The sequence below is a fragment of the Pseudomonas sp. AA-38 genome (assembly GCF_029457475.1).
Taxonomy (GTDB): Bacteria; Pseudomonadota; Gammaproteobacteria; order Pseudomonadales; family Pseudomonadaceae; genus Aquipseudomonas.
Genome location: NZ_CP120359.1, coordinates 1,944,195 through 2,001,865, shown reverse-complemented (window position 1 = coordinate 2,001,865; position 57,671 = coordinate 1,944,195). Strand labels below are relative to the sequence as shown.

Below are 57,671 nucleotides of genomic sequence, written 5' to 3'. Positions count from 1 at the left end.
GCGGCGCGATCTTCATCAGATACTCGGGGTTGAGCGCCCACTTCTGCACCTCGGCGGCGAAGGTGTCCACCGGCAGTTCGCGCAGCCACTGGCCATTGAGCCAAGAGAGCTTCTCCAGATCGAAGATCGGCCCGCCCAGCGATACCCGGTTGATGTCGAAGTGCTCGATCATCTCGGCCAGGGAGAACTTTTCGCGCTCGTCCGGCATCGACCAGCCCATACGACCGAGGTAGTTGAGCATGGCCTGCGGCAGATAGCCCATGCGCTCGTAGAAGGTGATGCTGGTGGGGTTCTTGCGTTTGGACAGCTTGCTCTTGTCCGGATTACGCAGCAGCGGCATGTAGCACAGTGCTGGCTGCTCCCAGCCGAAGTATTCGTAGAGCTTGATCAGCTTGGGTGCCGACGGCAGCCACTCTTCACCGCGCAGCACGTGGGTGATGCCCATCAGGTGATCGTCGACCACGTTGGCCAGGAAGTAGGTGGGCAGGCCATCGGCCTTCATCAGCACCTGCATGTCCATGCGATCCCAGGGGATCTCGACATCGCCACGGAGCATGTCCGGCACCACGCAGACGCCCTCGCTGGGCACCTTCATGCGCACCACGTGGGACTCGCCCGCGGCGATACGGCGCTGCGCCTCGGCCGGGTCAAGATGCATGCAGTGACCGTCGTAACGCGGGGTTTCCTTGTTGGCCATCTGCTGCGCGCGTACTTCATCGAGGCGCTCGGCGGAGCAGAAGCACGGGAAGGCATGGCCCTTGGCGACCAATTCGTCCGAGTACTTCTGGTAGATCTCGCCACGCTCGCTCTGCCGGTACGGGCCATGCGGGCCACCAACGTCAGGGCCCTCGTCCCATTCGATACCCAGCCAGCGCAGCGCATCGAAGATCTGCTGCTCAGACTCACGGGTCGAGCGCAACTGGTCGGTGTCTTCGATACGCAGGATGAACTGGCCACCGTGCTGACGAGCGAAGCACAGGTTGAACAGCGCGATATAGGCAGTGCCGACATGGGGATCGCCAGTCGGCGATGGCGCGATACGGGTACGAACGGTGGTCATGAATGCTCTCGGAAGGAAGACACGAGGGTGAATCAAGCGGGCGATGTTAGCAGGCTGACCGGCCCCGGCTCCAGCAACCCGCCACGGGTGATGGGTAAGGCAGCGATGAGGAAGTCGAGAAAGGCCTTGACCTTCATCGCCTGGAAACGCCGTGACGGATAGATCGCATAGATCTCCCCCACCGGCAACCGCGCATCGGGCAGCAGCTCGATCAGGCGTCCGCTGCGCACCGCGTCTTCACTGATCATCACCGGCAGGCCGGCGATGCCCGCCCCAGCCACCGCCGCCTCACGGGCGAACGTGATGTTGTTGCAGGTCAATACCCGCTGGCAGGGCACGCTTGCATCCAGCAGCGGCCAGTAACGCGGCGCGTCGTGCTGCAAGAGGATGGCCCGATGCCCCTCCAGCTCCGCCACGCTGCGCGGCGTACCATGGGCAGCAAGGTAGGCCGGGCTGGCGCAGAGACGCCGACCGCTCTCGAACAGCTTGCGTGCGATCAGGCTGGAGTCCTGTGGCTGACCGACCAGAATGGCGATGTCTACCCCCTCCTCCAGCGGATCCACCAGGCGCGAGGTCAGTTCCACTTCGGCATTGATCTGCGGGTACTGGCGCATGAACTCGCCCAGCACGCGGCCGAGGAACAACTGGCCAAACTCGATGGGCGCACTGATGCGCAACAGGCCCGATGGCTCGTGCTGTAGCTGCATCACCGCCTGCTCGGCCTCGGCGAAATCGAGCATGATCTGCCGACACCGCTCGTAATAGGCCTGGCCCACTTCGGTCAGGCGCAGCTTGCGTGTGGTGCGATTGAGCAGGCGTACACCGAGGCGCTCCTCGAGCAGGACGATGCGCCGACTCACGGTGGATTTCTGCATGCCCAGGCTGACGGCAGCCTGGGTGAAGCTGTGGCACTCCACCACGCGGGTGAAGATCAATGCGTCATCCAGCCCCATGATTGTTCCTCATAAGCAACAAAGCATGCCCAGTCTAGCCTCTACTAGCGCCAGCGGAACACTGTTAAATTTGCTTACATTCACTCCGTTTCCCCTCGAGCCTCATGCATGCCCGCCCAACTGCAACGCCGTCTTCTCATCTTCGTGACCCTGCTGGTTCTGATAATCGCCGCCCTGTTCGGCCACTGGCTGCTGGTCGGGCGCTACCACGAGAGTACCGACAACGCTTACGTTCAGGGCGAGATCACGCGCATTTCCAGCCAGTTGAATGCACGCATCGAACAAGTGCTGGTGCGCGATAACCAGCACGTGGAAGCCGGCGAACTGCTGGTCACCCTGGAGGATGCCGACTTTCGTCTGGCACACCAGCGCGCCGTCGCCGCTCTGGACACCCATCAGGCCGAACGCGCCCAGGCGCAGAGCAAGCTCGACCAGCAGGCCAGCCTGATCGCCGCCAGCCAGGCCGATGTCGCCGCCAGTCAGGCGACCCTGGAGCGCGCGCAGTTGGATCTGAACCGTGCCCAGACCCTGCGCAAGCCCGGTTATGTCTCCGAAGAGCGCGTCACCACCCTGGCTGCCGACAACCGGGTGGCCCGTTCGCAAGTCTCCAAGGCGCAGGCCGATCTGCAGGCGCAGCGTCAGCAGGTGGCCAGCCTGGAGGCCGAGATCAAGCGCCTGGACGCCCAGATTCTCTCCGCTCAGGCTGACCTGGAACAGGCCGATCTCAACCTCTCGCGCACGCAGATTCATGCGCCGATCAGCGGCTTCGTCGGCCAGCGCTCGGCGCGTGAAGGCCAGGTGGTGCAGAGCGGTGCCTACCTGCTATCGCTGGTACCGGACCAGGACATCTGGGTGCAGGCCAACTTCAAGGAAACCCAGATCGGCCAGATGCGCCCGGGGCAGAAAGCCGAGCTGCGCTTCGACAGCTACCCCGACACCCCCATCGAGGGCCGCATCGACAGCCTGTTCGCCGCCTCCGGCGCGCAGTTCAGCCTGCTGCCGCCGGACAACGCCACCGGCAACTTCACCAAGGTGGTGCAGCGCATTCCGGTGAAGCTGACCTTCGCCGCCGACAACCCGCTGCACGGTCTGATCCGCCCCGGCATGTCGGTGGAAGTCAGCGTTGACCTGCGCAGCGACCAACACCATGGCGGGTGATGCCCTGATCCGCGCGACGGCTGAACCCAGCCGACGCGACTGGATTGCCGTGATGAGCGCCATGCTCGGCGCCTTCATGGCGGTGCTGGACATCCAGATCACCAACTCCTCGCTCAAGGACATCCAGGGCGCGCTATCGGCCACACTGGAGGAAGGTTCGTGGATTTCCACGTCCTATCTGGTGGCCGAGATCATCATGATTCCGCTGACCGCCTGGTTGGTGCAGTTGCTCTCGGCGCGGCGCCTGGCGGTGTGGGTATCAGTGGGCTTTCTGATCGCCTCGCTGCTGTGCTCCATGGCCTGGAGCCTGGAGAGCATGATCGTGTTTCGCGCCCTGCAGGGCTTCACCGGCGGCGCGTTGATCCCGCTGGCGTTCACCATGACGCTGATCAAGCTACCCGAGCATCACCGCGCCAAGGGCATGGCGCTGTTCGCCATCACCGCTACCTTCGCCCCCTCCATCGGCCCCACGCTCGGCGGCTGGCTGACCGAGAACTGGGGCTGGGAATACATATTCTACATCAACGTCCCGCCTGGCCTGATCATGATTGCCGGCCTGCTCTACGGCCTGGAGAAGAAGGCGCCGCACTGGGAGCTACTGAAGACCACCGACTACGCCGGCATCCTCACTCTGGGCCTGGGCCTGGGCTGCCTGCAGGTGTTTCTCGAGGAAGGTCACCGCAAGGACTGGCTGGAATCGCAACTGATCGTGGGCCTGGGCAGCGTGGCGCTGGTCAGCCTGATCCTGTTCGTCATCCTGCAGCTTTCCCGGCCCAACCCGCTGATCAACCTCGGCGTGCTGCGCGAGCGCAACTTCGGCCTGTCCAGCATTTCCAGCCTGGGGCTCGGCGTGGGGCTGTACGGTTCGATCTACGTGCTGCCGCTGTATCTGGCACAAATCCAGGGCTACAACGCCATGCAGATCGGCGAGGTGATCATGTGGATGGGCATACCGCAGCTGTTCCTGATTCCGCTGGTGCCCAAGCTGATGAAGATCATCTCGCCGAAATGGCTGTGCGCCCTGGGCTTCGCCCTGTTCGGCGCGGCGAGTTTCTTCTCCGGTGTACTCAACCCGGACTTCGCCGGCCCGCAGTTCAACCATATCCAGATCGTCCGCGCGCTTGGCCAGCCGCTGGTGATGGTCACCGTATCGCTGATCGCCACGGCCTACATCCTGCCGCAGGATGCCGGCTCGGCCTCCAGTCTGTTCAACATCCTGCGCAACCTCGGCGGCGCCATCGGCATCGCCCTGCTGGCCACCCTGCTGGACGCCCGCACCAAGGTCTATTTCGACTACCTGCGCGAATCCATCGTGCCGACCAACCCGCAGGTGGACGAACGCCTGCACCTGCTGGCACAGACCCTGGGCAGCGAACAGGCGGCACTGGCCAGGCTGAGCCAGATCGCCCATGAACAGGCCACCATCATGGCCTACAACGATGCCTTCCATGCCATCGGCATCGCCCTGGCGGTGAGCATGCTGGCGATTCTGCTGACACGAAAGCTGCCGCAGAACATGGCTGGGGCCAGCGCGGCGCATTGAGTCCGGTCATAGGGTGGATGCCGCTTTTTGCATCCACCAAGGCGGTGGATCGGTAAAGCGTGATCCACCCTACAGAACTTGGCTCCCATAACCGCCCGAACCCGTAGGCGAATTTATTCGCGATAGGTTTTGGCTCAGCAGGTAGCCCGGATGCAATCCGGGAATGGGAGTGGCTGCGCTACACCTGCAACAAGCGATCACGCAGCTTCTGAATCTCGTCGCGCAACTGCGCTGCTGCCTCGAACTCCAGGTCGCGGGCCAGGGCATACATCTTCTCCTCCAACTGGCGAATACGCTTGGTGATCTCACTCGGCGAGCGCAGCTCGGCCTCGTAACGGGCGCTCTCCTCCGCGGCCTTGGCCATGCCCTTGCGCTTGTTGCTGCGCGCCCCCGGCACCACGGCACCTTCGAGGATGTCCTTGATGTCCTTCTGCACGCCCTTGGGCACGATACCGTTGGCCTCGTTGAAGGCCACCTGCTTGGCGCGACGCCGCTCGGTCTCGTCGATGGCTCGGCGCATCGAGCCGGTGATGTTGTCGGCGTAGAGGATGGCCTTGCCATTTAGATTGCGCGCTGCGCGGCCAATGGTCTGGATCAGCGAGCGCTCGCTGCGCAGGAAGCCTTCCTTGTCCGCATCGAGGATGGCCACCAGCGCCACCTCCGGCATGTCCAGGCCCTCGCGCAACAGGTTGATGCCCACCAGCACATCGAAGGTGCCCAGGCGCAGGTCGCGAATGATCTCCACCCGCTCCACCGTGTCGATGTCCGAGTGCAGGTAGCGCACCTTGACGTCGTGATCGCCCAGGTAGTCGGTGAGATCCTCGGCCATGCGCTTGGTCAGGGTGGTGACCAGCACGCGCTCGCCCACCGCAACACGCAGACGAATCTCCGACAGCAGGTCGTCGACCTGGGTACGCGCCGGGCGCACTTCCACCTCGGGGTCGACCAGGCCGGTGGGGCGCACCACCTGCTCGATCACCCGCCCGGCATGCTCCCCCTCGTAGGGCCCGGGCGTGGCGGAAACGAAGATGGTCTGCGGGCAGGCCGACTCCCATTCCTCGAAGCGCATCGGCCGGTTGTCCAGTGCCGAAGGCAGGCGGAAGCCATACTCCACCAGGGTTTCCTTGCGCGAACGGTCGCCCTTGTACATGGCGCCAACCTGCGGCACCGAGACGTGGGATTCGTCGATCACCAACAGCGCTTCGTCCGGCAGGTAGTCATACAGGGTGGGCGGTGGCGCTCCTGCCGGACGGCCGGACAGATAGCGCGAGTAGTTCTCGATGCCGTTGCAATACCCTAACTCGAGGATCATCTCCAGATCGAAGCGGGTGCGCTGCTCCAGGCGCTGCGCCTCCACCAGCTTGTTGGCGCCACGCAGGTATTCCAGGCGCTGCTGCAGCTCCAGCTTGATCTGCTCCACCGCCTCCAGCAGCGTTTCGCGTGGGGTCACGTAGTGGCTCTTGGGGTAGAAGGTGAAGCGCGGCAGCTTCTGGATCACCTCGCCAGTCAGCGGGTCGAAGGCGCTGATGCTCTCCACCTCATCGTCGAACAGCTCGACACGGATGGCTTCCAGATCCGATTCCGCCGGGAAGATGTCGATCACGTCGCCGCGCACACGGAAGGTGGCACGGGCGAAATCCATGTCGTTGCGCGTGTACTGCAGCTCGGCCAGGCGGCGCAGCAGCGCGCGCTGATCCATCTTGTCGCCACGGTCGAGGTGCAGCACCATCTTCAGGTACTCCTCGGGGCTGCCCAGACCGTAGATCGAGGACACGGTGCAGACCACGATGACGTCCTTGCGCTCGATCAGCGCCTTGGTCGCGGAAAGACGCATCTGCTCGATATGATCGTTGATCGAGGCGTCCTTCTCGATGAAGGTGTCGGACGACGGCACATAGGCTTCCGGCTGGTAGTAGTCGTAGTAGGAGACGAAATACTCCACCGCGTTGTTCGGGAAGAAGGCCTTGAATTCACCGTAGAGCTGCGCGGCCAGGGTCTTGTTTGGCGCCAATACCAGCGTGGGGCGCTGCACCTGGGCAATCACGTTGGCCACGGAGAAGGTCTTGCCCGAGCCGGTGACGCCCAGCAGGGTCTGGTGCGAAAGCCCGGCCTCCAGTCCCTCGACCATCTGCCGGATCGCCTCGGGCTGATCGCCGGCAGGTTTGAAGCGGGTCACCAACTGAAACTCGGACATGCAGTACCTCGACGAATGACTGTGACGCTTCTCTTCGGACTGCGTCAAAAGCCATGAATTGCAGGGCGAACTGGCGATAGGTTCAAGTAGAGTCGAATCACCTGGCAAAAGGCCTTAATTCAGGGCTTTGCGCTGTCGCCCCCTGGATTCAGGGTCGTTATACTAACGCCCCGATTACGCGCCCCCTAGCGCTTTTGTCGGGGACGCCTGGCCTCCCACCCCTCACTCGAGTTGCCGCACCCATCATGAGTCTCTTCTCCGCCGTCGAAATGGCTCCGCGCGATCCCATCCTGGGCCTCAACGAAGCATTCAACGCCGACACCCGCAGCACCAAGGTCAACCTTGGCGTGGGCGTCTACTACAACGAGGAGGGGCGAATTCCGCTGCTGCGCGCCGTCGCAGAAGCCGAAAAGGCACGTATCGAGGCCCATGCGCCGCGTGGCTACCTGCCGATCGAAGGCATCGCTGCCTATGACAAGGCCGTGCAGGAACTGCTGTTCGGCAAGGGCGCAGCGCTGATCGAAGCCGGCCGCGTGATCACCACCCAAGCCCTGGGCGGCACTGGCGCCCTGAAGATCGGCGCCGACTTCCTCAAACGCCTGCTGCCCGATGCCACCGTGGCCATCAGCGACCCGAGCTGGGAAAACCACCGCGCGCTGTTCGAGGCGGCCGGCTTCCCGGTGCAGAACTACCGCTACTACGATCCGTTCAGCAACGGCGTGAACCGTGGCGGTCTGCTCGAAGACCTGCGCAACCTGCCGGCGCGCTCCATCGTCGTGCTGCACGCCTGCTGCCACAACCCGACTGGTGTCGACCTGCAGATGGAAGACTGGAAAGCCGTGCTGGAAGTGTTGCGCGAGCGCGAGCACGTGCCCTTCCTCGATATCGCCTACCAGGGCTTCGGTGACGGTATCGATCAGGACGCCGAAGCCGTGCGCCTGTTCGCCGATTCGGGCCTGGAGTTCTTCGTCTCCAGCTCCTTCTCCAAGTCGTTCTCGCTGTATGGCGAGCGCGTCGGCGCGCTGTCGCTGGTCACCGGCAGCCGCGAAGAGGCTACCCGCGTACTGTCGCAGCTCAAGCGCGTGATCCGCACCAACTACTCCAACCCGCCGACCCACGGCGCCACTGTGGTCGCCAGCGTGCTCAACAGCCCCGAACTACGCGCCATGTGGGAAGCGGAGCTGGGCGAGATGCGCGAACGCATCCGCAACATGCGCCTGGCCATGGTCGAGCAACTGGCTGCCCTGGGTGCCAAGCGCGACTTCGGCTTCGTTGCCGAGCAACGCGGCATGTTCTCCTACTCCGGCCTCACCGTGGAGCAGGTCGAGCGCCTCAAGGAAGAGTTCGGCATCTACGCCGTCGGCACCGGTCGCATCTGCGTCGCTGCCCTGAACAACGGCAACCTGGACAGCGTCACCCGCGCGATTCATGCGGTGCTCTGAGCCTTAGCAGAAACCAACAAAAACGCCGGCATTCATGCCGGCGTTTTTGTATGCAAAATGACTGATGACAAGCCCTCGGACAAAATCATTTTCTGCTGTGGACATAAAAAGAATTCTTCCTCACTCAGCATGTCGACAAGGGTCAACTTGCCATCAGGAAATGAACAGCCGGTATCTATGTAGATGACATTGCCTAAATGCAACACCTCGGAAACCGTCGAATGCCCGACATAGAGCCTATGAAGCCCCTCCACCGGACGACAGTCACGCGTCATGATTCGATTCCTAGCATAAAGAGCCTGAACAAAGGCCTGATGCCGCTGCTCAGGATCAGCAACAGCTAACAACGCCAGTGCCTGCCTCCAGTTGAAACCGCGTTCCCAACCTGGCATTTCAGAATGGATGATTCCAGCAAAATCGCCATTCATCAGCCGGACGTCAATAGCTATAGGCAAGAGCGCTAGGCGCTCAGCGATACGAAGCCGCTCTGAAAGCTCACACTCGTAAAACCATCGCCCCCCATTGCGCGCATGTCGTGGCGGATCTCCTACGCCAGCAACACTGTCGATTATCATCTGCTCATGATTGCCTCTGACCGCATAAAGCCAGGGCTTATCCAGCCACTCCAAAATCAGATGAGAGCACGGGCCACGATCAATGAGATCACCCGTTACGAACAAGCGGTCTACAGCCTCGTCAAAACCAACCTTGGACAGCAAGGCCTCAAGCATCTCAAAATGCCCATGAACATCCCCAACGACAAAATCACGCCCACGGCCATTGACAGTGAACGACTGCGTAAGGATGGTTCCTGACTGCATTTGCAAAACCGACTCTACAAGATATGCGAAATCAATCTTGTAAGGCTACCAGCTCCGAAGCACGATGGAAAATAATCACTAGCTCAATGATGAGTAGCTGAATCGCTTGCACTCCATGGGCAACTAGATCACCACAAAGTGTTGACTTCCCTTTTTTAATCAGTAACATACGCGCCGTTGTTCCGCGATAGCTCAGTCGGTAGAGCAAATGACTGTTAATCATTGGGTCCCTGGTTCGAGTCCAGGTCGCGGAGCCAGATTCAAGAACCCAGCTCGGTGCTGGGTTTTTTATTGCCTGGGGACTCTCACCAGGGACTACGTCCCAGGTTATTCGCTTCGCTCACCCCTTCGGGGCCGCGCTAAAGCGCGTTCAACTGCGCTGTCGAGTCCAGGTCGCGGAGCCAAATTCAAAGCCTCGGTTCATACCGCAATGCTGTTCACATGAGGTCGTGTGCGCTTTGCTCCCCTCTCCCATTTATGGGAGAGGGGCTGGGGAGAGGGCTGAAAACGCCGCAAGTCTGCCGCCCCCCTCTCCGAACGCGCCCCCCAACCCTCTCCCCAGAGGGGCGAGGGGGACTGCTCGCGCTGGGGTGTGCCTTGGTGAGAGTCCACCGAAAACGAAAAGCCCCGGTATGAACCGTAACGCTGTTCACTTAAGCTGCAGCCTACCCCAAACAACGAAAAAGACCGGTCAAAAGACCGGCCTCAAGCAGCGCAACGACGCCAGGCGTCAGTTCACGCTCAACTTGTCGCGATTCTTCTCCAAGGTTGCCTCGCCAATCCCCTTGACCTCCAACAGCTCGTCGACCGATGCGAATTTACCGTGCTGCTCACGGTACGCAACGATCGCCTGCGCCTTGGTCTCACCGATACCCGCCAGCTCACGCTGCAAGGTCGCAGCATCGGCGGTATTGAGATTGACCATGGCGGCCGGCGCCACCTGAGCAGCAACGGGCTTGGCGGCATCGGCCTTGGAGGTTTCGGCTGCGGAAACAGCCAGAGAGAAGGAAGCCAGAGCGGCGAACAGCAGAGAAGCAAGACGAACGTTCATCATGATATGTATCCTTACGTCAGTTGATCCATGTGAGGGCACCTAGCCCACATGGATCAACATACACACTGATGAATATCTGTCAACTCTCCGTACGCTTCTGCAAGTAAAGCCAGTCGACGATTTCCCCCTCGGGGCGATAGCCCGAGACCACCTCGCGCAAAAGCTGCCGCACGCGCTCGTAGTCCTCACGCGCCACCGCCTCATGGAGCGCCTGCAACACTTGCCTGTATTGCGCCCAGGGCAACATCTCTTCGTTGGCACGCATGATCATCGAATGCTCGGTGGGGCTGACATTGTCACCGATCAATAGCTCTTCGTAGAGCTTCTCACCGGGGCGCAACCCCGAAAACTCGATGGAAATATCGCCATGGGGATTATCGACCGAGCGCACGCTCAAACCACTGAGCTGAATCATTTTTTCCGCCAGGTCGGCAATCTTTACCGGCTGCCCCATATCCAGAACGAAGACGTCACCGCCCTCACCCATCGACCCAGCCTGAATCACCAATTGCGCGGCTTCGGGAATGGTCATGAAGTAACGCGTGATATTGGGGTGCGTCACCGTCACTGGGCCACCACGGCGAATCTGCTCATGAAACAACGGAATCACCGAACCAGAAGAACCCAGCACATTACCGAAGCGCACCATGGTGAAACGGGTCTTGTTCACCCGATGCACCTTCTCCTCGCGCCCCCAGAGCACAGGCGCCGGTTCACCACTGAGTGCCTGCAATACCATCTCGGCCAAACGCTTGGTGCTACCCATCACGTTGGTCGGTCGCACCGCCTTGTCCGTGGAAATCAGGACGAAATGCGCAACCCCGGCCTTGACTGCAGCCTGAGCGGTGAACAGGGTGCCGAACACGTTGTTCAGTACGCCTTCGGCGATGTTGTGCTCCACCATCGGCACATGCTTGTACGCCGCCGCGTGATAGACCGTATCCACCGTCCAGCTCGACATCACCTCATCGAGCCGCTCCGGGTTGCGAATCGAGCCCAAAATGGGGATCAACTGAACGGCCAGGGACTCACGCTTGATGCGCCGCACCAGTTCGGAGTGGATGTTGTACAGGTTGAATTCGCTATGCTCGAACAGCAACAGAGTCTTCGGTTCATTGGAAAGAATCTGCCGGCACAACTCCGAACCAATCGACCCCCCTGCTCCAGTCACCATGACCACCTGATTATGGATACAACGCTCGAACAAGGCCTTCTGCGGCGGTACCGGATCACGCCCAAGCAGGTCGGCGATATCGACCTCCTGCACGTCATCCACCTTCACCCGACCACTGGCTAGATCCATGAATCCCGGCACACTGCGTACATGCAGAGTGTATTGCCCAAGTAGCTCGAGAATTTCTCGCCGGCGCGCCCGCGAGGCAGAAGGCACCGCAAGCAGAATTTCCTGGGCTCCGGTTTCCTCGATCATCTGCTGGATATGCTTGGGCTTGTAAACCCTGAGCCCCGCAATCACGCGCTTGGCGATCGACGAATCATCATCGATGAACGCGACAGGCGTCAACGTACGCCCCATGCGTAGCGCCGCCAGTAACTGGTTACCGGCGGCGCCGGCACCGTAGATGGCCACTCGAGGCAAACCCTGATCACGTATCTGCAGTCGATTGGGGCGCTCGGCAGAAAACCAGTCCCCCATGAAGTACTGACGCATCAACAGGCGCAGCCCGCCAATCATCATCAGGCTCAACCACCAATAATTGAGCACCATGGAACGCGGGATCACTGCCGGTGCATCGCGGTACCAGTAAACCGCCAGAGCCAGTAGCAAGGCAGAAAGCGAAACGGCTTTGAAAATGCTCTTCAGCGCGTCATTGCCGAAATAGCGCATTACCGCCCGATACATCCCCATGCGGATGAAGATAGGCACAGAAAGAAGAGGTGCCAGGGCAAAAAGCCAAGCGTGATGACCAAAAGGGTGGGCAGCATCCAGCTCCCCCATGCGCACCACGAAAGCCAACCACAGCGCACACCAGACCAGCACGACATCCGTCATGACCTGAAGCATGCGCTTGGAGCGTCGAGACAACCCAATCAAACGCTCACGCAGGCGATCAGCAGCCTTTAACATCACAACCTCTCAACTTTTCAGATCCCTTGAACGCTCAAACCCAACTACCGACAGCAGTATGCTGGAAACATCAACGTATCAGGCGACGGCCAGAAGCCATCAGTAACCTAGCCGCTCATACAGACGCTATTGCTCCCCAGCCGCTAGGACGGATAAGCGGCCGCCTTCATCACGTCTGAAAGCACACTACAGGTCTTAGCCAATTCATCAGCAGTCAGTGTCGGATGAACCAGAAACATCAAGCTCTCTTCACCCAACCGACGAGCCGCAGGTAATGGTTTTTGCGGACGCCATCCTGTGCCATCAAAAGCCTTTTCCAAATACACCTCGGAACAAGATCCTGAGAAACAGGGCACACCTCGCGCAGAAATCTCATTCAGAATTCGATCACGCGTCCATCCCTGTTGAAGCTTGTCAGCTTCGACGAACACATAACATTTATAGGCAGCATGCGTGATGTGCGAGGGAAGCTCGGGCACCCGCAAGCCAGGCAAACCTTGGGCACACGACCAAATCTGCCTAGCATTATTCAGACGAATGGACTGCCAGTCACTCATCCGGCGCAACTGTATACGCCCAATTACGGCCTGCATTTCCAGCATTCGCCAATTGGTGCCAAAGCTCTCGTGCACCCACCTGAAACCAGGCGCATGCTGGCGCTCGTAGACCGCCTCCCAACTTTTGCCATGATCCTTGTATGACCACATCCGCGACCAGAGATCACGGTCATTCGTAGTCACCATGCCGCCCTCACCACCGGTGGTCATGATCTTGTCCTGACAGAACGACCAGGCTCCCACATGCCCGATGGAGCCCACAGGACGACCCTTGTACTGGGCACCATGAGCCTGAGCGCAATCCTCAATCACCTTAAGGCCATGCTGAGCTGCAAGCGCCATAATTGGATCCATATCGCATGGCCAGCCAGCCAGATGCACGCAAATCACAGCCTTGGTGCGTGAGGTCAGTACAGCGGAAATGGTCTCAGCGGTAATATTCTGTGAGTCACAATCGACATCGGCGAATACTGGAACAGCACCTGCATTAACGATTGACGACACCGAAGCCAGGAATGTGCGCGATGTGACAATCACCTCATCACCCTGGCCGACGCCAAGGGCTTTGAGCGCTACATCCAAGGCGACCGTACCGTTAGCCAGAGCGACGGCATGTGCAGTGCCAGCCCAAGCCGCGAACTCCTTCTCAAACTCACGGCATTCCTGCCCCGTCCAGTAATTAACTTTATTAGAGAGAACGACAGCACGTACAGCTTCGGCCTCATCCTCAGTGAAGGAGGGCCATGGGGAAAACGGAGTATTCAGCACAACAGGGACTCTTCAAAAATTGACTGGGCAGGCTTAGCGAAATCGAGTGAGGAATCGAGCCACATGAGAACGTTAAACCTAACAAAACAATAAGCGCGTTAACGAAATGGCGTCACTTTGCACTCTTTTCGGGCAAAATTCTGGCAGGCACACCCGCGACGGTCAGCAAATCAGCGACATCAGAAACCACCGCAGCACCAGCCCCGACCATCACTTGCCTCCCAATCTGGACAAGCTGGCGAACACTAGCACCGATGCCTACCCAGCTCAAATCTCCAACCCTGACGCCACCAGCCAGGCGCGCACCTGGACTGATGTGCACGGCCGCGCCCAGCACGCAGTCATGATCAACACTACAGCCCGTGTTGAGAATAGCGCCCAAACCGATTCGAGCATTAGCGTTGACGACAACGCCAGCAAAGATCACTGATCCTGCCTCAAGCGATGCATAACGGCTGACCGTCGCAGCTGGATCGATTAGCGTGCAGAGCCGAGCCCCCGCTTCCTCCAGTTCTAGCAACTTGCGGTAGCGAATATGGTTGTTGCCAATAGCAACCAACACTCCGTCATAGGTATGCAGCACGCCTTTCAGCGAGGCGGTATCACCGACCACGCTCCAAACGCCATTTCGCGTAGTTTGCGGCCATGCATCGTCAAAGAACTCGATGACTTGCCAACCACAGCGCTCGGCCGTATCCGCCACCACCTTGCCATGCCCACTGGCACCAAGAATCGCCAGCCTGTTCACGACTTGTTACCGGTGAACTTGGTCATCGTCGCCTCGCCATCTGCACTGATACCGTCTCGCACCAGCACCTTCTTCACCGTAAGGAAAAGAATTTTGCAATCCAACCAGAACGACTGGTTATCCACATACCAGACATCAAGCTTGAATTTGTCTTCCCAGCTCAATGCATTACGTCCGTTGACCTGTGCCCAGCCAGTGACTCCTGGGCGCACTTCATGGCGACGATACTGCTCGGGACTATAGAGTGGCAGATATTCCATCAGCAGCGGACGGGGGCCCACAAGACTCATGTCTCCCTTGAGCACATTCCAGAGCTCAGGCAATTCGTCAAGACTACTAGAGCGCAGAAAGCTCCCAAATGGGGTCATACGCTGAGAGTCAGGTAACGGAAGACCATTAGAATCATAGGCATCGCGCATAGTGCGAAATTTGATCATCTGAAATGCTTTACCGCCCATTCCAGGGCGTGTCTGCCGAAATAATACGGGCCCACCAAGCCGGCGCTTGATAAGTAGTGCCACAAGCAGCATAACTGGAGATAAAATAATCAAGCCAAGCAAAGCACCGACAAAATCTATCATTCTCTTCATTTAGTAGAACCACAAGCCTCGTTCAGGCAGTCCGCAAGACGCTCTGCAAGCTTGTAGAAGCTATGCTCAACTTCCACATAATGCCGGCCAGCACGTCCCATCGCGGCCCTCTCTTCAACCTTAAGCTGAGACAACTTGGCCACCGCATCGACCAAGGCTTCGGGATTGCCGGGTTCAACCGTATAACCAGCCCCGGAATCCTCAATCGGGTTGTTGCCTGCGTCACAGCAGAACAGGACTGGACGATGCCCTGCCATGAAATCGAACAGCTTGTTTGAACTGATACCGTACTTGAACACCGGGGCGTTGATCAGATTGAATACAAATGCATCTGCTTGCGCCGCAAGTGCCGGAATTTCCCTTTTCGGAACGGGGTCTTCAAAGCTGACACGCTTGAGACCAAACTCCTCAGCCATGGTGATCAACTCGGTTTTGCATGGGCCGTTACCGATAATCCGAAGACGAACATTGGACATTTCAGGTCTTTGCTCGATGATCTGCTGCGCCCGTAGCAGATTATCCAACCCATTGGCTGGACCATGTGCGCCGAAGTACATGAGCGTGAACTCATCAGTCAGCTCTTTATCTGGCGGACATGGAAAATCCTGAAGGTCTACCCCATTCGGTATCCAAACAATTTTCTTCGGATCTATGCCCATAGGCACAATATACTCGTGCGCTTTGGGCAGCAGCACAACAATCTGTTTAGCGCGTCTGTATAACCACTTCTCTAGCATACGAAGCGTTCGGGCGACGATGCTATTCCGCTCCAACCGGCCCATATCAATCAGTGTCTCTGGCCAGAGATCTCGCACCTCGAATACGAAAGGCACTTTATGTCTCCAGGCCAGAACTGCACCAGCTGCGGCTGCGAACGGGTGCACACTGGAGCCGATAATGAGGTCAGGCTTTTTCAAAAGAGAAAGTTTGCCTGGCTTGATTACCTGCCAGCAGTACTCCAGCATATTGCGCATCCGTGCCGTGCCGTTACCCTCGTATTCCGAGGTCTTCAACCAAAGGAACGGTACACCGCCATACTCGTCAAGCCTGGCATTTTCCGATTCTGCGAGCCGCTGCCGCCCCGACTGGTGCTCCACACTGGCGGCAACAATCGAAGCCTCCCAACCATGGGCAGGCAGGTTCTTCGCCAACTGGTAATGCCGGGTACCACCGGCTCCACCCGGCTCCTGAGCATAATGGTTGAGAATCCAGACACTCTTCATTCAGCAAGATCCCTGACAAGGCGTCGAATGATCAGCTCTGCCGCATTACCTTCTCCGTAAGGCTGCACTTCTTTACCTTTGCTACCGAGCGCTTGGCGAACCGTAGATACCACGTCGTGAGCAGACTTCGGTGATACCAGTCGGTTCCAGCCGGCCTCTACCAACTCAACCCATTCCGTCTCATCGCGCAAGGTTACACACGGGACGCCATAGAAGAACGCTTCCTTCTGCACCCCACCCGAGTCAGTGGCAATAAGTGCTGCATGCTTTTCAAGCTGCACCATGTCCAAATAGCCGACCGGATCTATGAGGTGCAGGTTAGTAGGCACGTCGTCAAGCTGGCCACGTTTTTGCAAAACAGCCCGGGTTCGCGGATGCACTGGCCAAACGATCGGCAAATCAGCAGACAAATCACGAAACGCTTCAACAATTGCGGTAAGGCGTGCTGGATCGTCAGTGTTTTCGGCACGGTGGACAGTTGCCAGCACGAAGCCGGATTCTTTCAACCCAAGCTTGGCCATGATCCGCCCGCTAGCATCGACACGCTCACCGTGGAACTTCGCGACATCGTACATTACGTCGCCCACAGGAATAATGCTGACTGGGTTGACACCCTCTGTTTTCAAATGCTCTGCCGCTATAGCGGTTGGGGTGAACATCCAGCGGGAAACCCGATCCGTAAGAATCCGGTTCACTTCTTCAGGCATGGCCATGTTGAATGAACGTAGGCCAGCCTCGACATGAGCAACGGGAATGTGCAGCTTGACGGCGGCCAATGCACCAGCAAGGGTAGAATTGGTATCGCCGTAGACAAGCACCACATCAGGACGCTCTTGAAGCAATACTTTTTCGATTTCAATGAGCATTCTACCAGTCATATCGCCATGGCCGCCGCCATGGATATCGAGCTGATGAGACGGCGTGCTCATGCCCAGCTCTCTGAAGAAAACATCAGACATGTTTGAGTCAAAATGCTGGCCGGTGTGGACAACGACTTCCTGAACGTCCTGTAGCGTCGAAATAAAATTCGAGACAACACTAGCCTTAATAAACTGCGGACGCGCACCTAAAACTGTTAGTATTTTCAATTACATTTACCTGCAAGCAGTCGAGAGTAAAAGCCAACGAGAACCTCTTCCTCGATGGACCAGTTATATTTTTCCAACACGGCATTCTGACCGCGACGCCCCATTGCCTCCGCTTGCTTAGGGTTTCCTACTAGAAAGTCTATAGCCTCTGCGATACTTTTACTACTTAGAGGATCCACACAGAGACCGCATTGATTACCCTCAACTATTTCACGCCAGAGAGGAAAATTGGAAGCTATAACTGGCACGCCAGCGCTCATATATTCAAACATTTTGTTCGGTTGAGCATCAACATGATTAGGAGCGGGCAGAAAAGTAACCAAACCTGCAACAGATCGCTCGAGCGCACGAGCAACCTCTTCCCGTCCCAAAAACCCTAATTCATCTACCTTACTCCATCCCAAGGAAGCTTTTGCGATAGCCTCTATAGCTCGCTCAGAGAAGCGCCCCCCAAGCTGTAAGCGCGTATCACTAGCCACCAGACGCATCGCCTCGACAACCTGTAATATACCTCGTATGGAGGCGATACCACCGATATAGCTAACTTCGTTATTCTTTCTTGCCCAATCTATTTCGCCAGCAGCAAGCTCCCCAATCATAGGGTAATTATTTACAGCCACTGTCACGGGATTGAATCGCTTAAATTTTTCAGCAATCCAAGGAGTTGCAGTCACTATACCATCAAATCGACGACACACTAAACGCTCAAAAACACCGAAAGCGCGTGACAATACAATCTTAGAAAACGCATTCAAATAAGGCTTACCCATAATTTGCTTAGGCAAATCCTCATGCGCATCAAAGACAACCACTTTCCCCCGACGCTTAAGCTTTAACCCTACTGGCATCAACTCAGGATCATGCAAGTGATATAATTCAGCATCGATATTCAAGGCTCGATCATAAATTTTTTGAGTAGTACTCGTCATACGCTCAAAGCGCCCACGAGAAGCTCCTACATCATGAAAGGTTATCCCCTCCTTTACTTCTCCACCCTTTCCATCAGCCACAACCAAATTGACGCAATAACCTGCCTTGGCAAGACTTCGACATTCTTTAAGATAGATCCTTGTATCATAACGAGAATGAACCGAAGTAAGATGAGCAATTTTCATTTATCAAAACCTAAGATAGAGCGCCACCGCCCAAGGGCATATGGGCACGTTTACGCGACAGGTACATCAAAAATACCGCCACTGCAAACCCGTGAGTCAGCATTACTGTAAACAAATCAGATGAAATCAATAGGCTTCTAAGCGGCACTATGGAAATCGCAACCGCGAGCCAAACCGGCATGAACCCTGAAGAAATATCGTTGAGCAAACGCAACAACACCCCTAGGATTGTCGCATAGACAAACACTCCAAAAACACCTGCATGAGCGTAACCACTAGAGACAAATCCGTTATTGGCTCCCATTTCAGGCTTACCTAAAAAATCACCAATAACATAGGGTATACCCATATCCCCATAAGGGTATGTAGAAAATGCAGACAGGATTGAGTTAGACCAATATGCATGGGCATGCTGACTAAAAAAATCGAAGTAAGCAAAAGCAAGATCAGCAGGAACGAAAAACACTCGACGCGCAATCATCGATATCAACCACACATCATCCGAAAAAGTATTTGCGATCATTGCAATCAGCAAAAGCCCAATAAATACCAGGGGCAGCGGCAATAAAGAATCCGAGCGCCGAAAATAGAACCACACACTTAAAACCAAAAACGGCAAAAAAAGAATTGACTTGTGCGCAGCGAATGCGAAGAAGTAAACCTGAACACCAAGCAACAAGAGAAAAACCATAAACCGTCGCGCGTACAAAGCCATACACATTAAATAAACAGAAAATATCTGATAGGTCCAGCTATTGGTATATGCAAATACACCTTGAGCAGCCAAATCCGCATTCACCTGCCTGAAATCATAAACCTCTGCAATGTCTAGGTTGGGCTTTGCGCCAGAAGCATAAAACCAAACCACCAGAAACAAAACAAAACAGATAGACAACGAGACAGCCAATTGACGGCCATGCCTAACTGGCGGCAGCCCTTTAAAACTAATAACAGCCAGACGAGAGAGAAAGTAAACCCAAAACAGGGCAATTATTGACACGACCACAGGCAGTAGCGGACGCTCCGAGTCCAAACCATACAGAGAAGTCAATGGAGCAATCACAGACAAGATAGCGGTCGCAAAAAAATAATGACTAACCTTTAAAACTCGATCAGACACCATAGTTAATGAAATTAGAAAAAGCATCCATGAAAGTATATATTGCAACCCATTAAATTCATAGAAAAAACCGTCATACGAAAACAGCTCGGAAACATAGTTAGCATAAGAAAAATCGAGTAACCCTCGAAATAGAATCACAGAAACAAAGAAACCAAACCTGTTGGCATTTAAAATTAAACATCCAGCCACTGTCATTTTCTTCACTTCCTTTCGCCGGCATCTAAAATTTATTCACAAACCTCCGCTCAAGAAAATGTAACGCGATACCATCTATAAAAATTAATCCACCGCCAAACTTGCGACGTGTACCTAACCTGTCCCAAGATAACACGATCAAATTCCGTAACGAGTTCTGAGCTATTTAGAAACGGCAACCCCAAGTCCTCTACCAGCCAAGCTCGAAGTAATTCTGAATTAGCCAAAATAAAGTCCTTTTCGGGAGTTTCAAATCCGACCTTATCGCGCCGATTCAAAACGTAATCTGGCACAATTCCTCTCATAGCAGCCCGAAATATATGCTTAGTCTCACCGCTATCCGATATCAGAAAATGTTCGGGAAGCGACAAAAGAAACTCGCTCAACCCGGTAGTAAGGAAGGGAACTCTACTCTCTATAGAAAACCGCATAGAATTACGGTCACCGTGCCGTAAAAGGTGCTGCAGCCCACGAGTATGTAAGGAGGCTGCCAACTCTGCCGTAACACGGCGCCCTTTCAGGTCTATTGGGCAGAAACGACGAGTACTCCCTCTTTTTACTCCAGCATCATTAAGAGCCCCTGTATTCAACCAAGAAGGAGCGCTATTTTTGCCATCCATCCGATGGAGCAGCTCATTCAACTTACCAGATGTAAATTGACCCAGAGCTGTTCCAACGCCAAGTTTCAAACTCCGCCCTGGCCATTTAGACCACTCTTTAAGGAAATACGCAGCACGAGCCCACTCACCTCGTTCAACTAAACTACGAATACGTTGCCCTGGATAACCATTGTAGCCAGCGAGCATTTCATCTGCACCTTGACCATCCAGGGTTACAGTGACCCCTTTTTCTTCCGCTAGCTGATAAACTCGATACTGAGCATAGATACTGGTTGTACCAAATGGCTCACCCTGAACTCGAATCATGTCATCCAGATCACGAATCAAGTCAGCAGACGACACTATGACCTTGTGTGCTTGGGCCCCAACATGGCGGCTAACCTCATCCACCCAGTGTTCCTCGGACAGAGCACTACCTTTCGCAATATAGCTAAACGTATGAATGGGCATCTCCGGCGCAACATGATGCATTGCGCACACTACTGCCGAAGAATCTAGCCCACCAGATAAAGCTGCGCCGAGCGGTACGTCGCTTCGCAAATGCAGTCGTATGTTCTCGAGAAAACGCTCACGCAACTCATCTGCCGCATCTGTAAAGTTTAGATCGGTTCGTAACTCTAATTTAGGAGTGAACCACGGCTGCGGCGAAGTCATTTCGCCAGAGGAAATATGAAAGCTAAACTTGTGCCCCGCAGGCAGATGAAAAACATCCTTGAAGAAAGTCTGCTCATTGCTATCATAGTCGCCATGAACTAAATAATCATAAGAACGCTGCCAGTTCAACTCTACCGCATCACGCTTCAACGACTTTATCGCCGAAATCTCAGATGCAAAAACCAGCGCACTCCCTTCGCGACTATAAAAAAATGGCTTTATCCCATAAGCATCCCGCACACAATGAACTGTGCCTGACTCATGATCACAGACCACAAACGCAAACATCCCTACAAAGCGGGAAATACTTTCTTCCTTCCAGTGCTGCCAAGCCGCAAGCAACACTTCAGTATCCGAGCCAGACTTAAATACGTAACCGAGTACACTCAACTGCTGGCGCAACTCTTTATAATTGTATATCTCACCATTAAAGACCACAGAATATTTTCGATCAGGCGAGTACATCGGTTGATGCCCCGCGCTCGAGAGGTCGATGATCGAAAGCCTGGTATGGCCGAGTACCAAACTAGCCCCATTAACAGACGTGATTTCAAAGCCTGAATCGTTCGGCCCACGATGCTGGAGGCAGAGCAGTGCGGATTTCACCCTGTCCTTGAGTGAATCGTCTGCCTGCCTCCATACTCCGCCTAATATTCCGCACATACCGCTTATCCAAACCTGTGTCTTGTTGCGCCAAAGATAATAAAGCCTAGATAAAGGCAATACAGGACAATTTCATGCAGGGTGAACGCTATCAAAAACGTTTCTATCCCGGCATGCCTGAAAATGTAGAGGGTCGAGGTGATGGTCACGAAGTAGATCACCTGCCACAACGTACCAATTTTTACATTGTGATCCATCGCCAGAATGGTACTCAGCGGGCTGACCGCAAACCGTATGGCGACAGCGAAAATGAGGACAGTGGCGTAATCACCCGCTCGGCGCCATGTTTCCCCGAAAACGAGCGCAAAGAGGTCTGGCCCCACCACGCATACAAATATCACCAACGGCACCATTAACCCCAGCAAGCCAAAAAAAAGCTTGAGGACGAAAGGCGCCAGCCGATCGGGACTCTCTCGCTGTAAGACTACGAAACGCTGAAACAATACCTGTGAAAATGACGTTGCGATCAGCCCCATAGGTAAGTTCAGCGCTCTGAATGTGAGGCTGAAGATGCCGACGATGTGCGTATCGTAAAACTTGCTGAGCATGAGTACAGGCATCTGTACAGCGGCGTTGTCGAGCAAAGCACCGAGTGTCGAATACTTGGGGAATTTACTGTAACGCCGTGCGTTTTCGAGCATCGTGGCAGCACTGACCTGTGACAACACGGCGCGATCTTCACGCCAGGTTCGGGTCAAAAAGACCAGAAGACCACTAACCTGCCCGGCAAGGTAGCCGAGGATCAGGCCACCCGCAGATAACGCACTCAACACAAACTGAGCGACCGTCATGCCTCCGCCTTGGGCGACCCGGCTGATAGCCAGGCGCTTGAACTTCTTCGCCCGATTGTTCCAGTAGTTCAGAGCCTGCCATAACCCTGTAACAAAAACCGTTATCGGTAGCAGGTAAAGCCATGGCCCAATCGCCGTGTTGTTAAGCAATGCCTGGATGTTCTCGTTGAACGTGAAGACTACGATCAGCAGCGCAAGACTGATAACGCCCGCTATGCAAATTGAGAGCGAAACCAGACTGGCAGCGTCTTCGTCTCGCTCCGGCAGCATCACTGCGACTTCATAGCGGGCCGTTATGACAACAGAAATCATCCCCGCGAGTGACATGTATAGAGCCAGAACACCAAAATCTTCTGGAGTATATAAACGCGTCAGTAGCGGCATCGCAGCAATAGGAATAGCCTGTGCGACGGTGGTGCCGGTCATGAGCGTCAGCACATTACGCAGGAAATCACTTCTTCCGCCCTTCACGACACGCATTACTCTCAGCACGCCTTCAACGCCGCGACAATTACCTGCTGGTCAACCAATGTCAGGTATGGGTGCATTGGCAGACTCATCACTTGACCAGCAACCTCATCACCAACCGGCAACTTAGCGGCAGCGTCAGCTACAGCGGGCTGCTTGTTCAACGGGATCGGATAGTGCACTGCGGTCGGCACGCCGGCCTCCTTCAGCCTGGACTGCACCGTATCCCTGCTCTCGACACGTACCGTGTACTGAGCATAAACACAGACATTATGCGGCTCAATATACGGTGTAGTTTCAATACCCGTCTCGGCAAGGAGGCGATCGTAACGCTCGGCAACCTGCTGACGCTGGGAAATCTCCTCCTCGAAGATCTCCAGCTTGGGCAGGAGAATGGCAGCCTGCAGAGTATCCAGACGGCTGTTAACGCCCACGCGAATATGGTGATAACGCCTATCCTGCCCATGACGAGCAATCTGTCGCAGAATGACTGCCAATTCATCGTCACTCGTGAAGATCGCTCCACCATCGCCATAGCAGCCCAAAGGCTTGCTAGGGAAGAAGCTGGTGCAAGCAATGGTCGAGAGATTACAAGAGCGCTTACCTTTATAGGATGCGCCAAAGCTTTGCGCTGCATCTTCAATAACAGGGATTCCGTGCTTTGCAGCAATGGCATTGATGGCATCAAAGTCAGCGCACTGGCCATACAGCGAAACAGGGATGATTGCCTTGGTACGCGGAGTAATGGCTGCTTCGAGCAACAGGGGGTCAAGATTGTAGGTGCGAGGGTCGATATCCACATAGACCGGCTTCGCACCCAACAGCGCGACAGTTTCGGCAGTAGCAATGTAGGTAAAGCCTGGGGTGATCACCTCGTCACCCGGACCGATACCCAGTGCCATCTGCGCAATCTGCAGCGCGTCAGTACCATTGGCACAAGTGATGCAGTACTTGGCACCGACGAAAGCAGCCAGGCGCTCTTCCAACTCAAACACTTCAGGGCCAAGAATGTACTGGCCATGGCTCAGAACACGCTGGATGCCGGTATCGATCTTGTCTTTGATTCGTGCTTGCTGGCTTTTCAGGTCAATGAATTCAATCATGCTCAAACATCCATCTTGGTCAAGGTGTTGCCACTCAGCGTGTAACGCGCGCCGGTATGCGAGCAGACAGCCTCGCCCTGCTCATTCAATTGCAATTGCTCGCCGAATTCACTCATCCAGCCAATCTGCCTGGCAGGCACTCCCACCATCAATGCGTAGGCAGGCACGTCCTTGTTGATTACCGCTCCAGCCCCGACGAATGCGTATTCGCCAATGGTCACGCCGCAGACGATGGTGCAGTTGGCACCCAGGGTTGCTCCCTTGCGAACCAGCGTATCGCGGTACTGATCCTTGCGCTCGATCAAAGAGCGCGGGTTGTAGACATTGGTAAAGACCATGCTCGGCCCGCAGAAGACACCCTCTTCCAAAATAACGTTGTCATAGACCGACACGTTGTTCTGGATCTTGCAGCGATCGCCAATCACGACCTTGTTGCCTACGAACACGTTCTGCCCCAGGGAAACCCCGGCGCCGATCCGAGCGCCCCCACACACATGGACAAAGTGCCAGACGCGGGAGTTTTCACCGATCTGTGCACCCTCATCGACGATTGCGCTTGGATGCTGGTAGTAACTCATGGTTTCAGACTCACATTGGACTGAGGTTGATCGAAGGCACGCTGCAACTGCTCGGACGCATAGCGTCCATAACGGATGACTCCCACCTCGTTGAGATGGCTGCCGTCGTAGTAAATAAGCACGCCCTGCTGATAAGGGGCATCGGCAAAGAAAGTGCTGCCGGAGAAATCCAGGAAACCTGCACCAGGTATGCGCCCGACAATTTCCGCGACCTGACGGTTGGCAGCCTGCCATTGGCCATTGGGAATGAGAGACGCCGACAGGCCAAGTGCCACGAAACGTCTTACACGCTGCACGTTACTGTCAAACATCGGCACCTGGGCAAGCACCATGACCCTTTTGTGAGCCTGCGTAATACTGGCAAGAAAATCAGTGAATGCCTTGACGTACACAGGGCTCTGCATCTGGTACTGCCACATCCCCGCAATAATGACTCGATCCACCTTCGGCAATTCGCGCGCTACAGCTTCGATCTGCTCACGACAGGGCTTCTGTGCCCATACTGGCAAGCGCTCGACATCGAATCCGGTAATGGGCACGCAGCTACTGGCAGTCAGGACTCGGTAAGCCACGCCCCGCTCCTGGCCAACCTGGTCGAAAAAGTAGTTCAACTGGGCAGCATGGCTATCACCTAGAACCAGCACGGATACATCCTCGTCAGCCTTGCCCCGCTTACAATCACCGACCAGGGCGCCATGGCAGATCAGTTCCGGTGCCGCATAGCGTGTCAGCTCAACAGGCGGCGGGGATACCAGCGAAGCGTTCAACCGCTGCCCCCCCCATACGATCAGACCCAATACTGCGGCAGCGGCAAGCCATTTCGGCGCCTGGCGAAACACACCCGAAGCCTGGCGCACCGGCGTTTCGACAAAGCGGTAGGATATCCACGCCAGCGAGAGCGAGGCGACCATGAAAAACATGAGCCAGCTCGGGGAAAGTTCGTATTGCCCGGTGTAATAACGAATGAATGCCAGAATCGGCCAGTGCCAGAGATAGAGCGAATAGGAGATCCCCCCCACCCAGACCATGGGGGTTTTGGCGAGCACGGCGCTCACTGGACCGCGTTGGGCTGCGATGATCAGAGCGACACCGACGCAGGGCAGGATCGCCCAGAAGCCTGGGAAATTTTGCTTGTCGATAAATAGAAATGCCCCGACCAGCAACACCGCTCCCACAAAACCCGCCACGCGGGCAAGCGACACAGGCAGCTCTCGTTGGCGCATCAGCAGGGCGACCAGCGCACCAACCATGAACTCCGGAATGCGTGCCAACAAGGCAAAGTACAGTTTGCCACTATCGCTCCCCAGCACCCGATAGCCTGACCAGGCGAACAGCGCCGTCGCCAGCACAGCAAAGACCGCCACGCGCAAGCGGGCCGGTAGGCACATAACCAGCAGCGGGAAGAACAGGTAGAACTGCATTTCAATGGCCAGTGACCAGGTATGCAGAAGCGGCAGCTCGTCAGCCTTGGGGGCGAAATAACTGCCGAAACCGGCGAAATACTTGTTGCTCGTAAACAGCGCGGAGGATCTCAGGCTATCCAGGAAAAAGGCGAAATCGGCCGGCAGGAACAGTACCGCCGAAACGATGGTTACTACCCCGAGCATCACGAAATACGCAGGTAGGATGCGTTTGACACGGCCGACATAGAACGCAACGAGATCGATCTTGCCAACGTTCGCGGTCAACAGGGTAGTAATGATGAAGCCAGATATGACGAAAAAAACATCGACACCTACGTAACCGGAAGGCAGCCAATTGCTGTTGCCGTGATACAACAAAACCGCCAGCACCGCGACCGCGCGCAAGCCCTGGACATCGAGCCGGATACCACGAGCTACATGTATCACGCCTGCATCGTTCGGCTTGTTGGAATTATCGGTCGGCACGATGGTGGAAATCCTATTGCCAAAATAAAAAGGGGTGGCGCGAACACCACCCATACTGCGTCATCCGTTTCAGCGAGCGAGCGCCAGGACGAAGGGGTGGGCTTCGTTGTCCGCTGCCGCCACAACAGGAGCGCTGCGTATCGTGTTCACGGTCTCGACACAGTGGCGCGCATCCTCGATACCGTAACCACGACCGGCGAGAATCTCTTCATAGCTGGTGGTGTGCAGGTCGGTGAAGCCTTCGGAAAACTCCATTTCCTCACCATTTACAGTGATCGAACGGTAGGTAGGCTTCTTGCCCTTGACCGACTCCGGCAAATCATTGGCATCGACCGACAGGAACCAGCGTACGCGCGCTTTCTCGTACTCGAGATAGCCAGCAGCCTTGTGCTCGGAGGTGAAGTGAACAACATTGCGCTGCAACTTGCCAAAGATGAAATGCAGCATGTCGTAAAAGTGCACGCCAATGTTGGTAGCAACACCGAACGACTTGCGCGGATCGCCTTTCCAGCTTTGCAGGTACCATTTGCCACGGGACGTGATGTAGGTCAGGTCAACTTCATACTTGTGCGGGTTGTTTTCGCGGGCAACCTTGTCCTTCAGCGCAATGATTGCCTGGTGATGGCGAAGCTGCAAAATATTGTACAAGCGCTTGCCGGTTTCCTGCTCGACTAGGGCCAGTTGATCCAGTTGCTGAGGGGTTGGAACCAGCGGCTTCTCGCAGATCACATCGCAGCCCAGACGCAGGCCGGCTGCGATATGCGGATGGTGCAGGTAGTTCGGCGAGCAGATCGCAACATAGTCAAGGGCGGTCGCAGGATCACGCTTGAGGCCATGAGCATGGTCGAGGAAGAACTCGAACTCGGTGAAGAACTCGCTATGCGGCGAGATGCTGTCGATAATACCTACCGAGTCGTTGATATCGTAAGCAGAGACAAGGCAGTTACCGGTATCCTTGATGGCACGCATGTGCCGGGGAGCGATGTAGCCTGCGGCACCAATGAGGGCGAATTTTTTCATGGAAAGTCCTTTGAAAACGAATGGATCCTCCTGCCCTCTGTAGAGCAGGAGGATCAATTGGCTGGCAATGCTAGTCAGGCCTTGATGATATGCGGCGCAGGTGCACGGTACTTGCCGCGACTGTCGATGATCAACTTAGCCTGGGCTTCGATCAGTGCGTAGTCGAACTTGTCATGATCGGTCGCAAGTACCACGGCATCGAAGCTGGCCAGGCTCTCGGCGGTAAGCGGTTCGCTGCTCAACTCGAAATGATGCTCGCGCATTTTCGGGAATACCGGAACATGCGGGTCGCTATAGGCGACCACGCCGCCCTTAGCTTCGATCAGTTCCATGATCTCCACCGATGGCGACTCCCGCATATCGTCCACGTTTTTCTTGTAGGCAATACCCAGAACCAGAACACGGCTGCCTTTGAGCGCTTTGCCGGATTCATTGAGGCCGTCCATCAGCTTGCCCAGTACGTATTCGGGCATCGCCTGGTTGACTTCGCCGGACAGCTCGATGAAACGGGTGTGCAAGCCATACTCACGTGCTTTCCAGGTCAGGTAGAACGGGTCGATGGGAATGCAGTGGCCACCCAGGCCCGGGCCCGGGTAGTAGGGAGTGAAACCGAAAGGCTTGGTCGCGGCAGCATCCACAACCTCGAAAATATCGATTCCCATTCTATCCGCCACGACCTTCATCTCATTAACGAGACCAATATTCACCGCCCGATGAATATTTTCGAGAAGTTTGGTCATTTCCGCAGCTTTCGTGGAGCTGACTGGCACCACTTTATTGATTGCCTGCTCATACAAAGCCACCCCCACTTCCAAACAAGCAGGCGTATGCCCACCAATCACTTTGGGTATCGTGCGCGTCTCGAAATTCGGGTTACCAGGGTCTTCACGTTCAGGAGAGTAAACAAGGAAGATATCCTCCCCAACAACCAGCCCCCCCTCTTGCACTCTTGGCAGCAGCTCCTCCTCCGTAGTACCAGGGTACGTAGTACTTTCCAGCGAGACGACCTGACCAGCTCGCAGATAAGGCTTTATTGCGTCTGCAGTATTGATGACGAAGCTCATGTCCGGCTCACGATACTTATTCAAAGGCGTAGGCACGCAAAGAATAAGTGCATCACACTCAGAAGCTCGCGAAAAATCAGCCGTAGCCTCAAATCCCCTATCACAAGCCTGTGCTATTTGAGCTCCAGGGATATGCTCAATATAGCTTTCACCAGCATTCAGCTTGTTGACCTTTTCCAAGTCAATGTCAATGCCCAAGACTCGGTAGCCAATGGCGCTATATCGCAGCATCAAGGGCAAGCCAACGTACCCCATGCCAACGATGCCAACAACCGCCTCTTTCGAGGAAAATTTGTCAACGCTTACGGTTTTATATTTAGACATAATTCAGACCAATTTCATTACTTTAAAAGCCTTAAACCGACTTTTCCCGGTAACGCCCCATCAGGATGATTGAGCGAAAAAATGCAACTACCATTCCCAGCATGCAGCCTAGCAATACTCCCAGCGCCAAGGTTTTTATCTTTTGCGGCTTGATGGGCCTTAACGGCTTGACCGCTGGCCGATCAACCCTCACCAGGTTCAACTGATCAAGATCCAGGTTGATGCTACGCAGGCGCGCCGCTTCTTCGCGCATCTCGGAGAGCTTGGCCAGGAACAGATCCTCATTCTCGCGGCTTTGCATCATTTCAACCTGGCGATTGTGTTCGAGCATCTGCAGCTTGCTTTGAATGACGGCGATCTTCGGTTCGGTGTGGTCATCCGACTTGCGCTTGAGCAACGCTGCCCGCTCGGCCTCCAAGGCATCGGTACCCATGAAGTGCAGCGGGAACTGCTGATTGATGACTTCGGTACGGAATACGTTGCCCTGCCCCACCGTCGTGTCGGTGTCACCTAACGATGTCGGGTTGGTTGGCTTGGCGATACCCAGGGCTTTGGCAATGCTGATCGCTTCATCGAGCTGCGCGATACGATCCTGTCGGCGCGTACGCAACTCGCTTCTCAGCGCCTTGAGCTCATCCTGCAGGATGGCGCGTTGCAGCTTGTCATCCTCCTTGAGCTTGGCGATTGTGGCCTCTTTCTGCGCTTCATAGCTCGCCCGTGCAGCCGCCATTTGCCGTTCGATCTTGTTCAGCCGGTTCTGAATCACACCTTCCATATCCAGCGCCACACGCTGACGCTCGTCGACGATCGCCTGCTGAACGATGCCATTGAGAATTTCGACACCATCCAGAGTCTCGGGATAGACCAGTTTCAGCCCAACGAAAGCACTCAGGTTGTCCGTTCGTTTCGGATCTGGCTGCAACAGGGTGAAACTTTCGGCGTTGAAGGTCTCGAAACGCTGCTCCAGGCTTTTATTGAGGCCTTGCAGGTTGGCGAACAACTCGGGGTTGTCGCGAAAGAACTCGGCTCGCGTGCTGTAGGAGTCGAGCGCTGCGCCAACCCGCTTCAGTGCATCCTCAGGGGTCAGCTCATACACGCCTGTGCTATTGAGTTCGTCCAGTTCCTTCAGCGGCGCAGGGCGCAGGACGCTCTGCACCTGATAGTAAGGCGTGGCAAGAAAGGCATAAGCCGCTGCACAGAGCGTTACGGCCAAGGTGCAACCGATGATCAGAAACTTCTGCTGCCATAACTTATGGAATAGCTCGACCAGGTCGATCTCATCCGATCTGGTTTCACGGGGCATTACAGGCTGGATACTCACGGACACTCCAAAGTCGTTTACTGCTTTGAATCATTGGCACAAGCAGCACCGCCGGCATGGCGAATTTCAAGGCTGCGCAAGGCTGTCATAAGGGGATCTGCACGTCTACCTCATGGCCAATCGACATACAGTGGGCCTGCACCGCACGGGCAAGCTCGCGCTTGGCTTCTGGGTCGCCATGCACGATGCGAATTTCTTCGGGCAAATGACGCATTGCGCTGATGAAGCGAAGCAATCCTGCCTTGTCCGCATGCGCCGAGTAACCTCCGATGGTATGGATTTGTGCATGGATGGGATAACGCTGACCGTCGATATCGGCGTATCCATTACCTGGGCCGAAACGCTGTATCTGTTTACCCACAGAACCTTCTGCCTGATACCCCACGAAGAGCACATCATGGCGCTCGTCCCCCAGCATGGCTTTCAGGTAGTTGACGATGCGCCCATTGGAGCACATACCACTGCCGGCAATGACAATGGCCGGCTGAGCGGTCTGCGCCAGGCGATTGACCATCGCCATATGCGCCTTGTGACTATCGACCGTGAGCAGGTTGCGAAAGGCCAGTGGATTACGCCCCTTGGTCAAACGCGCCCTCGCCTCTGCATCCCAGAAGTGATCGAGCTCGCGATACACCGCAGTAAAACGACTGGCCAGCGGGGAGTCGAGGATGATCGGCAGGTTGGCCCAGCCCAATGCCGGAGCTTTACTTGATCTGGAGTCGTCAGACTTGACTGAGTCAGCCTTGGCCATCCCGCGATGAATGATGTCCTCGAGCTCGTAGAGCAGTTCCTGAGTGCGGCCAATACTGAAAGCCGGAATCAGAACCGTGCCCTGGTTGCTCAAGGCATGCACCAGTACTTTTTCGAGACGCTGACGGCGCGTGCGGCGGTCTTCGTGCAGACGGTCGCCATAGGTGCTTTCGATGACCAGCACATCGGCTTTATAGGGTGCTTTGGGAGCAGGCAGGATCGGCGCATGAGGGGCGCCGAGGTCACCGGAGAAAACGATGCGCTTCTTTAGGCCCATCTCGGGGTAGCGCACATCCACCTCGACATAAGCCGAGCCCAGGATATGGCCGGCGCGCTGCAAGCGCAGGCGGGCTTGCAACTGCTTGTTGTCGACCAGAGTGAACCACTGCTTGTAGGGCAACGCGACGATGCGCTGCTCGACCAGCTTCAGGTAGCGTTCGACCTGCTTCTGATCACGGCTGAAGCCAAGCTTGAAAGCATCTTCGAGCACGATGGGCAACAGCTTGGCCGATGGCTCGCTGCAGAGGATGGGGCCCTTGAAACCGGCCGCCAGCAGATAGGGAATACGGCCGACATGATCTATGTGAACATGCGTAGCGACCAGGGCCTTGATGCCCTCTATGGGGAAGTCGATAGCGAGCTGCCCGGCACGGGCACTACCATCGGGAGAGGTTTCAGCCCCTTGAAAGAGACCGCAATCGACCAGTAATGAAAATCCATCATCCATCATCAATTGATGGCAAGAGCCTGTCACGCCCGTGACGGCACCGTGATGAATGATAGAGGGGTACCACACGACTCAATCCCTTAGCACTTGTGAAACCTGAGAGGACTCAGCCCCAGCGGTACAGACGCAGATACGTTGAAAAGCGAAAAAAACCAAAAGCCATCTGCTGGCTAATAGTGTGAATAGCCTCACATTTTGCCGGTTTTTAAAGATTTGGCAAGCGCAGCAAAGGGACTTTAAAAGGCACGAGCGTCCCGTATCAAAGAGCCTGAAAAACCTGCATCATTCCTCCTCATTGACCCGATCCCGCAACTCCTTCCCAGGCTTGAAGTGCGGCACGAACTTGCCATCCAGGCGCACGGACTGTCCGGTCTTGGGGTTACGCCCAACGCGCGGCGCGCGGTAATGAAGAGAAAAACTACCGAAGCCGCGAATCTCGATCCGATCGCCTGTGGCCAAGGCCTGGGACATCTGCTCCAGCATGGTCTTGATGGCCAGCTCGACATCCTTGGAGGAAAGCTGCCCCTGGTGGGTGACGATTCTTTCGATCAACTCCGACTTGGTCATGGTTTTCCCTTCTTTTTCAAGCGGCTAGAAGATTCGGCGAATTGGTTTTAGCACGCTGATCACCTTTTGAACAGCCCTAAAAACAATGCCTTAGCACGCTTACCTGGCAAACCTCGACAGCGATGGCCAAACGACGGCAACGCCCCGGAAGCCAACGACAACAACCGACGCCACGGCCAGGCAAACCGAGCACATCCTCGAACGGCAGCAAAGAGAAGAAAGCAGGAGGTAGAGCCGCCGCAGAGATAAAGCACGGCGCAAGCTCCAGAAACAAAAAAGCCTGGTAATCACTGACCAGGCTCTAATGTAGGGACTCAGGGACTCCAGACCTAGCCAGATAACGTTCGTAGCGTATGTCTCTGGGCAGTCGCCGAGCGCGATCTGCTGCCCTGTGCCGTCTTCGAGATGGGCTTCCTGAGTCGCATTCACCAGCGTATTTGCTCGTACCAAGACTGAAGGATGCGCACGAAGATCTGTACCGCTGGTAAATGCCCCCGGCCACCTGAAGCCCCCTGACGCTCGCCGGATAAGCTGTTGAGACTGGGTGTAAATGTCTGTAGCGACTCCTGGCCGCCCAAAATCAGATAGCTCTCAATCAAAAACCCAGGAAAGCCCTACTTTGACGCCAAACACACCGGAGTCCCCTTCAGTAAGGGGACTATCAGTGATCCGATCTGGCAGGCTCTGGTAGCTCGCCTCGGCATTGAGCAGCCAGCGTTCACCCAGTGGTTTCGCTACGCTGAGCGCCACGCCCGGAACGAAGGCGCTACCGGGACGGTATCGGGATACACCGCGAGCCTCTTCCTCGCTTAGGGTGCCGTAGTAGTAGTTCGCGAGCTTGTCCGATAAGTAGTTCATCGTTAACGATGGCATTACCTCAGCACCGGCCACGGAAAAGGGGTAACCATACTCGAGAGACAATTCATAGCCATCACTGGCCCCGCTGATATCGCCCCGGGCGCTGGCCTGCAGTTCACCGGCAGCGCCTCTCCAGGTAGCCCGAAGGCCAAGGTCCAGGCCATTGTCACGATCTTCCAGTAGATCGCGATCTATTCCGTTCTCGAGCAACTCCTCGCGGCCGAAATCGTCAGCGTCGATACCGTCGAAACGACCGGCAACTATCGCATCCAGGCCGAAACTCTCGTTCTGGTACAGGTGCACACCACCGGTCAGTCCCCGCACGAAAAGGCGTTCGCTCTCGTAATGCAGCAGTGGCACCAGCGACATCGAGCGATCCTTACCGGCATAGATACCTTGCGAGGCGGATAAGCCCAAACCGACGGATCGAAATCCGCTTTCGTCGGCTTGGACGGCAAGCGGTAACGCAACAGCGAGAAGAACCAAACGGCGATGTGTCATGGAAGAAAGTCTCTGATCGTGGGGGGCGGCAATGCACTGGAAGGTCGTATGCAGACATACAGCAGTAAATGTCTACGCGAATATAGTTAGGCATCAAATCAGAGTAAATCTGTATATATTTCATCCATATATGGTCGAAACTTTCCCACAGGACTTACGCGGATCTCGCTGGCGGCACGTCTCGCCCGTGCCCAATCCATAGCCATAAATCCCGTGACTGAACACGATATGTGAATAGCCAGTTTCGGTATCTGTCATTGAACCCGTAGGCCCGCCTGCCTGATTGTTTCTGCCTCTGGAAATCAGCCGATTTCGCATACACAGTCAGCAGTGAGAATTGCGATGCCACGCCCAAGAACGCTTTACGAAAAGCACATCGAGTCCCATACCGTCTGCAGCCTGGATGACCAAGGCCATGTGCTGCTCTACATCGACCGACAGGTAGCCAACGAGTACACCAGCCCCCAGGCCTTCAGCGGTCTCAGGGAGGCTGGGAGAACCCTTTGGCGGCCTTCTTCCGTATTGTGCGTTGTGGATCACGTCAACCCGACCGCTCCGGAGCGCGTGGCTGCCATGCCGGATGCCAGTGGTGCGCTACAGGTGTCCTACCTTGAAAGGAACTGCCGGGACTTCGGCATCGAGCTTTTCGACGTGCTGGACAAGCGCCAGGGCATCGAGCATGTCGTTGCGCCCGAGCAGGGCTTCATTTTGCCCGGCATGGTGGTCGCAGCGGGCGACAGTCACACCACGACCTACGGAGCGCTGGGTGCGTTCGGGTTCGGCATCGGTACTTCGGAGATCGAGCACCTACTCGCCACCCAGACCCTGGTCTACAAGCGCCTGCGCAGCATGCGGGTTACCGTGCATGGCGAAATGGGACCGGGCGTCACGTCGAAAGATATCATCATGGCGCTGATTCAGCGCATCGGAGCCTCCGGCGCGACGGGGTACGCCATCGAGTTTGCCGGTCCCACCATCGATGCCCTGAGCGTCGAGGCGCGCATGACCATCTGCAACATGGCGGTCGAGGCCGGGGCACGAGGCGCGTTCATGGCCCCGGATGAGAAGGTATATGCCTACCTGAAGGACAAGCCCCGCGCGCCCAAAGGCGCACTATGGAATCAGGCGGTGGAAAAATGGCAGGAGCTGCATACCGATCCAGGCGCAAGGTTCGACAAGGAAGTGCAGCTCGACGCGAGTGCACTGGCGCCCATGGTCACCTGGGGAACCAGTCCCGACCATGCGGCCCGAATCGGCGAGCGGGTGCCGGATCCAGAGCTGGAGAGCGACCCGATCCGTCGCCAGGATCTGCAACGCGCCCTGCACTATATGGGGCTCGAACCTGGTACCAGGTTGGTCGACATCCCGATCAGCCATGCATTCATCGGCTCCTGCACCAATGCTCGCATCGAGGATCTACGCGACGCGGCGCGCGTGGTTCGTGGGCACGAGGTGGCGCCGAATGTGCGCGCGATGATCGTACCCGGTTCGACCCAAGTGCGCGATCAGGCGGAAGCCGAAGGCCTAGCGCAGATCTTCAAGGATGCCGGCTTCGAGTGGCGGCAGTCGGGTTGCTCCATGTGCCTGGCCATGAACGATGACGTGCTGGCGCCCGGTGATCGCTGCGCGTCGAGCACCAACCGCAATTTTGAAGGCCGCCAGGGCGCTGGTGCGCGCACCCACCTGATGAGCCCGGCCATGGTGGCGGCGGCGGCTATCAGCGGCCATCTGACCGATATCCGTATGCTGTCGCAGGAGGCCTGAGATGCAGCCATTCACTATCGTCAGCGGTATTGCCGCGCCCCTGCTTGCCGCCAATGTCGACACTGACGTGATCATGCCCAAGCAGTTTCTCAAAGGCATCGACCGCAAGGGGCTCGATCGCGGTGTGTTCTTCGATCTGCGCTGCTTGCCCGACGGTTCTGCGAACCCGGATTTCATTCTCAATCAGGCGCCGTGGATACAAGCCCGTTTTCTCGTGGTCGGGCCCAACTTCGGTTGCGGCTCCAGCCGTGAGCATGCGGTGTGGGGCCTTCAGCAGCTAGGGATTCGCGCACTGATAGGCAGCAGCTTCGCCGGCATCTTCCACGACAACTGCCAGCGCAACGGTGTTTTGCTCATCCAACTGAGCGAGGCTGAGGTGCTCGACATCGCTCAGCAGGCCGCCTCCCCAGAGCATGCGCGGCTCACCATCGATCTATCCCGGCAGGATATTCTGCTCGGCGATGGCCGGCGTCTGCACTTCGAGATCGAGAGGTTACGCAAGGACGCCTTGTTGCAGGGGCTGGATGCCATCGGCAGCACACTGCAGCGCACCTCGCAGATACGCGCTTTCGAGGCCAGGCACCATCTCGCCAATCCCTGGCTGGCCTGAGCGAAGCGTGGCCTGGCGCATAGTAGATAGTTGCCGCTCCTTCGCCTCCAGTGCGAAATGCTCGCTGTGCTGCCCGGCGCGGCTAAGTCCACGGGCAAAGCGGCATCAGCCGCCCAGAAGCGTCATTGCGAAGTAGCGCTGCAGAAACTCCACGCAGACACGAAGCTTGGCAGAGTCAGCCAATCGGGTCGGGTACACAGCCCAGACATTCGCGCTCTGCATGTACTCCGGCAGCACACGAACCAGCCTGCCCTGCTCCAGCAACGGCTGAACGTCCCACAGCGAGCGCAGGATAATGCCCAGATCATTCAATGCCCATTGAAGAACGATTTCGCCATTGTTCGACGATAACCTGCTGCCGACTCGGACGATCTCTTCACGCTCAGCGGTATTCAGCCGCCATACGCCGAATGGATCGCTGCGCTCCTTGATGACCAAGCAGTCGTGGAGAGCGAGCTCGCTGATTGTCGTGGGAAGACCACGCTTCTGCAGGTACGCGGGCGTTGCGCAAAGCACTCGTTGATTGCTGGCCAGCTTGCGGCCGATGTGATGCCCTGGAAGATCGTCTCCAATACGGATCTCGAGGTCGAACCCCTCGGCGACGAGGTCGACGACCCGATCAAAGACATCCAGACGTACCTCGAGCTCCGGATAGGCGGATGACAACTGTGCGACCGCAGGCGCGACATGATTGCGGCCAAATCCAAAACTGCTGCAGATGTGCAACAAGCCTCGCGGGATCTGCCGCACCGTCGTCAGTTCGCTGACGAAATCATCCATCTCGTCGAGAAAACGAGTCGCCCAGCGTTGCGTCTTCTCCCCTGCTTCGGTCAGCGCTATGAACCGCGTGCTACGGTGCAGAAGTCGCGCCTGCAGCGTTTCTTCCAGGATACGAATTCGCTTGCTGATGAAAGCTGGTGACACGCCAAGCTCTTGTGCCGCGGCGGCGAAGCTGGACTTTCGGATGACGGCGAGGAAGACCCGTAAATCCTCGGGTAATGGGGAGGTGCTCCTGGTGGTCATTCTGGCCTATCTATGCCTTACCAATACATGTGCATGGAGCGGTTGTGAGTTACGCCCGTCGCTGTCAGCGGCCGTGCTTCCCCTCCTGCTAAACGCGCGGCTTAACCATCGCAGCGAAAACGGCCTCGAAGTCCTGCTGCCGTTCAAGATCGGACACGAATGCCAGGACGGCCTGCTGAGCGCTCTCCGGCAGATGCGCAGCAGCCATTTTCCTGAACTTGCTCTCGAAGTCCTCCGTGGTCATGGGTGTCTCGACAGATCCCGGACCGCTAAGCACCTCGCTGACAAGGACTTCTCCGCTACACAAGGTAAGCGTCACCCGATTGGCCAAATGCCTGGGAAAGAGCCGGGTAATGGCTGGATCCTCGAAGACGGTCGTCTTCGCCATGAGTGTGGCGACCAGTGGATCGGTAATCTTCTTCATCGAATAGGATTCGATGGTGATGTCTCCATCGATCAGCGCACGAACGACGTTGTAAGGCAGGCTGTGATCAGCAGTTTCTCTCGTCTGAGGTCGCCATTTTTCAGCACCGTCAGCCAGGACCCGCTTGTTGAATTCGGATGTTTCGATCCGAATGGACTCGATAGCGAACAGGTCATCCAGACGCTTGCTGAGCTCAATTCCTGCCCAGACGGCCGTATGCAGTTCGCCGTTGGTAGGAAACGTCTTGGTCAGGGAGCGCTTGATGGCAAAGTCCCCGTTGACGCATGTGGCAAATGCATCGACTTCCAACGAGAACGCGCCCGTAACCTGGTTGAAGAATCCCATATCGCCCTCGAAAACAGGCGCTGGGCCAGTCATTCCGTGCCGCGCCATCTGGGCGGCGAATATCGCGTTGCGTGCTGCGTTTGCGGCGGAACATCCTTTCCAGTCCGATAGTGCTCCAGATCGGACCTGCCGCATCGCCAGATGCCCGCTGAGTGAGATGTTGATGGCCTGCTCGGTCTGTCGAGCGTCAAGCTTCATCAATTTGGCGGCGGCGGCTGCCATCGACACGTTGATGTAGTTGACGTGATCCCAGCCCTTTTTGTTCAGACTCGCAGCATCCTGCAAGCGCATCTGAATTTCGTAGGCCAGGATGATCGCCGCGATCAGGGCTTGTCCATCAGCCTGCTCTGCCTGGGCAACCGCGATGCAGGCCGGGATGTTGTCACTCGGATGCCCTGGCTCGAGCCCCATGTAGCCATCGTTGTAATCCAGAAAGCGGACCATGACGCCATTGGCGAAAGCCGCGCATTCTGGCGTTGTTTGCAGCGACGTCCCGAAGACACTCGAATAGCCGGGTACCGATGCCGCGTATGCCAGGCATGCCTGAACTGGATTCGCATCATAGGCCCCAAGGATGCAAGCGAGACTGTCCAGAACTCGATTACGCACGACTGCAATCAGATCGTTCGGAAATCCGCTGGTTGGAAATTCGTAGGCATACTCAGCCATGCGCCGGGCAAGAGTAACGTTTGACATCGCATCCTCGTTAAGCGAACAAAAAGGGGCGCCCGCCCCCCTGTTCGAGGCGAGAAATAAATGTCCGGCTGACTCCCGCCCCAGCGGGAACGGGGTGGTCTAGCCGGTTACTCGACGACGACATCCAGCAGACGGACGTACTGTTGCCCGGCATGCATGTCTCGCTCGACCATTCCCCCTTGCGGGGTTTGCCTGGGGTAGGAAATCTTGACCATATCGAGCTGAGGAACAGGGATGCGTTTCACCAAGGCGGCATCAGCTCCGTATAGCTGGGCAAACGCCTCTACCGACAGCGCGTCGCTGTCATGGTAACGATCGAAGTTTTTACGACCGTCAAAGAAGATGTCGAAAGTGATCCAGAAAGGTCCGGCCTGTTTCGACCTGATGTAACGACAGACTTCGCGCAGTTTAGGCATTGTGGTGCTCCTCGTTCTTGACTTCGCCAGCCATGTCCAGCCATTCGGTGCTGATCAACTCGAAGGGGTCATCCAGTTTCACGACATGGTTCAGCTTGAACTCGTAGATCTGGCCACGCGGGATATCGGCAGGGGTGAAAGCAAATCCATACGAAGGCAATTCCTTGCCCATGATGCTGGGGTAGTGGAAGAAATAGGGATTACAGGCGTGGGCAATTGAGTTGGCCAGCTCTTGAGTATCGGCGGTGGCCACGAAGAGAATTCCCAGCTCCGGTGGCGTAGGTGTACCAGCAGGAGGCTTCATCCCGGTGACGGCATTCCAGCCGTACATACGCAGCGAAATATGGAATTCGCCGAGTTCCTCGGCCGGGATGCACTGACGCGTTCGCGCGTAAAGCGCCTCGAGCAAGCGGTCGTGAAAACCGTCGATATCGGCCAGCACGTCAGGGTCTTGTACCCCTACCAGCATGATCGTCTGATACTGCCCCGCCGCGGCGCCCTCCAGCTTCATGGTGTACGGCTTAGGTTCCCAGCGGGATCCCGTCACCCTGACCGCCCTCTCACTGCACATGCGGTATTCGGCCTGGGTTACATCCAGAACGCCACCGGGTTCGATGAGACGATAAGGGTCACTGTTTTCGTACAGCATGTGCCCCGATACGCTTTCCGGCGTGCAGCGATTGTTCAGGCTGAGCGGCTCGACTTTGAATCCATCGTTGTCGATGCTCAGCAGCACACCAGCACCGGCGACAGGATTCTCTGCGCATTGCAGGCCACACTCCGCGGTCTTCCCCGCATGCCATGAAGGCCCCCATGGCGCACCCTTCCAGATGGGAAAGGCGGCAATAACGGCTGTATCGGTCGCACGGCCGGCAAGAACGATGTCCGCGCCGCTTTCCAGAGCTGCCACGAAAGGTTCAACCCCCAGAGCGGCCACGATATGCTCGCAGGCGTCGATCGTTGCATCGTCCAGAGGCTTCGATGGCGCAAGCGCAGTGATGCGCCCTTGAGCGTTCAGCTGCTTGAGAGTGGCCTTGTCCTGCTCGCAATGGATCATCGCCAACTTCGGTGCGACATTCAGCTCTCGCGCAACCTCGAGCACGATGTCGCGCGTCCAGGCCAAATTGAGATCGCCCCCCGCCTGGCCAGACGTTCCGATGATGATGGGTACGCCTGTAGCAGCCTGCGCTCGCATCAGAATCGTCAGGTCCCGCTTGACGGCACCTCGATTGTTCTTCGACTTGCCCAACGCCAGATAGGCGGCACCGCTATCGGTCGATCCGGCATCCGTCGCAATGGCCTGAGCACCCTGCTCCAATCCGTAGGTAATTTCCTCCTCACGAACACCTGCACCCAATGACCCGCAGGGCACGATTATTTTGATTGCGTCTTTTATTGGCTGACTCATAAAGCCCTCTCTACAACTAAGTATTGATCTCAAGAAACGGAGTAAGCCGAACTGGCAACCAGACAGCCCGCAGGAGGCTGTTCTCCACCAAGCACGGCTACGACGCAGTTGGCCGCAACTAAATTGGTGCGCTGAAGCCCTTCATGGGTTGAGGCACCGGAATGAGGAGTGGCAATCACGTTCGGCAGGCGTACCAACTCGTTCGTCACCCAGGCCAAACCCAGCTCGGATTCACTTTCAAAGACATCGAGCCCGGCCCCCGCAATTCGACCTTCCTTGAGCGACGCCAACAGTGCGCGGTCATCAACGAGGCCGCCGCGAGCGGTATTGATGAGAAACGCGCTGTTTTTCATCCGCGCTAGTCCGGTGGCATCGATAAGGTGGTTTGTAGCGGGTGTTAATGGCGCGTGAAGTGAAACGAAATCGCTGCGTTGCAGCAGCACATCCAGGTCGACATATTCGATATTCATCGCCTTGCCATAAGTGCAGGTCGGTCGAGGCGTCGAAACCAGAATGGTTGTTTCGAAAGCTCTCAAACGCCGGACGACATGCTGGGCAATACGACCAAGACCGACCAATCCGACCGTTTTGCCGTATAGGTCATGACCGATCAGAATCGAACCGGGCCCATCTATCAGCTGTTGCTGGGACTCGCGGAAGCGGTGAGCCGTGGCAAGCATCAACCCCAACGTGCGATCCGCGACACTCTCTTCGTTACCACCAGCAGCGATGGTGACGACCTTTCCCGTCTTCTGCGCCGCATCGACATCGACCCGTTCATAGCCCACGCCTCGGCGAGCGATGACCTTGAGCCTCGGCAGAGCTTGGAGAAGACTCAAGGTCACATTGGCATGACCAACGATCCATGCGTCGGCATCAGCGAGCACTGAAACCAGTTCCTCCTCTGTCGCTGCGGCATCCGCTTTGCCATCTGGCAGTTTCGCTAGAACTACCGAACAGCCATGGTCTTCCAGGAAGCTGATCGTCGCATCGTCAAAAAACTTCGGAGTTACAACCACCAACCTTTTATCTCTCGACACGGAACTCACCATTTCAACTGATCATTTACCAAGTACCATCGAACTAGAATGCGTAGTCGACGTACATCCTGAGCTCTTTACCGTTCACCACGTTATTGGGTTGAGCGGACACAAGTGCAACGAAGTTTTGATCAATCCAGTAGCGGGTATAGATCACACCGACCGACATCCCCTGATAATCCTGTTCTTCAAATCGATAGTTGAGTCGATACTCTGCCTGACTTTCACGCACATCTGTACGCATCCCGGAAAAAGGATCATCTGCATCGAAGCGGCCGCGCTTGAAAATGGCCATGACGTTGAATCCATCCAGCGGGATTCCAGCAATGGACTTCCCATCGAACTCATACTTCCCTGCCAACTGCCAAGTCTTTTCACCATCATTATTGAAGTCATTGCCCGAGCGCGTCCAAGCATCCATCAGGCCATCGACGTTTTCACCGTGATCGAAGAAGGCATAGCCCAGCATGCCGTTGCTCAATTCAGCTCGGGTTTTTGAATAAGACAGACCAAAGCTCCAGTGATCAATTTCCAGCCCCAGATTGACATTCAGCCAATTGGCCTTGTTGTCATAAGCGGCATCACCGCTCAACCAATCACGCTCCCAGACATCGCCATCGCGGCGAAAGTCGTAATATTGCGTTTCGAGAATTGCACCACCTCGCTCGCCCAGCGGTGCGCGGAGCGTCAAGGTATAACTGGTGTTACGGTTGAACTCCTTGGCCACGCCCTGAGCAAACTTCAAGGCAAATAACTTGGCGTCGTAACCGATGCTGAATGTCTTGATGTCATCGATCTCGAGGCCACCGTTACTTCGAATATGCTCGAAGTCTTCCCTGTCTCGTGGGGATACTCTGTTGAAATAGGCGCCATCGACGCTCAGCACACCAGGCAGCGGCCCGATATCCAAACCATCGACCTGAATCTGACCCCTTGCACCCTGCAAACTCCCAGGTACTGCCCTGGTGTCAAGCGTCACCACCGTACCCGCATCGAACCGTCCGCGACCGGTTTGAAGCAATGCTGACCAATTCTCCCCAGCATGACGGAGTTTGATATTGGCCTGACCCAGTTTCGCGAACCCTTCGCTGTCGCCCGAAGTGTCGTCAAATAGATCCCGGTTTTCCGGACGAGCATCGAGTTTGGCCACGCCATAAAAAGAAGCATCGAAGCCGATACTGTCGCGCCAATAACCAGAGTTATAATCCGCCACCAAACCCAGCGCAGTACCGCCCAGCCGCTCACCAAACGGAAAACCTCCAAAACGATCCTCGATCAGTTCGTTTTTTATCCGGGTATCGATATGAACAGCCCGCACATACACATTGAATTTACCTTCGTTATTCGTTCTGTTGTAGTCATGGATATTTGAAGCACAGGCACTACCAGCAGTCAGCAACAGCAGAGAAGAACTCAGCAGAAAGACAGTATTCTTATTGTTCACTTCCTGTTCCTTTTATTTATTTTTGACGCAGGAGTTCACTGCGACTGCCAATCGCAGCCGCACAATAAAACGCTGTAACTCAAACTATTAGATAATTGCGCCAGTCATACAGGCGCCAAGAATGAACACCAGAGAAGCGCCAATGGCCGGGACCAAGGCAAATTTCTGAAGATCACCAACTTCTCGCTTGAGTAAGCCGCCCAGCACGTAGATGGGGGCAATCAAGGGACTCAGCGCATGAACGGGCTGGCCGAGCATCGACGCCCGAGCGATATGCAGCGGATCGACGCCATACTCAGCGCCGGCTGCTGCCAGAATTGGCACGATGCCGAAGAAGTACGCGTCGTTGGACATGAAGAAGGTGAATGGCAGCGAAGCGAAGGCCGTGATCAGCGCCATTTGGCTGCCCGCCGAGTCCGGGATGATCGAAACAAAGGCTTGCGACATCGCATCGACCATGCCCGACCCCGTCAGTACCCCGGTGAAAACCCCCGCGGCGAAGATCAGCGTGGCGACTGTCACGGCATTTTCGGCGTGCGCGGCGATCCGTCTCTTCTGTTCGGCAAGTCGTGGATAGTTGATCACCAGTGCTAGGGCGAAGGTGACCACCATCACCACCGGCAGCGGCGCCAGACCAGTGCCCATGGCCGCAGCCATCAACAGCATCAACGCGAGGTTGACCCATACCAGCTTCGGTCGCTGGTGCCTGCGATCCACCTCCGGCAGTTCCACCTCGGCCTCCATCAAAAGCATGTTCTTGCCGGGCTGCCACCCCAAGCGCTTGCGCTCCCTGATCCCCAGCCACCATGCCATACCCGCGGCATAGACGAGCCCCAGCGCCGCGGCAGGAATCAGCCCGACGAACACATCCATGACATCCAGATGCAAGGCACTGGCCACGCGAGCGGTAGGCCCGCCCCAGGGAATGATGTTGATCATCGTGTTGGTAAGCAGGATGAGCAGCGCGATGATCAGTGGATTCATGCCAATACGCAGGTAAACGGGTAGAAAAGCCGTCACCACGATGAGCACGGTACTGGTGCCGTCACCATCGAGAGAAGTCAGCGCCCCCAGAAAAGCGGTTGCCAGACTGATGCGCAGCGGATCATGCCCCGAGAAACGGGTGATCACCTTGACCACCGGTTCAAACAGGCCTGCGTCATACATGATGGAGAAAAGAAGTATGGCGAAAACCAGCATGATCGCGATCGGTGCGATTTGTCGCATCCCATCCATCACCATGCCGCCCATTTCGCTTCCCAGACCAGCGAACAGTCCGAACGCCACGGGGACGAGAATCAGCGCAACTACCGCAGACAATCGCTTGGTCATGATCAGGACCATGAACGTAGTGACCATCGCGAAACCTATCCAAGCCATATCGGTGCCCTTCTTATTGTTAGAAATGCGATCCACCTGACTGGTGACCACGCCCGAAACGGTACACATTGATAGATATGTAGTAAATCTTGATTTATTTAGTTCATATTTACATTAAAAATTAACGTGTGCTATAAGCGCACACACCTCTTTGCAGTAACGAATCCACTGGCGAGCGCACCCCATGAGCGACGACCATCTCTACATGACAGCCGAGCAGGCAGCAGAACGTCTCGCTGTGAACCTTCCAACTCTCTATGCCTACGTCAGCCGGAAAAACATCCGCTCCGTAAAGGTGGAAGGGTCTCGAAAGCGTCGTTACTGGGCAGCGGATATCGAGCGACTGGCCAAAGGGGAGCAGCGCGGCAGCGCTACGCAGCAACCCGAGCTTGGGCTGGGTATTCAGAGCAGTGCTATCACCCTCCTGACAGACAATGGCGTCTACTATCGAGGCGTCAGTGCTACCGAGTTGGCCGATCACGCGACACTGGAAGAAGCGGCGGAGTTGATCTGGCAGTCCCCAGGAGCTTTCTCCAAAGCCTTACCTGTAATGCCGGAGAGTACTCCAGCTCTGCTCGGGCTATATCAGCACATGACTGTGTCCGAAAAGGCCATTGCGCTTTTTCCGCTGGTTGAACGGGTCAATCCTCGCTCCTTCGACCTATCCCCTGATGCGTATGCACGAACGGGGGCCGACGTGGTGCGCATCCTGGCGTCCCTTCTGGTGGGCCACGGCGTGCCAAGTGCCCAGCCACTCCACGAATTCCTTTGCCAAGGGCTGGGCGTCGATCCGGCCCTTCAGGATCTTCTCAGGCGTCTTCTGGTGCTGTTCATCGATCACGAGTTCGATCATTGCACCTATAGCGTCAGGGCAGCAGCGCGAACTGGGGTTACACCCTACTACGCCGCAATAGCGGGTCTTACGACTTACCAGGGTAGGCGGACCGCCTATAGCAGGCATCAGGCGGCCAGCCGACTTCTCGCCGAGATATGCATAGCCAAGGATCCCATTCCGGTGCTGCTGCAGTACTTCAGTCAGAGCGGTGAGATTCCGGGATTCAATCATTCCACCCACAAGGATGCGGATCCTCGCGTCGCTAACCTGATGGCTGCCATGATCGACGTCTTCGAGGCTGACCCGGAATTCCGGAATCTGCAGAAGGCGGCGCAAGTGGCTGAAGAACTCGTAGGCAAACCACCAGAATTCGTTCTATTGGCCAGCTTCGTAGGTAGGAAATGTAACCTGATCGGTGAAGAACTGGCGCTGGCTGGAATCGCCAGGGCGATAGGCTGGATCGCTCACGCCAGCGAGCAATGCCAGCTCCCCGTAGCCAGACAACGGGCCAATTACACAGGAAAGCTTCCGAGCTAAGGAAAGTCTGAAGAAGACCTCCCGTTTCTGGTGAAATAGGCCAATCCCGTTGCCCGAGTTTCTCAATGAAGCAAATGACTTTCGCCGACGCCGAATACGCCGGTAAACGTAAGCAGACCCGCAAGGAGCTGTTCCTGATCGAGATGGATCAGGTTGTGCCCTGGAAGGGGTTGGTGGCACTGATCGAGCCGCATTATCCCAAAGGTGAAGGCGGTCGGCCGGCCTACCCGTTGATGGCTATGCTGCGGGTACACCTGATGCAGAACTGGTTCGGCTACAGCGATCCTGCAATGGAAGAGGCCCTGTATGAAACGACCATTCTGCGCCAATTCGCAGGCTTGAGCCTGGAGCGTATCCCGGACGAAACGACCATCCTCAATTTCCGTCGACTGCTGGAGAAGCATGACCTGGCTGTCGGCATTCTCGGTGTCATCAATGGCTACCTGGGCGACCGTGGCCTGTCCTTGCGTCAAGGCACCATCGTCGATGCCACGCTGATTCATGCACCCAGTTCGACCAAGAACAAGGAAGGCAAACGCGATCCCGACATGCACCAGACCAAGAAAGGCAACCAGTACTACTTCGGTGCCAAGGCACATATCGGGGTCGATGTGGAGTCGGGGTTGGTGCACCACGTCCATGTCACAGCCGCCAATGTTGCGGACGTCACCCAGGTGGACAAGCTGCTGCATGGCGAAGAGAACATGGTGGCGGCTGACGCCGGTTATACGGGCGTCGAGAAGCGCGAGGAGCATGAGGGGCGCCAGGTCATCTGGCAGATCGCGGCTCGGCGCAGCACGTACGAAAAGCACGGCAAGAAAAGTGCACTGTACAAGGCATACCGCAGCCTCGAGAAAGCCAAAGCGCAGACCCGCTCGAAGGTTGAGCACCCGTTCCGGGTGATCAAACGCCAGTTTGGTTACACCAAGGTGCGGTTTCGTGGCTTGGCGAAGAACACCGTCCAGATGGTGACGTTATTCGCTCTGTCGAACCTGTGGATGGCACGCCGATATTTGTTGGTGGGTGCAGGAGAGGTGCGTCTGTAATGTGGAAAATGGCCTCCGCAGGTTGATTGCGGAGGTCAGAAACGGAGAAACAAGCGGGTTATCTGAGCATTTTCGATCAGATGGACTCTTTCAAAATCGGCAGTGGCCGAAGTCGGCCAGAAATAGCGGCCTATTTCAGACCTTCCCTAAGGCGTGCTCCCTCCATTTTCCGACGCTGCGCCTGAGCTCTGCCAGGCGCTTGACCGCTGGCGCAACATGGTTACATAGCTAGAACTTCTATTGACGATTTCTGTACAGATTTACGAATCATCAATCTGTGCAATAGATTCGTGCCAGCTACAGGGCATCGCCTATGTTCCAGATTTTTGTGCCGAAATAGCTATTGAAGACGGGCTACTTGAGACCGTCTTGAGGGATTGGTGCCCCGCAGAGCCGGCTAGCGCTTTACTAATCCGGTCATAGGCAGGTGCTAGCTGTACTCCGAACATTCATCGATTTACTGAAAGAAATCCAACGGCCGCCCGTTGAAATCCAAGAGCAGTAACGACAGGCCGCAGGCTTGCCCATACCGGGCGTAGTTATTCAGCAGGCGCGACGACAGCCAAATACAGCGTTGCGATCAGTCGTCTTCATTAATCATCCCTTACGACAGATAGCTAGCCAGCATCAGGCTCGATAGCAGCAAAAATCCCGGCGGCACAAATAAGTGGCACAAAATTAGACAACAACGCAAAACACACGCCCATAAAAAATCCAGTCACCTGGCGGTGACTGGATTTTTTAGGGTTTTTTGGTCGGGACGGAGTGATTCGAACACTCGACCCCTTGCACCCCATGCGCTTATTTAGTGGATTTCCATAGATCACCACGGACAACCACAAACAACGCAAAACCTAGTATTTACGGGACTTTCAGGTTATTTTACCTTCCTGTAACGTCCACTATCATCCACCACCAGCCAAGCGTTTCGGTGGCACAAAAGTGGCACAAAATTCGGACGCGAAAAAATTTACTAGGGGTAGAGAGTGGCCAAGCTGACGATCAAACAACTGGAGGCTTTCACTGCCGAAGATCATGGAAAGGTCTTCCGAGAGGATGGCGGACTGGTTGCCGAGGTGCGAGCTGGCGTGCGTGGGGTCACGGTTCAGTTCAGCTATGAATTCAAACTAGATGGTTCCAGAACCCGAAAGCGGTTGGGCATCTGGCCGAAGAAAAGCTTGGCGCAAATCCGATCTGAGCGAGACGAAGCCAGGACCCTTGTTACGAAAGGTTTGCACCCTACTCTTGCCGCCAAAGCAGCGCGGATCGAGGCACAAGCTGCGGTTGCCGCCACTATTGCTGAGGCTGAGTGCGGATTCCACGGTCATCTGGCCACCCATTCCATGAACATCTGACCACCGATTCCACGCTGATCCGGCCACCCATTCCACGCGCATCCGGCCACTGATTCCACGGCCATCCGGCCACTCAACCGGGCAGGCAGCTACGCAGGATTTCTTCACTACCATCGACCTCTTTTTCGAAGCAGAGAGGTCGTCGTGGAGCGTTTATCCATGCGTAAGATTCGCGAAGTACTACGTCTCAAGTTCGAGGTCGGACTATCAGCTCGCCAGATTGCGGTCAGCGTGCAGGTCGGTCGTGTCACCGTCGGCGACTACCTCAATCGTTTTGCCGCCAGTGGTCTCAGTTGGCCCTGTTCGTTGTCCGATGCCGAGTTGGAGCAGCAACTGTTCCCGCCGGCCCCGGCGGTTGCCAGCGAGAAGCGGCCTTTACCCGATTGGGCATGGGTGCATGCCGAACTGCGCCGCCCCGGGGTGACCCTGGCGCTGCTCTGGCAGGAGTACCGCCTGAGCCAGCCGCAGGGCTTTCAGTACAGCTGGTTCTGTGAGCATTACCGAGCCTGGCAGGGCAAGTTGGACGTGGTGATGCGTCAGGAGCACCGCGTCGGCGAGAAGCTGTTCGTCGACTATGCCGGCCAGACGGTGCCGGTTATCGATCGCCACAGCGGCGAGATCCGCCAGGCGCAGGTGTTCATCGCAGTGCTCGGCGCGTCCAGCTACACCTTCGCCGAAGCCACCTGGTCGCAGCAGCTGCCGGACTGGCTAGGCTCCCATGCCCGCTGCTTTGCCTTCCTCGGCGGCGTGCCGGAGATCGTGGTGCCGGACAACCTGCGCAGCGCGGTAAGCAAGGCCCATCGTTACGAGCCGGACATCAACCCCAGCTACCGCGACCTGGCCGAGCACTACGGAGTGGCGGTGGTGCCGGCGCGGGCACGCAAACCGCGCGACAAGGCCAAGGCCGAAGTCGGCGTGCAGGTGGTCGAGCGTTGGATCCTCGCGGCCCTGCGCAACCGTCAGTTCTTCTCCTTGGACGAACTCAACAGCGCCATCTCCGTGTTGCTGGAGCGGCTCAACCAACGCCCGTTCAAGAAGCTGCCGGGCTCGCGCCAGACGGCCTTCGACAGCCTGGATCGTCCGGCGCTGCGCCCCCTGCCGGTGCAACCCTACGTCTACGCCGAGTGGAAGAAGGCGCGGGTGCACATCGACTACCACGTCGAGGTCGATGGGCATTACTACTCGGTGCCGTATCAACTGGTGAAGAAGCAGTGGAGGTGCGCCTGACGGCGCGCACCGTCGAGTGTTTCCACGCCAACCAGCGAGTGGCCAGCCACCTGCGCTCAATGCACAAGGGCAGGCACAGCACGCAGGCCGAGCACATGCCCAAGAGCCATCGCGAGCATGCCGAGTGGACGCCGCAGCGGCTGATCCGCTGGGCCGAGCAGACCGGGCCGAACACCGCCGGCGTGATCCGGCACATCCTCGAACGGCGCATCCATCCGCAGCAGGGCTACCGGGCCTGCCTGGGCATCCTGCGCCTGGGCAAGACTCATGGCGAAGTGCGCTTGGAGCTGGCCTGCCGACGCGCCCTCAGCCTCGGCGCGTGCAGCTACAAGAGCCTCGAATCGATCCTGTGCCAGGGCCTGGAAAGCCTGCCGCTGGCTCAAGCCAACCTGCCGCTGCTGCCGGACGACCACGCCAACCTGCGCGGCCCCGGCTACTACCACTGAACCCAAGGAAACTCACCATGCTGCCCCATCCGACCCTGGACAAGCTGCAAACCCTGCGCCTGCACGGCATGCTCAAGGCGCTGAACGAACAACTGAAAACCCCGGACATCGACAGCCTGAGCTTCGAGGAACGCCTCGGCCTGCTGGTCGACCGCGAGCTGACTGAACGCGACGATAAGCGCCTGAGCAGCCGCCTGCGCCAGGCCCGGCTCAAGCACAACGCCTGCCTCGAAGACATCGACTACCGCAGCCCGCGCGGGCTGGATAAGGCGCTGATCCTGCAACTGAGCGGCGGCCAGTGGCTACGCGACGGCCTCAACCTGATCATCGGCGGCCCCACCGGCGTGGGCAAAACCTGGCTGGCCTGCGCCCTGGCCCACCAGGCCTGCCGGGACGGCTACAGCGTGCGCTACCTGCGTCTGCCGCGCCTACTGGAAGAGTTGGGCTTGGCCCATGGCGACGGGCGCTTCGCCAAGCTGATGAGCAGCTACGCCAAGACCGACCTGCTGATCCTCGACGACTGGGGCCTGGCGCCGTTCACCGCCGAACAGCGCCGCGACATGCTGGAGCTACTGGACGACCGCTACGGCCAGCGCTCGACCCTCGTGACCAGCCAAATGCCCGTGGACAACTGGCACGAACTGATCGGCGATCCAACCCTGGCCGATGCCATCCTCGACCGCCTGGTGCACAACGCTTATCGGATCAATCTGAAGGGTGAATCAATGCGCAAACGGACGCAGAAATTGACGACGCCAGCCAACCCAGACTAACAATGCCACCCCTGCGTCGCTGCGCTCCGACTGCCCGGCCGGATGGCCGTGGAACAGGTGGCCAGATGGCCCTGGAATGCCTGGCCAGATGAGAGCGGACTGGGTGGCCGGATGGCGTGGAATCCGCAGGCTGAGCGTGAAGCTGCAGAAAACAAAACAGTGGCAGATCTGTTTGACGAATGGATACGCGACGGCGTCTCTCGGCAGGATGGCAATGCTGAACTGATCCGCAGTTTCAAGAAGGACGTTCTGCCGCTGATTGGTAAGAAGCCGCTTCGCAGCCTGACAGAAAAAGATTTACTCACCGTCCTACGCTCAGTTAAAGCACGCGGCCTGAACCGTACCGTAGTGATCCGCAGCAAGGACATCGGTCAGATGCTGCGCTGGGGAGAAAAACGTAAGCCGTGGCGCACCCTGATGGCGGACGGCAATCCTGCCGACCTGATCGACGTGAGCAAGCTGCTCGATCACGACTACGAAGAACAGCGCGACCGCCTGCTTTCGCCAGATGAGATTCGCGAGCTGCGCGATATCTTCGAGCGCCTTGAGCGTGACTACGAGGCCTTGCCCGCCGGCCAAAAATACTCCGGCATCCGCCCAGTTAATCCGCGCGTGCAATGCGCCGTATGGATCTGCCTGAGCACCCTCTGCCGCATCGGCGAACTGCTCAAGTCTGAATGGCGCCACGTGGATCTGGAGAAAGGCACTTGGTTCATACCGGCCGAGGCCACCAAGGGGCACAAGGGCAAGCGCCAAGATCACCACATCTTTCTCTCCCCCTTTGCTCTTGAGCAGTTCAAACGGCTGCACAAAGAAACCAGCAATACTCTGTTCTGCTTCCCCAGCAAGGATGGCAAAAACCACGTCGACACCAAGACGGTCAGCAAGCTCATCGGAGACCGACAGTGTCGCTTTAAAAACCGATGCAAGCCCTTAGCGGGCCGCCATAATGACGACTCACTGGTGCTGAGTGAAGGCACCAAGGGCGAGTGGACTCCACATGACCTGCGCCGTACTGGGGCGACCATGATGCAAGAGCTGGGAGTCACACTGGAGATCATTGATCGCTGCCAGAACCACCTGCTAGGAGGATCCAAGGTACGCCGGCATTATCTCCATCATGACTATGCAAAGGAAAAAACTGAGGCTTGGCGGCTGTTGGGCGAGAAGCTATCGCTGATCCTTGCTAACGGAGCATTAGGTACTGCCCAGACTCGGTAACAGCCTCTGTTTGATGAAGCAAAACCAAGGCGTATGCGGTGTCGTCTGCATGCTCGTACTAATCGTTGCAGGTGGTGCCGGCATGCTGCCTGTTAGGCAGTGCCGCTAGCAATCACCAGCCCTTCCTCATCAGCGTCTCAAAATCTCGACGTGACAAGACCTGTGCGCAGCTGCGCCAGTCGTTATCGGTTGGGCGCATGGTGGCGTTGTAGCGCAGATCGAAGCCGGTTTCCTGTTTCTGGGCATTGATGTACTGATCCATCAATTCTCCCAGATGCTCGATGTCGTCAATCCATTCGTCCTTGATGGTGTCCGGCAACGATCCGAACAGATCAAAGCGGTCCTTCATGCGTTCGGAAAGGCGGTCGTAGACCTTCTCGTCCACCGTCTGCTCGTTTACTAGGTTGAGCATGTCCACTTTGTCGCGTGTCTGACCAAAACGCTTGATGCGCCCGATGCGCTGTTCGAGTTTGGTCGGATTCCATGGCAAGTCTACGTTGATCAGCGTACCCAGCGTCTGCAGGTTGAGGCCTTCGCAGGCCGCATCGGTAGCGATCATCAGGCGGAGCTTGCGGTCTGCGACCATGCGCTTGAGTGTTTCGCGCTCAATGGCCACGCTGTCACCTTGTCGATAGAGCCGGCTCCGACCAGCCCCCGCATACAGGCCTACCGCCTCATCGGGGTAGCGTGCAGCGAGCGATTCAGCCACCCAGCGGGCCGTATCGTAGTATTGACTGAAAATGATGCAGCCAAGCTCACGCCAGCCCTCGTTCTCTAGGTAGTGCAGGATTGCTTTAAGTTTTGGATCTTCCTTGACCCGCTTCAGGCGATCTAGTAGCCGCTCCAGGGCCAGCTGTTCATCGGTGCTTTGTACTTGCACCGAAACCTCACCCTCGTCGCTTTCTTCAGTGATCGTCTCGCCGCCCAGCAGTTTGGTAGCCGTGTTGATCCCCGCGACGATGCTGCTGCAGATGCGCTGCTCCATTAGGTTCTTCATGAAGCCGCTTCCACGTCCGCTGCTTGCCAAAGCCTTGCCGAAGCCACGAGCCTGGCTGTAAGCCTCACGGAAGTCATCACTAGAACGCAGGGCCAACCCCTCAAACAATGCATGGAAGCGATGAACATCCTTTACCAGTCCGGCGTCAGGATGAACGTCCACACCAATGGCCTTGAGAAGCCCCTCATTTTCAAGCGTGGTACGTTTGCGCAGCACGACATGGCGCACAAATGGATTCTCGCGCTGGAAGAAGCTAGCCCCAGCGACACGGCGCTCCAGCGCATCCTCCAGTACCTCACGGGCATCCTCACCCAGCTCGGAGTAAGAGCCACCAAGCCACTCGCTCTGCGATAGCCCAAGATCCTGGCGAATCAAGCTGTAAAGCCGTCGCGCCTGGCTATCCTGAGTTGAATTAACTGTTGGCAGAGGCGCACGAAGCAACCGCCAGGCATAACCTGCATCCGTGACGTCCTCTTCTCCAGAGAGGATCGGGATAATGTCCTTGGGTCTGTGCCATTCTGAAAAATCTCCGCCCAAGACGAAATTACCTTTGCCCTGGTGCAGAACCCGGACCAAATCCCATAAATCCTCCCGGCGAGTCTGGATTGGCGTTGCCGTACCAAGGAGCACATGGTCTGAACGGGCAGCAATGTCACGGATGAACGCCAATAGCTCATTCGGTGTGCCCGCATCCTTGCCCATTCCCTGTCGGGTGCGCGCCTTATGAGCTTCGTCGAGTATCACCAGCCCAAAGCCGCCACGGAGTCCGAGCAGATGCGCCTTCTCCGGCGAGTCGCGCAGCATCAGGCCGGTTGAGATGATGCCGATCCTCAGCGGACAGTTTGCAACATGGCCAGCGCCATCGGCAGAGATCGCTCGTCCTTGCTCGTCGAGCCAGGCTTTCTGCTGGGTCTGCCACCGCGCACAGGGGATACCCAACTTGTCCATCATCTCGGTCTGCCACTGCTCGCAGAGGGTTGCCGGTGCAAAGATGATAACGGGCTTACTCCGCCCTTTCTGTTCGGCCAGTAGGCATAACGCCAATGCAGCCGTGCCCATGGAAAGTGTTTTTCCTAAGCCGACCTCATCAGCTAGCAGCAAACGGACAAAGCCATATTCTTGGTAATGCTTCAGGCATTCGGTGACGAATCCCTGCTGCCAGGGTTGTAGAGAAAACCCTTCGCGATACAGCGGTGACTCGATCAAGGCAGCCGGGGCAATTTGCTCAGGTTCTTCCACCTCTTCGATGGATACCTCATGACGATGACTGCGCCGAGTAATCTCCCGGCACACCGCTTCCGGCAGGGGCTTGGCTGCATTCCACAGGTAATCAAACTCAGCCTCGATCCAGGCGACCCCCTCCGGGGAATCATCTGACCAGAGGATTTCGTAGTGGCTCTGCCAACCACTGCTGGTTTCGTTCATTGAGCCAATGAAGCCTAGCTTGCGGCCATCTGCCAGATCGATCACCCCAGCCTTGCCATGCACAAAGCCACAGGCGCTATCCGGCGCAACCCGGATAACCTGGCCACGTTTCTCCAGAAATGAGGCCAGTCGTTGGTAGCGTTCGCGATTCAGCAGCGATTCAATCTCGACCGAGCGTTCGTTCAGCTTGCCCAGCAGCTTGGCCTCACACACCTGGGCCACCCGCAAGTCATCTGCCTGAATGTCCGCATTGCAAACAATCTGCACCTCGGGAATCTGATCGATCAGCTCTCCGGCAACCTCAAACAGCGAACTAGTGAAATAGCCGGCAATTCGTCGATAGCGCCGAGCTCCTTTGAGATGCTCGGCGAGAAAACTCTGATCCAGCGCATGGGTGCGTGAGGACAAACGGGTGATCGTCATGCCCTAGCCTCTCAGGAATCCAACCGCTGCGTTTGCATCCGAGCAACAAGCACCTCAGCGGCTGAGCGAACAGCTTCATTGCGGGACTTGTTTTCCAAGAAGCGAACCAGATCGATCAGCTTTGGACGGACTTCGAGGTAGTCAGGCAGATCCTCCATCAGTGTTTTGACCACTGATTGCGGTTCGACCTCAGCTAGCAGCTGCTGAATAGCGATGATCAGATGGCCCAGCCAGGTTGGGCCAATTTCCGTGCTATCGGTTAGCTCACGAGAGCCGAACTCATCAACTTGCTTCAACCGCGAGCCATTGGCCGTCATGCTGGCCATGACTTTTGTGTAGTCATTCACGCGGAAGGCCTTGGCAAAGTTCTGGTAGTTGTCCAGCTTTGAGGCGCCGACCGATTCCATATCCAGCATGCGCAAGTAGAAGCGCTGAATGCCATCAATGGCTTGCCATGTGTCCAGCGCCACCCCTTCAGGCACCAACAAGCTGTTGGCTGCCTCGGAGGCTTGCTGGACGATCTCATCCACCACGGTGATCTCGCCTTTGACACGGGGCCGCAAGGCGAACGTGGTGACATCTGTCTCACCGATCTTGGTGTAGGCGGTCAAAACTTTCAGAGCTGCGGCATAGCCGGCCATCTGCAGGTCGGCATCATTGAACACAGGCTCACCCATCCGGGCTTCCACCTCATCATTGAGGTGCATCATCTGCTTGATCTGGCTCGCGACTTCATTGCGAACCGCAGGGAGAATGCGCTGCTTGAAGCCGACTTTTTCGCCTGCACTTCGCTTACGCAGCATAAGCGTCACAGTCCCCTGTACGTATCCTCCCTTCTTAAGCTCAGTACTGGTTTCTGTAGCTATGTACCAAGCAGCCACTACCTGGAGCCCTGCCGCCCAGAAGATGCCCACCATGTCCGACCAAACCTCAGTGCTTTGATGGGTAAACATCACACACTGCATACCGTTGTCCGGCATGTGTTTAGCCATGGCCGAATAAGCGTCGATCATCCCGCGTCGGAAATCGTCACCATCTCCTTTAATAGCCAGCGCGCGTCGAGAGTCCCACGTCCACTCGTTGAAAGGCGCGGGTGGATTCTTGCGCAACCACGCGATAAAGAACTCGGTAATTTCGTGATAGTGAACTGCATCAGCGTAAGGTGGATCTGTAACGAATAGGTCGCAAGTCTCAGTCAGAGAGGAAGCCTCATGGCTTCTAATTTTGACCTCGACATCAGGTGTTGGAGCGCTTGCAAAACGGTATGAACGCCCAGCTTCGTGGCTCATGAAGCAGCGTGTGCCATAGTTATAGAAAGTGTTCAGGGCCTGGTTGTAGAAAACATTATTCGTTTTCTCCCAATGGTTCATCCAGTTAGCGATTCTCGCGTTCCAGTCCAACGACTTAGCATTGAAGATGTAGTCTTCTGGCGTACGGTGAGAGAAATAAAACGAGTACTGCAGTAGTTGCCTAGCGTTAAACATGTGATGCCAATATGTCCACCCGCGAGTGCGAATTGGCTCATCAGTTTTATCCCCTGGTTCGATGGGCATATCGGGCACCAACCCTTGCATTTGCCAGGTAGCAAGATGTTTGGCAACGTAATCGTCAACTTTTCTCTCGCGCGCTTCATCCTCAGGGGTAACTGCCGCGAAGAATGTCTCTTGGCGAGGCTTTTCAAGGGTTGTTTTCTTGACCCATTGAACAGCGTAAAGACGCTCTTGGAAAATATCATCAGGCCGCGGCTTGAAATCACTTTTCTCCCAACGGCGCAGCTGATTGCTATTTTCTCCTGACGGTGTTCTGAAATCACCGCGCAGTGTTTTGATGGTGGTGGAGTAGGTCTTACCATCGAGGGAGTAGACCATGCGACCATCTTGAACAGTGCCGCTGTCAGCTGACTTCATTTCAGCCGCTGTTGCGCCAGTTTTGATTTCTATCTTGAAGCGCTTTGATTGATGATCGGGTACAAGCGTGGCGATCACGCTATTCGGCTTTGAGATCACCCAGCTTGGGGAGAGCGGCACCATCCAACCCGTATCCGGGCATCTAGCCTCTAGGCAATATAAGTAAGCTTTTGCCCGATTGCCTTGGGCGTCATGCTCAATACCAAGAGCTGTAATTTCCTTGTCTACCGCCTGCGCCACTAGTCGCTGCGACTCTTCGATCTCTGCGCGACGTTCCGGAGTAGCACCAATGATGTTCAGATTGCCCCAGTTGAGCATGCAGGCAATTGGGTTGAGGTCAGAAGCATAAACATCACATCCCATGCGAGCCGACTCGAATGGGATGGATCCACCCCCTGCGAAGGTATCCCCCACTTTGGGTCGATGGCCGTAGCGCAAAATACCTAATTGCTCAACGAGCTGTTCCATTGAATCGGCGGTTATCCCAAATCGCCCCAGTCGTTCACTGACTTTCAGCCACACGGGAGCTAATAGGAACTCCTGATCAACTTCTTCCGGGCGTTTACAAAGCAGCGAGCGCTCTTCATAAGTTGGAAAGGTTGCCAGTGCCAGTGTGTAAATGTCTGCTTTTGCAGCATCACTAATCCCCCTTTTCCAGCTCAATTTGAGGCCCTTCTCTTCAGCCTCCATGGGGAACCACCAGAGGTCTACATCCTCCTCTCGCAGATCACTGCCTTCTAAGATCTTGTAGCTGAAGTAATCCCAAGGGTTTCTTAGCGAAATTATCCTGGCAATTTCTGCTGGCTTAAGGGCGTTTTGAGCCACTGCGCGACGACCTAATCCCTGAAGATCAAATGCCATCAGTGCTTCGAACAACTCAAGATCCTGCTCTGCATCGTCGGTTTGGGGCAGCAGGCTTCCAAGCACAATCGAGCGAACAAGTATCAGGGGCTTGCGGCCTTTCCAGTAGGACCCTAGGCCGGTGAGTGTCTGCCCAAGATTTGCCTTACGCTCCCGCTGCGCCTCAAATGACACCTTTTGTGCTGGGAATACGGTTTCGATCAGCGCGGGCGCATCCTTAAGAGAGAAAGGCACCAGCTGTACAGGTGTCATTGCAGTCATGTCGGTCTTCCTTAATCAAACAGGCCCAGCGTTGGACGCTCAGTATCTGGTTTGCGGGATTTCACAGCCTGCGGCTTGAATAGTTCTGTCTGCGCTACATCGCCCAATGCGTGCCGGAGAGCCAGTCGCCAACCCTTGTTACTGTCATGCACACCGCCTGTGCTCATGGCGGTCATGCCGAACAGCCACCA

43 protein-coding genes, 1 tRNA gene and 3 pseudogenes (2 of these 47 cut by a window edge) are annotated in these 57,671 nt (G+C 56.4%); 13 read left to right on the top strand and 34 right to left on the bottom strand.

Annotated features, from left to right (window positions below; all coding sequences use genetic code 11):
* Together gltX and PVE35_RS09150 are read right to left on the bottom strand one after the other, a co-directional pair.
* Nucleotides 1-1,060 carry the 5' portion of a glutamate--tRNA ligase gene (gene gltX / locus PVE35_RS09155; protein WP_277374448.1) on the bottom strand. 422 nt of this gene lie to the left of the window's left edge, so 1,060 of the gene's 1,482 nt are visible here — the first part of the coding sequence; its start codon is at nt 1,058-1,060; its stop codon lies beyond the left edge, outside the window.
* Between the two features lie 32 nt (nt 1,061-1,092).
* Nucleotides 1,093-2,013, bottom strand: coding sequence for a LysR family transcriptional regulator (locus PVE35_RS09150; protein WP_268177984.1), 921 nt, complete (start codon nt 2,011-2,013; stop codon nt 1,093-1,095).
* Nucleotides 2,014-2,121: 108 nt separating this feature from the next.
* Here PVE35_RS09150 and PVE35_RS09145 point away from each other — a divergent pair, with 108 nt between their 5' ends.
* Together PVE35_RS09145 and PVE35_RS09140 are read left to right on the top strand one after the other, a co-directional pair.
* Nucleotides 2,122-3,171, top strand: a complete 1,050-nt coding sequence (locus PVE35_RS09145) for an HlyD family secretion protein (protein ID WP_277374447.1) — start codon at nt 2,122-2,124, stop codon at nt 3,169-3,171.
* Nucleotides 3,172-3,220: 49 nt separating this feature from the next.
* Nucleotides 3,221-4,714, top strand: a complete 1,494-nt coding sequence (locus PVE35_RS09140) for an MDR family MFS transporter (RefSeq protein ID WP_268184331.1) — start codon at nt 3,221-3,223, stop codon at nt 4,712-4,714.
* 178 nt (nt 4,715-4,892) lie between these two features.
* On the opposite strand, the gene uvrB is transcribed toward PVE35_RS09140, so the two are convergent.
* Nucleotides 4,893-6,908 carry an excinuclease ABC subunit UvrB gene (gene uvrB, locus PVE35_RS09135; protein WP_277374446.1) on the bottom strand — a complete coding sequence of 672 codons (2,016 nt, stop codon included), beginning with the start codon at nt 6,906-6,908 and terminating at the stop codon, nt 4,893-4,895.
* A 245-nt stretch (nt 6,909-7,153) separates the two neighbouring features.
* On the opposite strand from uvrB, the gene PVE35_RS09130 reads away from it, so the two are divergent.
* A complete protein-coding gene (locus tag PVE35_RS09130; protein ID WP_268177987.1) occupies nt 7,154-8,350 on the top strand; it encodes an amino acid aminotransferase in 1,197 nt (398 codons plus the stop codon).
* 32 nt (nt 8,351-8,382) lie between these two features.
* Here PVE35_RS09130 and PVE35_RS09125 read toward each other — a convergent pair whose 3' ends face one another.
* Nucleotides 8,383-9,171, bottom strand: a complete 789-nt coding sequence (locus PVE35_RS09125) for a metallophosphoesterase (protein WP_277374445.1) — start codon at nt 9,169-9,171, stop codon at nt 8,383-8,385.
* 181 nt (nt 9,172-9,352) lie between these two features.
* On the opposite strand from PVE35_RS09125, the gene PVE35_RS09120 reads away from it, so the two are divergent.
* Nucleotides 9,353-9,428, top strand: a tRNA-Asn gene (locus tag PVE35_RS09120).
* Nucleotides 9,429-9,901: 473 nt separating this feature from the next.
* Here PVE35_RS09120 and PVE35_RS09115 read toward each other — a convergent pair.
* The 19 genes from PVE35_RS09115 to ihfB all read right to left on the bottom strand — a co-directional run bounded on the left by PVE35_RS09115 (nt 9,902) and on the right by ihfB (nt 32,257).
* Nucleotides 9,902-10,225 carry a helix-hairpin-helix domain-containing protein gene (locus tag PVE35_RS09115; protein WP_277374444.1) on the bottom strand — a complete coding sequence of 108 codons (324 nt, stop codon included), beginning with the start codon at nt 10,223-10,225 and terminating at the stop codon, nt 9,902-9,904.
* A 79-nt stretch (nt 10,226-10,304) separates the two neighbouring features.
* The gene (locus PVE35_RS09110; protein ID WP_277374443.1) at nt 10,305-12,311 is read right to left on the bottom strand and encodes a nucleoside-diphosphate sugar epimerase/dehydratase; all 2,007 of its coding nucleotides are present in this window, start codon (nt 12,309-12,311) and stop codon (nt 10,305-10,307) included.
* Between the two features lie 143 nt (nt 12,312-12,454).
* Complete coding sequence (locus PVE35_RS09105; RefSeq protein ID WP_277374442.1) at nt 12,455-13,636, bottom strand: DegT/DnrJ/EryC1/StrS aminotransferase family protein; 1,182 nt, start codon at nt 13,634-13,636, stop codon at nt 12,455-12,457.
* Nucleotides 13,637-13,748: 112 nt separating this feature from the next.
* The gene (locus tag PVE35_RS09100) at nt 13,749-14,384 is read right to left on the bottom strand and encodes an acetyltransferase (RefSeq protein WP_277374441.1); all 636 of its coding nucleotides are present in this window, start codon (nt 14,382-14,384) and stop codon (nt 13,749-13,751) included.
* A complete protein-coding gene (locus PVE35_RS09095; RefSeq protein WP_277374440.1) occupies nt 14,381-14,974 on the bottom strand; it encodes a sugar transferase in 594 nt (197 codons plus the stop codon). Before PVE35_RS09095 ends, PVE35_RS09100 begins: the two co-directional genes overlap by 4 nt.
* Nucleotides 14,971-16,197 (bottom strand): glycosyltransferase family 4 protein, encoded by a 1,227-nt coding sequence (locus PVE35_RS09090; RefSeq protein WP_277374439.1) that lies wholly within the window; start codon nt 16,195-16,197, stop codon nt 14,971-14,973. Before PVE35_RS09090 ends, PVE35_RS09095 begins: the two co-directional genes overlap by 4 nt.
* Nucleotides 16,194-17,285 carry a UDP-N-acetylglucosamine 2-epimerase (non-hydrolyzing) gene (wecB, locus tag PVE35_RS09085; RefSeq protein ID WP_277374438.1) on the bottom strand — a complete coding sequence of 364 codons (1,092 nt, stop codon included), beginning with the start codon at nt 17,283-17,285 and terminating at the stop codon, nt 16,194-16,196. Before wecB ends, PVE35_RS09090 begins: the two co-directional genes overlap by 4 nt.
* Nucleotides 17,282-18,400, bottom strand: a complete 1,119-nt coding sequence (locus PVE35_RS09080; RefSeq protein WP_277374437.1) for a glycosyltransferase family 4 protein — start codon at nt 18,398-18,400, stop codon at nt 17,282-17,284. The genes wecB and PVE35_RS09080 overlap by 4 nt, the downstream gene beginning before the upstream one ends.
* Nucleotides 18,401-18,410: 10 nt before the next feature.
* Nucleotides 18,411-19,718, bottom strand: coding sequence for a hypothetical protein (locus PVE35_RS09075; RefSeq protein WP_277374436.1), 1,308 nt, complete (start codon nt 19,716-19,718; stop codon nt 18,411-18,413).
* A 50-nt stretch (nt 19,719-19,768) separates the two neighbouring features.
* Nucleotides 19,769-21,598: an asparagine synthase (glutamine-hydrolyzing) gene (asnB, locus tag PVE35_RS09070; RefSeq protein WP_277374435.1), complete on the bottom strand. Its 1,830-nt coding sequence runs from the start codon at nt 21,596-21,598 to the stop codon at nt 19,769-19,771.
* Nucleotides 21,599-21,660: 62 nt separating this feature from the next.
* Complete coding sequence (locus tag PVE35_RS09065; protein ID WP_277374434.1) at nt 21,661-22,926, bottom strand: oligosaccharide flippase family protein; 1,266 nt, start codon at nt 22,924-22,926, stop codon at nt 21,661-21,663.
* 5 nt (nt 22,927-22,931) lie between these two features.
* The gene (locus PVE35_RS09060; RefSeq protein ID WP_277374433.1) at nt 22,932-24,017 is read right to left on the bottom strand and encodes a DegT/DnrJ/EryC1/StrS family aminotransferase; all 1,086 of its coding nucleotides are present in this window, start codon (nt 24,015-24,017) and stop codon (nt 22,932-22,934) included.
* A gap of 2 nt (nt 24,018-24,019) precedes the next feature.
* Nucleotides 24,020-24,595: a UDP-2-acetamido-3-amino-2,3-dideoxy-D-glucuronate N-acetyltransferase gene (wbpD, locus tag PVE35_RS09055; protein ID WP_277374432.1), complete on the bottom strand. Its 576-nt coding sequence runs from the start codon at nt 24,593-24,595 to the stop codon at nt 24,020-24,022.
* Nucleotides 24,592-26,538 (bottom strand): acyltransferase family protein, encoded by a 1,947-nt coding sequence (locus PVE35_RS09050; RefSeq protein ID WP_277374431.1) that lies wholly within the window; start codon nt 26,536-26,538, stop codon nt 24,592-24,594. Before PVE35_RS09050 ends, wbpD begins: the two co-directional genes overlap by 4 nt.
* A 15-nt stretch (nt 26,539-26,553) precedes the next feature.
* A complete protein-coding gene (wbpB, locus tag PVE35_RS09045) occupies nt 26,554-27,504 on the bottom strand; it encodes a UDP-N-acetyl-2-amino-2-deoxy-D-glucuronate oxidase (protein WP_277374430.1) in 951 nt (316 codons plus the stop codon).
* A gap of 74 nt (nt 27,505-27,578) precedes the next feature.
* Nucleotides 27,579-28,892, bottom strand: a complete 1,314-nt coding sequence (gene wbpA, locus PVE35_RS09040) for a UDP-N-acetyl-D-glucosamine 6-dehydrogenase (RefSeq protein ID WP_277374429.1) — start codon at nt 28,890-28,892, stop codon at nt 27,579-27,581.
* Nucleotides 28,893-28,923: 31 nt separating this feature from the next.
* Nucleotides 28,924-30,213, bottom strand: coding sequence for a Wzz/FepE/Etk N-terminal domain-containing protein (locus PVE35_RS09035; RefSeq protein ID WP_277374428.1), 1,290 nt, complete (start codon nt 30,211-30,213; stop codon nt 28,924-28,926).
* Between the two features lie 85 nt (nt 30,214-30,298).
* A complete protein-coding gene (locus PVE35_RS09030) occupies nt 30,299-31,759 on the bottom strand; it encodes an MBL fold metallo-hydrolase (RefSeq protein WP_277374427.1) in 1,461 nt (486 codons plus the stop codon).
* A gap of 213 nt (nt 31,760-31,972) precedes the next feature.
* Entirely contained in the window at nt 31,973-32,257 is a 285-nt protein-coding gene (gene ihfB / locus PVE35_RS09025) for an integration host factor subunit beta (RefSeq protein WP_129483565.1), read from the bottom strand.
* A gap of 324 nt (nt 32,258-32,581) precedes the next feature.
* On the opposite strand from ihfB, the pseudogene PVE35_RS25465 reads away from it, so the two are divergent.
* Nucleotides 32,582-32,713 (top strand): annotated as a pseudogene (locus PVE35_RS25465) (LasR-specific antiactivator QslA); the annotation flags it as partial.
* Nucleotides 32,714-32,848: 135 nt separating this feature from the next.
* On the opposite strand, the gene PVE35_RS09015 reads toward PVE35_RS25465, so the two are convergent.
* Nucleotides 32,849-33,616, bottom strand: a complete 768-nt coding sequence (locus PVE35_RS09015; RefSeq protein WP_277374426.1) for a MipA/OmpV family protein — start codon at nt 33,614-33,616, stop codon at nt 32,849-32,851.
* 342 nt (nt 33,617-33,958) lie between these two features.
* Between PVE35_RS09015 and leuC the strand changes: the two genes are divergently transcribed.
* Entirely contained in the window at nt 33,959-35,380 is a 1,422-nt protein-coding gene (leuC, locus tag PVE35_RS09010; protein WP_277374424.1) for a 3-isopropylmalate dehydratase large subunit, read from the top strand.
* 1 nt (nt 35,381) lies between these two features.
* Complete coding sequence (gene leuD / locus PVE35_RS09005) at nt 35,382-35,990, top strand: 3-isopropylmalate dehydratase small subunit (RefSeq protein WP_277374423.1); 609 nt, start codon at nt 35,382-35,384, stop codon at nt 35,988-35,990.
* A gap of 105 nt (nt 35,991-36,095) precedes the next feature.
* Here the strand turns inward: leuD and PVE35_RS09000 are convergent, their stop codons facing one another.
* The 7 genes from PVE35_RS09000 to PVE35_RS08970 all read right to left on the bottom strand — a co-directional run bounded on the left by PVE35_RS09000 (nt 36,096) and on the right by PVE35_RS08970 (nt 44,217).
* Nucleotides 36,096-37,013: a LysR substrate-binding domain-containing protein gene (locus PVE35_RS09000; protein WP_277374422.1), complete on the bottom strand. Its 918-nt coding sequence runs from the start codon at nt 37,011-37,013 to the stop codon at nt 36,096-36,098.
* Between the two features lie 88 nt (nt 37,014-37,101).
* Complete coding sequence (locus tag PVE35_RS08995; RefSeq protein ID WP_277374421.1) at nt 37,102-38,478, bottom strand: MmgE/PrpD family protein; 1,377 nt, start codon at nt 38,476-38,478, stop codon at nt 37,102-37,104.
* Between the two features lie 107 nt (nt 38,479-38,585).
* A complete protein-coding gene (locus PVE35_RS08990; RefSeq protein WP_277374420.1) occupies nt 38,586-38,894 on the bottom strand; it encodes a DUF4387 domain-containing protein in 309 nt (102 codons plus the stop codon).
* Nucleotides 38,887-40,302 (bottom strand): acyclic terpene utilization AtuA family protein, encoded by a 1,416-nt coding sequence (locus PVE35_RS08985; RefSeq protein WP_277374419.1) that lies wholly within the window; start codon nt 40,300-40,302, stop codon nt 38,887-38,889. Before PVE35_RS08985 ends, PVE35_RS08990 begins: the two co-directional genes overlap by 8 nt.
* 29 nt (nt 40,303-40,331) lie before the next feature.
* On the bottom strand, nt 40,332-41,342 hold the full coding sequence (locus PVE35_RS08980; RefSeq protein WP_277374418.1) for a phosphoglycerate dehydrogenase: 1,011 nt from the start codon (nt 41,340-41,342) through the stop codon (nt 40,332-40,334).
* A 43-nt stretch (nt 41,343-41,385) separates the two neighbouring features.
* On the bottom strand, nt 41,386-42,786 hold the full coding sequence (locus tag PVE35_RS08975) for an OprD family outer membrane porin (protein WP_277374417.1): 1,401 nt from the start codon (nt 42,784-42,786) through the stop codon (nt 41,386-41,388).
* Between the two features lie 87 nt (nt 42,787-42,873).
* On the bottom strand, nt 42,874-44,217 hold the full coding sequence (locus tag PVE35_RS08970; RefSeq protein ID WP_277374416.1) for a citrate:proton symporter: 1,344 nt from the start codon (nt 44,215-44,217) through the stop codon (nt 42,874-42,876).
* Nucleotides 44,218-44,350: 133 nt separating this feature from the next.
* On the opposite strand from PVE35_RS08970, the gene PVE35_RS08965 reads away from it, so the two are divergent.
* The 6 genes and pseudogenes from PVE35_RS08965 (at nt 44,351) to PVE35_RS08940 (ending at nt 51,606) form a co-directional block, all read left to right on the top strand.
* Nucleotides 44,351-45,538, top strand: coding sequence for a citrate synthase (locus PVE35_RS08965; RefSeq protein WP_277374415.1), 1,188 nt, complete (start codon nt 44,351-44,353; stop codon nt 45,536-45,538).
* A 65-nt stretch (nt 45,539-45,603) separates the two neighbouring features.
* On the top strand, nt 45,604-46,584 hold the full coding sequence (locus PVE35_RS08960; RefSeq protein ID WP_277372100.1) for an IS5 family transposase: 981 nt from the start codon (nt 45,604-45,606) through the stop codon (nt 46,582-46,584).
* Nucleotides 46,585-47,570: 986 nt separating this feature from the next.
* Nucleotides 47,571-47,894: pseudogene (locus tag PVE35_RS08955) on the top strand (Arm DNA-binding domain-containing protein); the annotation flags it as partial.
* 204 nt (nt 47,895-48,098) lie between these two features.
* Nucleotides 48,099-49,612, top strand: a pseudogene (istA, locus tag PVE35_RS08950) (IS21-like element IS1491 family transposase).
* Between the two features lie 17 nt (nt 49,613-49,629).
* On the top strand, nt 49,630-50,385 hold the full coding sequence (gene istB, locus PVE35_RS08945) for an IS21-like element ISPpu7 family helper ATPase IstB (protein ID WP_230927319.1): 756 nt from the start codon (nt 49,630-49,632) through the stop codon (nt 50,383-50,385).
* Between the two features lie 99 nt (nt 50,386-50,484).
* Entirely contained in the window at nt 50,485-51,606 is a 1,122-nt protein-coding gene (locus tag PVE35_RS08940) for a site-specific integrase (protein ID WP_277374868.1), read from the top strand.
* Between the two features lie 112 nt (nt 51,607-51,718).
* On the opposite strand, the gene PVE35_RS08935 is transcribed toward PVE35_RS08940, so the two are convergent.
* The 3 genes in view from PVE35_RS08935 to PVE35_RS08925 are tightly spaced (at most 11 nt apart) and all read right to left on the bottom strand, a layout consistent with a single transcriptional unit that may run on beyond the window.
* Nucleotides 51,719-54,451 (bottom strand): phospholipase D-like domain-containing anti-phage protein, encoded by a 2,733-nt coding sequence (locus PVE35_RS08935; RefSeq protein ID WP_123186564.1) that lies wholly within the window; start codon nt 54,449-54,451, stop codon nt 51,719-51,721.
* 11 nt (nt 54,452-54,462) lie between these two features.
* Nucleotides 54,463-57,480: an anti-phage-associated DUF1156 domain-containing protein gene (locus tag PVE35_RS08930; protein WP_123186565.1), complete on the bottom strand. Its 3,018-nt coding sequence runs from the start codon at nt 57,478-57,480 to the stop codon at nt 54,463-54,465.
* Between the two features lie 11 nt (nt 57,481-57,491).
* Nucleotides 57,492-57,671, bottom strand: the 3' portion of a protein-coding gene (locus tag PVE35_RS08925) for an anti-phage-associated DUF3780 domain-containing protein (RefSeq protein WP_123186566.1). 471 nt of this gene lie beyond the right edge of the window; the window shows 180 of its 651 coding nt (coding positions 472-651); its start codon lies beyond the right edge, outside the window; it ends in the stop codon at nt 57,492-57,494.

What these genes read in the sequence shown, in the direction of transcription:
- PVE35_RS09150 (WP_268177984.1), bottom strand. Translation starts at nt 2,013, where the DNA reads ATGGGGCTGGATGACGCATTGATCTTCACCCGCGTGGTGGAGTGCCAC.
- PVE35_RS09145 (WP_277374447.1), top strand. Translation starts at nt 2,122, where the DNA reads ATGCCCGCCCAACTGCAACGCCGTCTTCTCATCTTCGTGACCCTGCTG.
- uvrB (WP_277374446.1), bottom strand. Translation starts at nt 6,908, where the DNA reads ATGTCCGAGTTTCAGTTGGTGACCCGCTTCAAACCTGCCGGCGATCAG.
- PVE35_RS09130 (WP_268177987.1), top strand. Translation starts at nt 7,154, where the DNA reads ATGAGTCTCTTCTCCGCCGTCGAAATGGCTCCGCGCGATCCCATCCTG.
- PVE35_RS09125 (WP_277374445.1), bottom strand. Translation starts at nt 9,171, where the DNA reads ATGCAGTCAGGAACCATCCTTACGCAGTCGTTCACTGTCAATGGCCGT.
- PVE35_RS09115 (WP_277374444.1), bottom strand. Translation starts at nt 10,225, where the DNA reads ATGATGAACGTTCGTCTTGCTTCTCTGCTGTTCGCCGCTCTGGCTTCC.
- PVE35_RS09110 (WP_277374443.1), bottom strand. Translation starts at nt 12,311, where the DNA reads ATGTTAAAGGCTGCTGATCGCCTGCGTGAGCGTTTGATTGGGTTGTCT.
- PVE35_RS09095 (WP_277374440.1), bottom strand. Translation starts at nt 14,974, where the DNA reads ATGAAGAGAATGATAGATTTTGTCGGTGCTTTGCTTGGCTTGATTATT.
- PVE35_RS09090 (WP_277374439.1), bottom strand. Translation starts at nt 16,197, where the DNA reads ATGAAGAGTGTCTGGATTCTCAACCATTATGCTCAGGAGCCGGGTGGA.
- PVE35_RS09080 (WP_277374437.1), bottom strand. Translation starts at nt 18,400, where the DNA reads ATGAAAATTGCTCATCTTACTTCGGTTCATTCTCGTTATGATACAAGG.
- PVE35_RS09075 (WP_277374436.1), bottom strand. Translation starts at nt 19,718, where the DNA reads ATGACAGTGGCTGGATGTTTAATTTTAAATGCCAACAGGTTTGGTTTC.
- PVE35_RS09065 (WP_277374434.1), bottom strand. Translation starts at nt 22,926, where the DNA reads ATGCGTGTCGTGAAGGGCGGAAGAAGTGATTTCCTGCGTAATGTGCTG.
- PVE35_RS09060 (WP_277374433.1), bottom strand. Translation starts at nt 24,017, where the DNA reads ATGATTGAATTCATTGACCTGAAAAGCCAGCAAGCACGAATCAAAGAC.
- wbpD (WP_277374432.1), bottom strand. Translation starts at nt 24,595, where the DNA reads ATGAGTTACTACCAGCATCCAAGCGCAATCGTCGATGAGGGTGCACAG.
- PVE35_RS09050 (WP_277374431.1), bottom strand. Translation starts at nt 26,538, where the DNA reads ATGGGTGGTGTTCGCGCCACCCCTTTTTATTTTGGCAATAGGATTTCC.
- wbpB (WP_277374430.1), bottom strand. Translation starts at nt 27,504, where the DNA reads ATGAAAAAATTCGCCCTCATTGGTGCCGCAGGCTACATCGCTCCCCGG.
- wbpA (WP_277374429.1), bottom strand. Translation starts at nt 28,892, where the DNA reads ATGTCTAAATATAAAACCGTAAGCGTTGACAAATTTTCCTCGAAAGAG.
- ihfB (WP_129483565.1), bottom strand. Translation starts at nt 32,257, where the DNA reads ATGACCAAGTCGGAGTTGATCGAAAGAATCGTCACCCACCAGGGGCAG.
- PVE35_RS09015 (WP_277374426.1), bottom strand. Translation starts at nt 33,616, where the DNA reads ATGACACATCGCCGTTTGGTTCTTCTCGCTGTTGCGTTACCGCTTGCC.
- leuC (WP_277374424.1), top strand. Translation starts at nt 33,959, where the DNA reads ATGCCACGCCCAAGAACGCTTTACGAAAAGCACATCGAGTCCCATACC.
- leuD (WP_277374423.1), top strand. Translation starts at nt 35,382, where the DNA reads ATGCAGCCATTCACTATCGTCAGCGGTATTGCCGCGCCCCTGCTTGCC.
- PVE35_RS09000 (WP_277374422.1), bottom strand. Translation starts at nt 37,013, where the DNA reads ATGACCACCAGGAGCACCTCCCCATTACCCGAGGATTTACGGGTCTTC.
- PVE35_RS08995 (WP_277374421.1), bottom strand. Translation starts at nt 38,478, where the DNA reads ATGTCAAACGTTACTCTTGCCCGGCGCATGGCTGAGTATGCCTACGAA.
- PVE35_RS08990 (WP_277374420.1), bottom strand. Translation starts at nt 38,894, where the DNA reads ATGCCTAAACTGCGCGAAGTCTGTCGTTACATCAGGTCGAAACAGGCC.
- PVE35_RS08985 (WP_277374419.1), bottom strand. Translation starts at nt 40,302, where the DNA reads ATGAGTCAGCCAATAAAAGACGCAATCAAAATAATCGTGCCCTGCGGG.
- PVE35_RS08965 (WP_277374415.1), top strand. Translation starts at nt 44,351, where the DNA reads ATGAGCGACGACCATCTCTACATGACAGCCGAGCAGGCAGCAGAACGT.
- PVE35_RS08960 (WP_277372100.1), top strand. Translation starts at nt 45,604, where the DNA reads ATGAAGCAAATGACTTTCGCCGACGCCGAATACGCCGGTAAACGTAAG.
- istB (WP_230927319.1), top strand. Translation starts at nt 49,630, where the DNA reads ATGCTGCCCCATCCGACCCTGGACAAGCTGCAAACCCTGCGCCTGCAC.
- PVE35_RS08935 (WP_123186564.1), bottom strand. Translation starts at nt 54,451, where the DNA reads ATGACGATCACCCGTTTGTCCTCACGCACCCATGCGCTGGATCAGAGT.
- PVE35_RS08930 (WP_123186565.1), bottom strand. Translation starts at nt 57,480, where the DNA reads ATGACTGCAATGACACCTGTACAGCTGGTGCCTTTCTCTCTTAAGGAT.